Annotated in this window: 51 protein-coding genes and 1 tRNA gene (2 of these 52 cut by a window edge); 11 read left to right on the forward strand and 41 right to left on the reverse strand. The window is 46.9% G+C overall.

All coding sequences use genetic code 11. The features are described from left to right. The 3 genes from J2Z28_RS24060 to J2Z28_RS24070 all read right to left on the reverse strand — a co-directional run. A protein-coding gene (locus J2Z28_RS24060) for a S8 family serine peptidase (protein WP_280530854.1) crosses the window boundary here: on the reverse strand, positions 1–184 show its 5' end (the start). Its footprint begins 3,764 nt before the window's first position; the window shows 184 of its 3,948 coding nt (coding positions 1–184); it begins with the start codon at positions 182–184; the stop codon falls past the left edge of the window. A 388-nt stretch (positions 185–572) separates the two neighbouring features. Next, a complete protein-coding gene (locus tag J2Z28_RS24065; protein WP_211084579.1) occupies positions 573–1,355 on the reverse strand; it encodes a class I SAM-dependent methyltransferase in 783 nt (260 codons plus the stop codon). Positions 1,356–1,649: 294 nt separating this feature from the next. Next, positions 1,650–1,723, reverse strand: a tRNA-Arg gene (locus J2Z28_RS24070). Between the two features lie 291 nt (positions 1,724–2,014). On the opposite strand from J2Z28_RS24070, the gene J2Z28_RS24075 reads away from it, so the two are divergent. Next, positions 2,015–2,308, forward strand: a complete 294-nt coding sequence (locus tag J2Z28_RS24075; protein WP_017692583.1) for a magnetosome magnetite crystal formation protein family — start codon at positions 2,015–2,017, stop codon at positions 2,306–2,308. A gap of 230 nt (positions 2,309–2,538) precedes the next feature. Here J2Z28_RS24075 and J2Z28_RS24080 read toward each other — a convergent pair whose 3' ends face one another. Both J2Z28_RS24080 and J2Z28_RS24085 read right to left on the reverse strand, forming a co-directional pair. Then, positions 2,539–2,895 carry a hypothetical protein gene (locus J2Z28_RS24080; RefSeq protein ID WP_036605881.1) on the reverse strand — a complete coding sequence of 119 codons (357 nt, stop codon included), beginning with the start codon at positions 2,893–2,895 and terminating at the stop codon, positions 2,539–2,541. A gap of 31 nt (positions 2,896–2,926) precedes the next feature. Next, positions 2,927–3,226: a hypothetical protein gene (locus tag J2Z28_RS24085; RefSeq protein WP_211084580.1), complete on the reverse strand. Its 300-nt coding sequence runs from the start codon at positions 3,224–3,226 to the stop codon at positions 2,927–2,929. Between the two features lie 192 nt (positions 3,227–3,418). Here J2Z28_RS24085 and asnB point away from each other — a divergent pair, with 192 nt between their 5' ends. Further along, positions 3,419–5,263, forward strand: a complete 1,845-nt coding sequence (gene asnB / locus J2Z28_RS24090; protein ID WP_211084581.1) for an asparagine synthase (glutamine-hydrolyzing) — start codon at positions 3,419–3,421, stop codon at positions 5,261–5,263. Between the two features lie 147 nt (positions 5,264–5,410). On the opposite strand, the gene J2Z28_RS24095 is transcribed toward asnB, so the two are convergent. From J2Z28_RS24095 to J2Z28_RS24135, 9 genes are all read right to left on the reverse strand, one after another. After that, on the reverse strand, positions 5,411–7,108 hold the full coding sequence (locus J2Z28_RS24095; protein WP_211084582.1) for a methyl-accepting chemotaxis protein: 1,698 nt from the start codon (positions 7,106–7,108) through the stop codon (positions 5,411–5,413). A gap of 332 nt (positions 7,109–7,440) precedes the next feature. Next, positions 7,441–8,304, reverse strand: a complete 864-nt coding sequence (locus J2Z28_RS24100; protein WP_211084583.1) for an STM4011 family radical SAM protein — start codon at positions 8,302–8,304, stop codon at positions 7,441–7,443. Then, entirely contained in the window at positions 8,301–9,689 is a 1,389-nt protein-coding gene (locus tag J2Z28_RS24105) for an STM4012 family radical SAM protein (protein ID WP_211084584.1), read from the reverse strand. The genes J2Z28_RS24100 and J2Z28_RS24105 overlap by 4 nt, the downstream gene beginning before the upstream one ends. A 47-nt stretch (positions 9,690–9,736) precedes the next feature. Beyond that, positions 9,737–10,522, reverse strand: coding sequence for an STM4013/SEN3800 family hydrolase (locus tag J2Z28_RS24110; RefSeq protein ID WP_211084585.1), 786 nt, complete (start codon positions 10,520–10,522; stop codon positions 9,737–9,739). Next, positions 10,515–11,762, reverse strand: coding sequence for an STM4014 family protein (locus J2Z28_RS24115; RefSeq protein ID WP_211084586.1), 1,248 nt, complete (start codon positions 11,760–11,762; stop codon positions 10,515–10,517). Before J2Z28_RS24115 ends, J2Z28_RS24110 begins: the two co-directional genes overlap by 8 nt. 21 nt (positions 11,763–11,783) lie before the next feature. After that, positions 11,784–12,626: an STM4015 family protein gene (locus J2Z28_RS24120; protein WP_211084587.1), complete on the reverse strand. Its 843-nt coding sequence runs from the start codon at positions 12,624–12,626 to the stop codon at positions 11,784–11,786. Between the two features lie 350 nt (positions 12,627–12,976). Continuing rightward, positions 12,977–13,600: an XTP/dITP diphosphatase gene (locus J2Z28_RS24125; RefSeq protein WP_211084588.1), complete on the reverse strand. Its 624-nt coding sequence runs from the start codon at positions 13,598–13,600 to the stop codon at positions 12,977–12,979. A 1-nt stretch (position 13,601) separates the two neighbouring features. Continuing rightward, positions 13,602–14,357, reverse strand: a complete 756-nt coding sequence (gene rph, locus J2Z28_RS24130) for a ribonuclease PH (RefSeq protein ID WP_017692572.1) — start codon at positions 14,355–14,357, stop codon at positions 13,602–13,604. Positions 14,358–14,657: 300 nt separating this feature from the next. Then, the gene (locus J2Z28_RS24135; protein WP_047841205.1) at positions 14,658–15,713 is read right to left on the reverse strand and encodes a GerMN domain-containing protein; all 1,056 of its coding nucleotides are present in this window, start codon (positions 15,711–15,713) and stop codon (positions 14,658–14,660) included. Between the two features lie 188 nt (positions 15,714–15,901). Between J2Z28_RS24135 and J2Z28_RS24140 the strand changes: the two genes are divergently transcribed. Next, entirely contained in the window at positions 15,902–16,468 is a 567-nt protein-coding gene (locus J2Z28_RS24140; protein WP_211084589.1) for a phosphatidylglycerophosphatase A family protein, read from the forward strand. A 161-nt stretch (positions 16,469–16,629) separates the two neighbouring features. Here the strand turns inward: J2Z28_RS24140 and J2Z28_RS24145 are convergent, their stop codons facing one another. The 5 genes from J2Z28_RS24145 to J2Z28_RS24165 all read right to left on the reverse strand — a co-directional run bounded on the left by J2Z28_RS24145 (position 16,630) and on the right by J2Z28_RS24165 (position 20,723). Next, on the reverse strand, positions 16,630–17,283 hold the full coding sequence (locus J2Z28_RS24145; RefSeq protein WP_211084590.1) for a ferric reductase-like transmembrane domain-containing protein: 654 nt from the start codon (positions 17,281–17,283) through the stop codon (positions 16,630–16,632). Positions 17,284–17,319: 36 nt separating this feature from the next. Continuing rightward, the gene (locus J2Z28_RS24150) at positions 17,320–18,363 is read right to left on the reverse strand and encodes an FAD:protein FMN transferase (RefSeq protein WP_211084591.1); all 1,044 of its coding nucleotides are present in this window, start codon (positions 18,361–18,363) and stop codon (positions 17,320–17,322) included. Beyond that, positions 18,360–18,776, reverse strand: a complete 417-nt coding sequence (locus J2Z28_RS24155; RefSeq protein WP_211084592.1) for a hypothetical protein — start codon at positions 18,774–18,776, stop codon at positions 18,360–18,362. Before J2Z28_RS24155 ends, J2Z28_RS24150 begins: the two co-directional genes overlap by 4 nt. A gap of 192 nt (positions 18,777–18,968) precedes the next feature. Beyond that, positions 18,969–19,952, reverse strand: coding sequence for an MBL fold metallo-hydrolase (locus tag J2Z28_RS24160; protein ID WP_211084593.1), 984 nt, complete (start codon positions 19,950–19,952; stop codon positions 18,969–18,971). A gap of 27 nt (positions 19,953–19,979) precedes the next feature. Continuing rightward, complete coding sequence (locus tag J2Z28_RS24165) at positions 19,980–20,723, reverse strand: class I SAM-dependent methyltransferase (protein ID WP_211084594.1); 744 nt, start codon at positions 20,721–20,723, stop codon at positions 19,980–19,982. Between the two features lie 322 nt (positions 20,724–21,045). On the opposite strand from J2Z28_RS24165, the gene J2Z28_RS24170 reads away from it, so the two are divergent. Next, positions 21,046–21,921, forward strand: a complete 876-nt coding sequence (locus J2Z28_RS24170) for a DUF72 domain-containing protein (protein ID WP_211084595.1) — start codon at positions 21,046–21,048, stop codon at positions 21,919–21,921. Positions 21,922–22,112: 191 nt separating this feature from the next. Here the strand turns inward: J2Z28_RS24170 and J2Z28_RS24175 are convergent, their stop codons facing one another. From J2Z28_RS24175 to J2Z28_RS24205, 7 genes are all read right to left on the reverse strand, one after another. Beyond that, positions 22,113–24,290 (reverse strand): glycoside hydrolase family 88/105 protein, encoded by a 2,178-nt coding sequence (locus J2Z28_RS24175; protein WP_342357546.1) that lies wholly within the window; start codon positions 24,288–24,290, stop codon positions 22,113–22,115. A gap of 57 nt (positions 24,291–24,347) precedes the next feature. Then, on the reverse strand, positions 24,348–25,169 hold the full coding sequence (locus J2Z28_RS24180) for a polysaccharide deacetylase family protein (RefSeq protein ID WP_211084596.1): 822 nt from the start codon (positions 25,167–25,169) through the stop codon (positions 24,348–24,350). Positions 25,170–25,186: 17 nt separating this feature from the next. Continuing rightward, positions 25,187–28,540 (reverse strand): glycosyl hydrolase, encoded by a 3,354-nt coding sequence (locus J2Z28_RS24185; protein WP_211084597.1) that lies wholly within the window; start codon positions 28,538–28,540, stop codon positions 25,187–25,189. A gap of 20 nt (positions 28,541–28,560) precedes the next feature. Continuing rightward, the gene (locus tag J2Z28_RS24190; RefSeq protein ID WP_211084598.1) at positions 28,561–30,066 is read right to left on the reverse strand and encodes an extracellular solute-binding protein; all 1,506 of its coding nucleotides are present in this window, start codon (positions 30,064–30,066) and stop codon (positions 28,561–28,563) included. An 18-nt stretch (positions 30,067–30,084) separates the two neighbouring features. Beyond that, complete coding sequence (locus J2Z28_RS24195; protein WP_017692544.1) at positions 30,085–30,972, reverse strand: carbohydrate ABC transporter permease; 888 nt, start codon at positions 30,970–30,972, stop codon at positions 30,085–30,087. A 12-nt stretch (positions 30,973–30,984) separates the two neighbouring features. Continuing rightward, positions 30,985–31,914: an ABC transporter permease gene (locus tag J2Z28_RS24200; protein WP_211084632.1), complete on the reverse strand. Its 930-nt coding sequence runs from the start codon at positions 31,912–31,914 to the stop codon at positions 30,985–30,987. A gap of 333 nt (positions 31,915–32,247) precedes the next feature. Then, a complete protein-coding gene (locus tag J2Z28_RS24205; RefSeq protein ID WP_211084599.1) occupies positions 32,248–34,653 on the reverse strand; it encodes an AraC family transcriptional regulator in 2,406 nt (801 codons plus the stop codon). Between the two features lie 210 nt (positions 34,654–34,863). Between J2Z28_RS24205 and J2Z28_RS24210 the strand changes: the two genes are divergently transcribed. From J2Z28_RS24210 to J2Z28_RS24220, 3 genes are all read left to right on the forward strand, one after another. Then, positions 34,864–36,219 carry a dipeptidase gene (locus J2Z28_RS24210; RefSeq protein ID WP_211084600.1) on the forward strand — a complete coding sequence of 452 codons (1,356 nt, stop codon included), beginning with the start codon at positions 34,864–34,866 and terminating at the stop codon, positions 36,217–36,219. A gap of 1,142 nt (positions 36,220–37,361) precedes the next feature. Continuing rightward, positions 37,362–37,937, forward strand: coding sequence for a TetR/AcrR family transcriptional regulator (locus J2Z28_RS24215; protein WP_211084601.1), 576 nt, complete (start codon positions 37,362–37,364; stop codon positions 37,935–37,937). 156 nt (positions 37,938–38,093) lie between these two features. Further along, the gene (locus tag J2Z28_RS24220) at positions 38,094–39,680 is read left to right on the forward strand and encodes an oleate hydratase (RefSeq protein WP_244988494.1); all 1,587 of its coding nucleotides are present in this window, start codon (positions 38,094–38,096) and stop codon (positions 39,678–39,680) included. A gap of 746 nt (positions 39,681–40,426) precedes the next feature. Here J2Z28_RS24220 and J2Z28_RS24225 read toward each other — a convergent pair. The 4 genes from J2Z28_RS24225 to J2Z28_RS24240 form a co-directional block, all read right to left on the reverse strand. After that, on the reverse strand, positions 40,427–40,798 hold the full coding sequence (locus tag J2Z28_RS24225; protein ID WP_211084603.1) for a hypothetical protein: 372 nt from the start codon (positions 40,796–40,798) through the stop codon (positions 40,427–40,429). 164 nt (positions 40,799–40,962) lie between these two features. Continuing rightward, positions 40,963–42,183 carry an N-acetylglucosamine-6-phosphate deacetylase gene (nagA, locus tag J2Z28_RS24230; RefSeq protein ID WP_211084604.1) on the reverse strand — a complete coding sequence of 407 codons (1,221 nt, stop codon included), beginning with the start codon at positions 42,181–42,183 and terminating at the stop codon, positions 40,963–40,965. After that, on the reverse strand, positions 42,180–42,908 hold the full coding sequence (gene nagB, locus J2Z28_RS24235; RefSeq protein ID WP_211084633.1) for a glucosamine-6-phosphate deaminase: 729 nt from the start codon (positions 42,906–42,908) through the stop codon (positions 42,180–42,182). Before nagB ends, nagA begins: the two co-directional genes overlap by 4 nt. A gap of 9 nt (positions 42,909–42,917) precedes the next feature. Continuing rightward, on the reverse strand, positions 42,918–43,781 hold the full coding sequence (locus J2Z28_RS24240) for a MurR/RpiR family transcriptional regulator (protein WP_211084605.1): 864 nt from the start codon (positions 43,779–43,781) through the stop codon (positions 42,918–42,920). Positions 43,782–43,927: 146 nt separating this feature from the next. Between J2Z28_RS24240 and J2Z28_RS24245 the strand changes: the two genes are divergently transcribed. Further along, positions 43,928–44,275: a hypothetical protein gene (locus tag J2Z28_RS24245; RefSeq protein WP_211084606.1), complete on the forward strand. Its 348-nt coding sequence runs from the start codon at positions 43,928–43,930 to the stop codon at positions 44,273–44,275. A gap of 141 nt (positions 44,276–44,416) precedes the next feature. On the opposite strand, the gene J2Z28_RS24250 is transcribed toward J2Z28_RS24245, so the two are convergent. Beyond that, a complete protein-coding gene (locus tag J2Z28_RS24250) occupies positions 44,417–44,956 on the reverse strand; it encodes a DUF4303 domain-containing protein (RefSeq protein ID WP_211084607.1) in 540 nt (179 codons plus the stop codon). 226 nt (positions 44,957–45,182) lie between these two features. On the opposite strand from J2Z28_RS24250, the gene J2Z28_RS31365 reads away from it, so the two are divergent. Beyond that, positions 45,183–45,323 (forward strand): hypothetical protein, encoded by a 141-nt coding sequence (locus tag J2Z28_RS31365; RefSeq protein ID WP_244988495.1) that lies wholly within the window; start codon positions 45,183–45,185, stop codon positions 45,321–45,323. 353 nt (positions 45,324–45,676) lie between these two features. Here J2Z28_RS31365 and J2Z28_RS24260 read toward each other — a convergent pair whose 3' ends face one another. From J2Z28_RS24260 to J2Z28_RS24295, 8 genes are all read right to left on the reverse strand, one after another. After that, positions 45,677–45,901, reverse strand: a complete 225-nt coding sequence (locus tag J2Z28_RS24260; protein WP_017692532.1) for a helix-turn-helix domain-containing protein — start codon at positions 45,899–45,901, stop codon at positions 45,677–45,679. Positions 45,902–46,073: 172 nt separating this feature from the next. After that, positions 46,074–46,994 carry a nucleotidyl transferase AbiEii/AbiGii toxin family protein gene (locus tag J2Z28_RS24265; RefSeq protein WP_211084608.1) on the reverse strand — a complete coding sequence of 307 codons (921 nt, stop codon included), beginning with the start codon at positions 46,992–46,994 and terminating at the stop codon, positions 46,074–46,076. Further along, complete coding sequence (locus J2Z28_RS24270) at positions 46,994–47,602, reverse strand: type IV toxin-antitoxin system AbiEi family antitoxin domain-containing protein (RefSeq protein ID WP_211084609.1); 609 nt, start codon at positions 47,600–47,602, stop codon at positions 46,994–46,996. The genes J2Z28_RS24265 and J2Z28_RS24270 overlap by 1 nt, the downstream gene beginning before the upstream one ends. 450 nt (positions 47,603–48,052) lie before the next feature. Next, complete coding sequence (locus J2Z28_RS24275; RefSeq protein ID WP_211084610.1) at positions 48,053–49,042, reverse strand: YhcN/YlaJ family sporulation lipoprotein; 990 nt, start codon at positions 49,040–49,042, stop codon at positions 48,053–48,055. A 265-nt stretch (positions 49,043–49,307) separates the two neighbouring features. Continuing rightward, positions 49,308–50,324: a DUF4340 domain-containing protein gene (locus tag J2Z28_RS24280; RefSeq protein ID WP_211084611.1), complete on the reverse strand. Its 1,017-nt coding sequence runs from the start codon at positions 50,322–50,324 to the stop codon at positions 49,308–49,310. Next, positions 50,321–51,715, reverse strand: a complete 1,395-nt coding sequence (locus J2Z28_RS24285) for a GldG family protein (protein WP_211084612.1) — start codon at positions 51,713–51,715, stop codon at positions 50,321–50,323. The genes J2Z28_RS24280 and J2Z28_RS24285 overlap by 4 nt, the downstream gene beginning before the upstream one ends. A 4-nt stretch (positions 51,716–51,719) precedes the next feature. Continuing rightward, positions 51,720–52,436: an ABC transporter permease subunit gene (locus tag J2Z28_RS24290; RefSeq protein WP_211084613.1), complete on the reverse strand. Its 717-nt coding sequence runs from the start codon at positions 52,434–52,436 to the stop codon at positions 51,720–51,722. After that, on the reverse strand, positions 52,433–53,554 hold the full coding sequence (locus J2Z28_RS24295) for an ABC transporter ATP-binding protein (protein ID WP_211084614.1): 1,122 nt from the start codon (positions 53,552–53,554) through the stop codon (positions 52,433–52,435). The genes J2Z28_RS24290 and J2Z28_RS24295 overlap by 4 nt, the downstream gene beginning before the upstream one ends. A gap of 436 nt (positions 53,555–53,990) precedes the next feature. Here J2Z28_RS24295 and J2Z28_RS24300 point away from each other — a divergent pair, with 436 nt between their 5' ends. Beyond that, on the forward strand, positions 53,991–55,064 hold the full coding sequence (locus J2Z28_RS24300; protein ID WP_342357547.1) for a glycosyltransferase family 4 protein: 1,074 nt from the start codon (positions 53,991–53,993) through the stop codon (positions 55,062–55,064). A 65-nt stretch (positions 55,065–55,129) separates the two neighbouring features. On the opposite strand, the gene J2Z28_RS24305 is transcribed toward J2Z28_RS24300, so the two are convergent. After that, the gene (locus J2Z28_RS24305) at positions 55,130–56,659 is read right to left on the reverse strand and encodes a DHA2 family efflux MFS transporter permease subunit (protein WP_235193922.1); all 1,530 of its coding nucleotides are present in this window, start codon (positions 56,657–56,659) and stop codon (positions 55,130–55,132) included. 219 nt (positions 56,660–56,878) lie between these two features. Beyond that, positions 56,879–57,238 carry a hypothetical protein gene (locus J2Z28_RS24310; RefSeq protein ID WP_211084616.1) on the reverse strand — a complete coding sequence of 120 codons (360 nt, stop codon included), beginning with the start codon at positions 57,236–57,238 and terminating at the stop codon, positions 56,879–56,881. A 186-nt stretch (positions 57,239–57,424) separates the two neighbouring features. Between J2Z28_RS24310 and J2Z28_RS24315 the strand changes: the two genes are divergently transcribed. Continuing rightward, positions 57,425–57,671, forward strand: the 5' portion of a protein-coding gene (locus tag J2Z28_RS24315; protein ID WP_211084617.1) for a glycosyltransferase family 4 protein. Its footprint extends 992 nt past the window's final position; 247 of the gene's 1,239 nt are visible here — the first part of the coding sequence; its start codon is at positions 57,425–57,427; the stop codon falls past the right edge of the window.

Genomic DNA, 57,671 nt, shown 5'->3' on the forward strand with positions numbered 1-57,671 from the left:
ATGGATCTGCGGCAAGTTTTGCTTCCCGTCCTGCAAGAATGTCTCTCCATTGTTTGGCTTCGGCTGTACGGGGTAAGTTGTCAAGCTGAATAACTGATTCTGCGGGAGCGGCTCCAGCCGCGGGGAGAATAATGGAAAAGACCATCAGAACACTTAATAACGTGGATATCAATCGTTTACTCAAGGCTTTGCCCCTCCTTTTAAATGTGAATACGTCACCAAATGATGGGTTCCTGCTGTTTGTGCGTACTGCAATACACACTCCAATTTCACCGCCTATCTGCAAGAAGATTGACCCTTGGTAAATTATTCTATCAAAATACCACATTCTCCTTCTAAATACTTACAAATATGATATAGAAATTACTTATATGGGTCTCGAGTATGATAAAAATATCCATTTGTAATTATTTGTCGTATGAATATTTCATTTTTAAAATAATGCATAAAAAAAGACCAAGAGCCTCTTTATCCGAAAGAGATTCCTGGTATATAGGTGAAGCATGATTAGTATACAAATGCCCGCTATAATTCGTTTAACATCGATATAAAATGCTACATATCACAAAATTCTACTTTATTCTGGATTCTGGCTTTACGGCTTCAATACGCAGGCGCTTGTAATCGGCATACATCGCATCATCTTTCCAAAGGTGAGACATCACGATCTGACTGGTTTCATGGCATATTTGTTGTATCTCTTCATGACTGAGACCTGCAAAATAGTCGCCTCCAAAATGAGCCAACCAGCCTACTATACCTTGCTCACCATCTGCCAGTCTGGTAGGACGGTCATAGTGATAGGCATGACGCACTACAAATCCACGTTGTTCTAAAATATGACTATATTCTCCGATCGAAGGAAAATACCAAGGATTGCGTTCCGATGCACGAATGCCCGTGTTACGCTCCATAACCTGCTCTAATGCATTCACAATGGTCTGCACGTTCCCTTTACCACCGAATTCTGCTACAAAACGCCCTCCGGGCTTCAATGATTTCCATATACTATCCACCACTAATCGTGGGCTTCGCATCCAGTGCAGGGCTGCATTGGAGAAAACGGCATCATATAGTCTATTCGTCTCAAACTGATGACCGTCTCCTTCCACGAATTCAAGTTCAGGGAATTTTTCCCTCGCACGGCGAATCATGTCCTTCGATGCATCCATGCCAATAACTTCAGCTCCGGCCAGAGTAATTTCATGCGTCAAATCCCCCGTCCCGCAACCCAGATCAAGAATGTATTCCCCTTTTTGGGGTTGAAGCCAAGAGATTAGATTTTTGCCATATCCGGACACAAAAGCCAGTTTGTTGTCATACTCATCTGGTTGCCATTGATTTAACGATTTCATGAATACCACCGTCGCTTTCGTTATTGATATCCTCATTGTGGCATAGAATTGTTTATTCTTTAAATATATAAATTCTATATTGTTTATAGGTATAACCAATATAACACTTCCTCTGAACGCAAAAAACTTCCCAAAGGAAGCTTCTTGTTCTTTACGTCCTAGGAGGGATACTCTCTTTCCAGTCGAGACTGCGATGTAGCGCCAACGAAGCGGATGCTCCGACGAACCATTGGGGGTTCTCTTCCCTTGAACGAAAAAGAAGAAGCTTCCCGAAGGAAGCTTCTTCTTTTTTTACGTCCCAGGAGGGATTCGAACCCCCGACCGACGCCTTAGAAGGGCGTTGCTCTATCCAGCTGAGCTACTGAGACAAATATGTATAATAAATTTTCGGCGCGGTTCTTATTATACTCTGATTTCTATATTTTTCAATAGTTTTATAAAAAAATTAATAATTATACTTAAATACGGGCTTAAACATGTACTTTTCGGTGTTATTCTCATACTCCAGCCCCTTTGAGAATATGATAGCTTGAACCAGGTTATATTGAGGAGATTGGGACATTTAGAGTAAGATTAACATCAGACATTTTCAATGTCAGAATTGCTGGGTAATCTTTTGCATACATACATTCAATGTTCCATTGAAGGAGAGAATCGTCATGAGACAACTTTTATCAGCCCTATCCTATTTCAGTATTTTCTTTGCCCCGTTCCTGTTTCCGATCATTATATGGATTGTTGCCAAGGATGATTACATTGAGGGACATGCAAAGCGCGCCTTATTCTCACATGTATTCCCCTTTCTCGCTGCCATTCCGTTATTTTATTTCTTCGTAACTGCGCATAGTCTGGGTTCCGCCGTCGGATTTGTCATTCTATTCTTTGTGATCTACGGATTAAGCTTTGTGTACAATGTGGTTAAAGGCATTCAAGTGCTGCGCGAGTATGCTTGATCACATCTCCACCTGATCTGACCATCGCATAACAAAACCCGCCGTTCAATGAACTGTACCCCAATTGGTAGTTGTGTCTAACAATTGGGGTACAGTTCACAACAACGGCGGGTTTTTCCAGTTAAAGATACAGTCAGAGCAACCAGCAACAGCAACAGATCACATCTACATATAACTCAACATCGAACTCTATCCCGCTAACACCACATGTATTGTTGGAGCATTACCTGTTAAGCCTGCCCGATCAGATAACGCTGAAGTGTTGGACCAAGCAAACCAAAGGAAAACAACTCACTTTGAAACCGAGCTTTATCTTCTTCTACTGTCATACCTTCGCTGTTCTCAAATGCGGTATCTGTCGCCTCTTCAAACGCAGTATGCATATTATTGTTATACCAGTCGATCGCCGAATCGGAGTGATTGCGTACAATCCGAACAACTTCCAGCGAATTTCCGGGCTGTGTTGAAGCCACGTATACAAGTAACGATGGATCTCCGGCATTTCCAGGCTGCACTTCAACCTCTGCACAAGACAATCCATCCACCTCGGTTAATCTGCGTATTTTGGCATCTTGAATGGCATACATTCGTCATCGCGCTCCTTTTCCTTTGTGCTTATCATGTACTTTGTTCAATCTGGTATCGTGTCTCTGCTGTGCCCAATCGGTAAATCTCTCGATACACCTGTTGTAATACCGTTTCATAAGCTCGGTTTACGGACTCCTCCGGTGTATCTGGCCATGGGAATACCATGCCAGGAAAGGCCTCTTCCTCCTTTTCCTGCATGAGGCTCAGCAGTCCCAGTAATTGCTCCGCTTCCTGCGGCGTTGCCTGAATGATCCATTCATATGATGTTACCGACGGATCCGGAATAACGGAGCGGCCCATGACAGACACATAATACTTCATACTGTCCATTGCATGTTCTCTCCTTCACAGGCATGTTGAGGCCGTTGTCCCTAGAACTAGTTTCCGAAGAGGACAGACATTTTATGCCTGCTTTCGGCATATATTTGTTACGACCTCTGACGAAAAGACAACATTTGCTGGTTGCCAGTAACTAAGCAGCCATACGGATGAATGACTCGACCAAGAAAGGATGAACAAACCATGTGCGGTATTACCGGCTTCATACAGTGGAATCGGGATTTGACCCAGGAATCAGAGCTGCTGGTCCGTATGACGGATAGCTTGTCGAACCGGGGGCCCGACGCTTCAGGTACATGGATCTCCAATCCTTGTGCCTTTGGACATCGGCGTCTTAGTGTAATGGACCCCGAGAACGGCGCACAGCCCATGCATGCGTTACAGGGAGATACCTCCTATACCGTCGTGTATAACGGAGAACTATACAATGCACCCGAGTTGAAAAAGGAATTGCTCCAGCGGGGGCATCAGTTCCGCACGCAATGTGATACGGAAGTGTTGCTCGCCTCTTATATTGAGTGGGGACCGGCATGTGTTGACCGGTTTAACGGTATTTTTGCTTTTGCCATATGGGATGGGGGACGCGAACAGGTTTTTATCGCACGAGATCGCCTTGGCGTGAAACCTCTGTTCTATAGTAATGTCAAAGACACACTCGTATTTGGTTCAGAGCCCAAAGCTCTGCTTATTCACCCGGATGTGGAAGCCGCTGTTGGCCCGGAAGGATTGGCCGAAGTGTTTATTGTAGGGCCTGCACGGACACCAGGACACGGCGTATACTCTTCACTAAGCGAACTTAAGCCTGCGCACGCGCTGATCTATAACCGAAACGGAATCCGAACCTATGCCTACTGGAAACTGGAAAGCCAAAATCACGAACATAACCTGGAAGAGACGGCAGCAGAGGTACGCTCTCTCTTGCAAGATACACTGGAGCGCCAGTTGGCTTCGGATGTTCCAGTATGCTCTCTTTTATCAGGAGGACTGGACTCCAGTGCCTTGTCTGCATTAGCCGTGGATTATTACAAGCGGACCGGGCAAGGCCAAATTAGTACGTATTCTGTCGATTATGTGGATAACGCCAAGCATTTCCAAGCGCATTCCTTTCAGCCGGGTGCAGATGGTCCCTGGATTAAGCGAATGGTGGATGAACTCAAGACCGACCATCACTGGATTGAGATTGAGAACGGAGAACTGGTTCATGCACTGACACAGGCCATGTTAGTCAGGGATCTGCCAGGTATGGCGGATGTAGATTCCTCGCTCTATTTGTTCTGTAAAGAAATCAAAAAAGGGGCCACCGTTGCCATTTCAGGCGAAGCAGCGGATGAAGTGTTTGGCGGTTACCCCTGGTTCCATCGCGAAGATATGCTGAACTCCGGTACGTTTCCGTGGTCTGTAGCGCCTGATATGCGAGCAGCATTGTTATCCCCGGATATTCGGGAATGGATTCGGCCACTCGATTACTTGGCAGACCGCTATTCGGATGCAGTGGCTGAAGTGCCTCTGTTGGATGGGGAAACAGGTAAAGCTGCACAAATGCGGGTGATGTCCTACCTGAACATTACACGTTTCATGCCAACACTTCTGGATCGCAAAGACCGGATGAGCATGGGGGCAGGACTGGAAGTGCGGGTACCTTACTGTGATCATCGTCTGATCCAGTATGTGTTTAACATCCCTTGGGAAATGAAAATAACGGGTGGACGGGAAAAAGGTATTCTGCGTAAAGCACTCGAAGGTGTCCTGCCTGACGATGTGTTATATCGCAAAAAGAGTCCGTACCCGAAAACACATAATCCGCAATATCTGGCCGCGGTCAAACAACAGGTACTTGATATCCTGGATGATCCCACATCACCTATTTTGCCTTTGATCGACAAAACTCAGATCAGGAATCTTGCGTCTTCACCGGATGCAGCTTCCAACCTCCCCTGGTTCGGGCAGCTCATGTCGGGTCCCCAGTTATTTGCTTATCTGACTCAGATCAATACCTGGTTGCGGACATATAAAGTCGCTATTCGTTAAGATCATGTTATGCATTGATTCAACATTATGAATTATTTAAGGGTGCCCAAACAGTAACTACTGTGTTTGGACACCCTTTTATTACTTTTTTATAAGAATCTCTGTACGTATGCGCTCGTTCTTCATCCACATTCCACTCAGTTCGATTTATTGCACTTTGAAACGACTGACGGTCTGTTGCAACTGTTCTGCCATCAAGGAGAGATCATTGGCTGCGGAAGCAATCTCCTGCATCGCAGACAACTGCTCCTCTGAAGATGCACTCACTTCTTCTGTTCCAGCGGCCCCCGTTTCGGTCACTTCCATGATTGTTTTCATAGACCTATTAATCTGTTCTACCCCTGTTGACATTTGCTCAATTGAAGCAGAGACTTCCTGTGTTTGCCCCGCTACGCCCCCAACCGCTTCACGAATTTCATCAAATGTGGCTCCCGCTTGGTGAACAAGTGTAATCCCCTCTTGAACCTCTGTAGATACAACCACCATAGATTCAGCAGCATTTCGCATTCCCTTCTCAATCGATGCCACCAATGGAACAATTTGATTAGCAGAAAGCGCAGACTGCTCAGACAGCTTCCGAACCTCTGTAGCAACAACTTGAAACCCTCTTCCCTGTTCGCCAGCTCGTGCAGCCTCAATAGCAGCATTAAGGGATAGGAGATTCGTCTGTGCTGATATTTCCGAGATGCTGTCCACCATTTTCACAATATCCTGAGAGTGTCTGCTCAGTTCCTGGATCACGACCGACAGATTCGACACCGTCCCTTGTATAGAATTCATTTGACCTATCGCAGACTGAACTGACTCGCTACCCGATATTGTTTTTACGGAGACTTTGGTAGCTTCTTCAGACATATGGAGTGTGTTCTCCGTAACTTGCTGAAAGCCTGTCGTCAACTCATTCATCGTCTGGAATCCATCACTCGCCATTCGAACCTGTGTATCCATACCTGTTGCAATCTCACCCATTGTGATGGCCACTTGCTCTGTGGCGGTTGCTGTCTGTTCGGTGCTTGCCGTCAACTCCTCTGAAGAGGCAGCTACCCGTTCTGCACTGTCTCCTACCTGATGAATGAGTGTACGCAAATTGGCAGACATGATATTAAAGGCTTGGGCGAGATCACCAATCTCATCCTTGTTACGGACCACAATAGGCTCACCAGTCAGATCTCCGTCTGCAATCCGGCTCGCGGATTGGGCAATAGCAGCAACAGGCAAGGATATCATTCTGCCAATGACATACGCCACAAGTGCTCCGATTAGAAGAGAAGCCACTCCAATAATTGCAATCCACCTAAGAACCTGCACAATCTGAAGATTAGCCTCCACAACGCCTGAGTTCATGGCATCTTGTTGATGCGTTTCCATACCTTCCACAATGCCTTCAAATTCAGAGATCAGACTTGGGGCTGTATCCTTCAGTAATCTTGAGATTTCACTGTTATTCCCCTGTCTTGTCAATGTCATAATCTGCTGCGCAAGTTCATAATATTGGCTCATCGCTTCATCCGATCGTGAAAGGTAATCTTTCATCTTTGAACTTGAAACTGATGATTTTAATTCTTCATTTAATGCTATGTAATCTTCATAAGCTTTATTAAATGCCTGTTCGTTCTCCGCACTGTCTTCCAGAATATAATTTCTCAAAGCAATCTGCTGAGATTTAAGATCAATCGACATATTTTTAATGAGTAATAGTTTGCTTGTTCTATCATTAATTAATTCTGTATACGTTTTCTCAACCGAGACAAACTGAGTATATGCGATGACTACAACGGCTACCAATAAAATAAGCACAGAACCAAAACCTAAAAGCAATTTCCTACTAATGGATACTCTTTTCATTTCATTTCCCCCATACGTTTCAATATATTTAAATCATGAATTATGTAGTCAGTCTGAATGCTAAAATCTCCCCTCCTTTTACTTCAATAAAATGGATAAATATGAGACTACTTAAATTAGATTAGCATACTTGCGCATTCAAATATAGGTCTATAGTATCTACCTATATTATAATTTAGGTTTTTATTCATACCCAACCGACAATATACTACATCTCTTTTATCCTAAATTACACATTTTGAATCGTTAGATCAAAATAAAAAAAAAGACTTTACCCAGCAGTATTTACTGGTGTAAAATCTTTATCAATTTCAGCGCATTTCAATTCAAAGTTAACGATTGATCAATACCGGATTACGTTCAAGCAGCCCGCTGCCAAACGTTTCTCTGAACGGGGAATCCTCCATATGGATATAACCGATGTAACAGCCACATTTTTTCATGCGACAGGGCCGATCCTCAGACAAAGCCTGCAAACCATCGCGATATAGATGTCCAATGATTCGTCGATCCTTGTAACATCTCTTCACATGCCCGGACCCCTGTACATAAAATACTTCCGAACCGGCAGCACATCGTTTGCCCAAGCTCTCATAATCCTGCAGATTACCTTCAAAAAGCGGATCAAGCCCACGTAAAAACTGAATCTCTTCCGGCGTGTAATACTTGGGCCGATCTTTGAAGGCATTAACCCACATATACACATCATCCGGCAAAGCCTGTCTCATGGACTCGATTGCGGGGAAAGCACTACGGAGTCCGACAGTACCGATACTAAAAGCAAGTCCCATCTGACGCAAGGTCAGACATTGTTTAACAAAAGAAGCCTCTTTTGTCTCACGAGGATGATACGTCGCCCAAAAGGCCGCTTTATTCGCATCCAACTCCCTCGCCCAATCCAGTTTGACGGACAGGTTGGTTTGAATTGCAACCTTATCCACATGTGGCATATGTGACAGCTCAACCATCGCTTCCCGGTACCACCGACGCACCAAAGCTTCACCATAGGGATTGAAGAAAATCGAAAATTGATGCCCAGCACTCTCTTGCTCCCTGACCCAATTCACAAATTGACGCAATTGTTGTTCATCCACTTCCAACGTCTCTTTGGAATCCACGGTTTTGCTAAAAGGACAGTAGGGACAGTCGTAATTACAGGAAGACAACTTTCCCCGATAATACAAAGTCGCTCTCATGAGAAAACAAACCCTTCCATCTGTTCACGAATTTCGGCAGATATAAGCCAATCTCCAATCGCATCGGAGTAACCTAGTCCTTCTTCTGTCAGACGCAGCACCTGCTTGCCCTCATCACTCTCCAACTCCGCCATGCCCTCTGTCAACAGTTCAGCCAACCAGACATAGTCGGACATCACATCGGTACCAAAGCGCTGTTGGTAGTCAGACAGTGTCATTCCCTCCCGATGCAGCAAGGCTTTCAGAATAAAGCGACGTCTCTGTTCCTCACGGCTTAACACAATGCCATAATCCGCCACATCGTAGCTCTCAGTTGCCACATAATCGGCAATAATGCTCTGTGTGGCCTTGTAACTCACGCCATACTTGGATGCATAATGTACTTCACTCGTATAAGAGCGTGCGCCACATCCCAGACCAACCATGCCCTCCTCCTGACAACTATAAGGCAGAAGCACTTTGGAGGACGACTGTTCCTTGGCAAATCTGCGCATCGAATATTGCACATAACCTTTACTTTTTAAAGTCTCACGTGCAGCTTTATACAGTTCCATCCGGATGTCAGGTCCCTGACGGCGAATATCATCTGGCTTCACGATTGTATTTTCCCGTGTATACAAGGGATAGATAAAGATTTCGCCTGGTTCGTAAGCCAGAACTCTTTCCAATGAATAGATCCACGATTCCACCGTTTGACCTGGCAGACCATAGATCAGATCCAGATTCAACAACGGGAAATCATACCGAGTAAGCTTCTCAAGCGCTCGTTCAACTTCCTGCGGTTTTTGTGGACGATAGATGGCAGATGCTTCAGCTTCAATAAAACTCTGGATGCCCATACTGACACGATCCACACTTCGTTCCTTCATGATGGCCAGCTTGGCTTCCGTAACGGTATCCGGCGACGTTTCCACTGAAATCGATGCTTGCGCAGGGTCCAGCCCCATCACATGTTCAGCAATATCAAACAGACGATTCAACTGAACCTCATTTAATAATGTAGGCGTTCCCCCACCAATCGCGAACCGCGAATACGGTCTTCGAGATGTAATAGGTGCCCACTGCTTCGCCTGACGTTCCAGCGCATCTACATAGCGTTCATGCGTATCTTCCCGTCGATCCGGCAGTGTGAACAGATTACAGAATCCGCAACGAGCAGCACAAAAGGGAATATGCATATATAAAAAATACGTATCGGTATTCTCTCGTTCCCACAGTGGCCCTAACGGCAGTGGTGGGTCAAGCTCCCGATAGGCGGTCTTGTGCGGGTACGAGTATAAGTAAGAACGATAAGGGAATGCCAGTACTTCACTGAGACTTGTAGCTTTATCGGATCCGGACTGTGTGGAATGGCCTGTTGTTGTATGTTGTATATGTTTCTCCATCGGTTTCCTCCTGTCTCCGGTTGTTGTCCTCATAAGATCAATACATTCTATACTAAAAATTCACGGTAAGGCACCGTCCAGACGACATCATGTGCAAGCCGGTGTCCTTGATACCCGTCTTCACCGTAAGCTGTACCATGATCGGAAAAAGCCAGGCAATACGCAGGCCGGGAGCGTTTTCGCATCGCCTCGAACAATGGTCCAAGAGCCTCATCTACATATCGAAGTGCAGCTCGCTGAGTCTCCACCGAGTCCTCCTTCGCTCCTTCCACAAAGTAACGATTGGGTCCATGAATGGCAGACACGTTCAAAAACATAAATATCTTTTCATCCGGCGCTGTCTGTTCAAGCAACTTTAATGCATGCTGTACCTGATGCTCTGTTGATTTGGGGTTGGTTACCCCAAAGTTCATTCGCCAGTAGCTCTGTTGGAAATAGCCGGGCAATACTTTCGCAAGCGGGTTTTTTTTCGTAAAAAAGATGACGCCGCCAATACAGATGGTACGGTAACCTTCAGCTGCGAACCCGGATACGATATCCGGTGTATCAAACAGCCAGGTGTGCGGATGTGTCTTGAGTCCGGTATTTCGGGAATGAAACAGCCTTACATGAGATGCCTTATCTGTATTGGCAGGGGTCGGCATAAAACCACCAAAAAAAGCATGATGTGCCGCATATGTAAAACTGCCTGGGGTATGACGCTTCTCCCACGGACCCGAACCACACAGATTAGGACAATTCTCCTCTTCCAGCTTGGCTACGTCATAGCGTAACGTATCCAGCGTAATCATTAACAGATCATGGGAGCCCACAATGGTGTTCATATCAGGCATGTTGAATAGGCTCCTTTCGTAAAAGTTCCATTTCCCACTCATAGGTTCCGAAGCCATGATGCTCGACCCTGTATAACAGATCTCCAAATGGATTCACATCCAGCACATAGGCACGCGGATTCGAACCACTCGTAAGCATCACATCAATCCCGGCTGACCACGAGTTGGGAAATGCAGACATGGCTGCTTGCGCTGCCAACCGTACCAGCGACATCCGCTGTTCATCCAGGCCTGCTTCAGCAGGCAGCATACGCTCATTGCGCAGATGCAGATTGGTAATCGGGGTACGGCTCAGCCGCATAATCGCGTGACCTGCCTGTCCACCCGCAACCAGTTGGCGGATATCATAGGCCCGCTGATCAAGCGTGGCTTTTGGCATCCACCGTTCAATCTGTGCACCTTCTGCACATAACCAGTTCATCAGCGTAGCAATCTCTTCACTGCGGGTATACTTACGTAGACGTCCTTCATTGAAGAAAATCGTCTTGCCCCGCGACTGTTCCATTCCCATCGTTGTTACAGCAATTTCATCACCCGTTCGGGGATTGACTTGATAGGCAACAACTCCTGAAGCCCCGGAGCCGTACGCAAGCTTCACAAACACACGATGCATCTCGGCAGCCTTCATTGAGCTACGCAGGTCCATATAATCGCGGATTGGCTGGGAAGATGGAAGCGCCGGAGGTACATCAACTCCATGTGAAGATAGATGCTGCTGACATGTTCTCTTGTCAAACATCAATTGGATATCGGCGGGATCATTCAAGAATCGGACTTCAGGCCATATTTCCCGAGACTCACGGCCGATTCGATCCAAACATGCTTTCCAGCCACGAAACCACTGGGCGGGAGCGTATATTCTTCCCCACTCCTGTTCCAGCGCAAGTGCCTGTTCTGCGGAAAATGCTTCTGCACCCATTCCACCCGTTAATGTTGACGTATCGTTCATAGCCCCAAGGAACAGTAGTTCACGCTCCACTTCCCACTCCTCACCAGGAGCATCAATCCGAATCAGGGGTACAGACAGATTGAAATCTACTGTATCAGCGATGGTTCGTCCGTGTCTCCAATTCTGGAGCAATTGAGCATATGGCAGTACAACCGCAGGTTTCAGACCCAATCTATGCCTAGCCTCTTGTAGCCCTTGTGTTCGTCGGTTATCAGGGTTTCCGATCAATAAAAAGGGCTGATCTTGCGTTAGATCATGCACATCTATTGGCTGGTGCAGGCTTTCATTCATTTCCTTTACACCTGACATCGACTATTCCGTTAACGATGGATAGCGCCAGTCATCCTCATCACTCTGTTGCTGGTCGCTAACATCTACAGATATACCCGATCGGTTCCAGCGACTGATCATTTCATTGGTCATGTAATGGTAACTTAGATCAAGATGTTTCAGTTTCTTGATCTTGTCACTGGCAAGCAACGCCTCAGCCCCTTCATCGGACAACGTTCCTTGCGATAGATCCAGTACTTCAAGTTGATCCAGAATAGGTGCTTCTGCTGCTGCTTTGGCAATCTCATCCTGAATTTCACTGTCTTTCAGACCCAAGTAAACCAGCTTTGGAAACAATCCTTTTTCTAGCAAAGGAAGCACATCTTCAAGTGATCCATTGAAACCATAATTATCCACACCCAGGTACAGTTCCAGTTTACGCAATTCAGGCAACTTGGCATGGGTGATTGAAGATAACACTTCTTTCGGGAGACCACCACAAATAATAATCAATTCTTCAAGCTTGGCATGCTGGAGTGGTTCCAGACTGAGGCCGCTACTGCCCATTACAGAGAATGATTTTAATTCTGGAAAAGCACCTAACAGTGGTGTGAGATTTGTCTGGATAATCCACGATACTTCACATTCTTCGAATCCCATATCTCCAATAAACAGTTTCTTCAATGACGGAAAGCTTGGAGCAGACTCGACAAGCGTACCTATGAACTCGTCAGGCGAATTTTCATAAGCCTGTCCCCAATCTCCGATGACCAGACTTTCCAATGAGCTAGCCTCCGGTTTAGCTGCCAGTTCCTTAATTAATTTTTCCATACGAATGCCGTCCTCATAATCATCGTAAGATACAACAAGCTTCACTTCTTGCATGAGTAGATCCCTCCGTTTAAGGTTCATATGTGATTCGTTAGTTTGAATGTTAACCCATACCACACAAGGCTTGCAACTTCTTCCAACTCCAGTCCCAATGAGATTCCCAATCGTGCAATGTAAACCATTTCTCATGTAGGTACAAGAACATATGTTCTGATGTGTAGTCGCAGAAATAGCTATCTTCAATTAGGTATATGGATGGACCCTCACCAAACCCGATCAAACACTTCATTTCATAGAAAAAGCGTTAATGGCGGATGAAGCATCCCATCGGAATGCTTCTGTCCTTCCATTAACGCTTTGATGTTCACATATCATGAAGTTAAATCAAGATGTTTCGTTTAGTCTCAGCCTTCAAGTCTGGATACAAGCGCTCTCAGCGCGTGACCACGGTGGCTAATCGCCTGTTTTTGCTCAAGCGTCAGCTCTGCCATCGTCATCTCGTATTCAGGTACATAGAAGAGTGGGTCATATCCAAAACCGCCAGCACCTGCAGCTTGAGCCGTAATCCAGCCTTCCGCAGTGCCTTCTGATTCATACTTATCACCTGTTGTCGGATCGTACAGGACCAGCGCACAAACAAAACGAGCCGGACTTAGTAGCGGCTGCTCGGTGTCCTCACCGGATTTCAACGATTCCAGCGTCTCCAGCAACTTCGCATTATTCTGTGCATCCGTTGCTCCTTCGCCTGCATATCTCGCTGAATATACCCCTGGCTCACCATCCAACAGGTCTACACATAAACCTGAATCATCTGCCAGAACGGGCAAACCAAGCGCATCACCAACCGCTTTGGCTTTCTTCCAGGCATTCTCCGCAAACGTTACGCCATCTTCCACCACAACCGGCAGTTCCGGGTAGTCAAACATGCTCTTAACCTCTTTGCCAAGCGGTGCGAAAGCATGAGCGAATTCACGGACTTTACCCGCATTGCGGGTTGCAACAATGAGGATCGGGCTGTCCAAACTCATCTTAGGCTTCCCCTAATCCACGCGCGCCGATCTTGAGCGCAATCGGTCCAAGCACTTCTTTTTGACGCTCAATCATCTCCAAAATCCCCTGCTCGCCCAGTTCCAACATGGCGTTCAGCTCACGGCGATCAAATGGTGCTTCCTCACCTGTTCCCTGAAGCTCGACGTATTTACCGCCACCTGTCATCACCAGGTTCATGTCTACCTTTGCTTTGGAATCTTCATCATAGTTCAGATCCAGTACAGGCTGTTCACCCACAACACCCACACTTACTGCGGCAATGAAATCCGTAATCGGGAACACTTGCAGTTTGTGCTGTTGGGAGATCTTGTTCACGGCAAGCGCCAGCGCTACAAACGCACCGGTAATGGACGTTGTGCGTGTGCCTCCGTCAGCTTGAATAACATCACAGTCCAAGGTAATCGTACGCTCACCAAGAGCCTGCAGATTAACTACCGAGCGCAGTGCCCGACCAATCAGACGCTGGATTTCCATGGTGCGTCCAGTTAATTTGCCACGATTGGCTTCACGTTGGTTCCGGGTATGTGTTGCACGTGGCAACATGGAATATTCAGCTGTTACCCAGCCTTTACCCTGCCCTTTCATAAAGGGAGGTACACGTTCCTCTACTGTAGCTGTACAGATCACCTTTGTATCTCCAACTTCAATCAGTACAGAGCCCTCGGCGTATTTATTCGTGTTCACTGTTAAATTCAGCGGGCGCAGCTGTTCGCTGGTTCGTCCGTTTGATCTCATATTTTCTGCCTCCTACGACTTAAGCATCCTGTAATGTTGAACTTATTCACACTTTTAGAGATTGTTCAAAAAGCTCGCTTTTGATTACGAAAAATGCCTTAAGGCATCATCAGCATCGAATATGGAATTCAGCCGAAATGTCCGTTGCTCACGTAGTTTGCCTACGCTCCGCTACTCCATTTCTAGCTTCATCCCATCTTCTCGGTACTGAAAACCGATCTTTTTGAACACGTATTTTACGAATCCCTTATATTTTACCAAAGAGTTCGGTTAAAAGCATCCTTAAGCATTCCTTGCTCATTAAATCGGAATTTCGTTGATATATTCAGGCTTGGAAACCGGCGCACTGTAATCCCTGTTGTCGTCACCCATGACCGTTTTTTGGCCATTCCATTCGATCTGTACTTTGGCATCCTTGCTGGCTGTGTTCTCCGCAGTGGTTAATACGACAGACTGTAACAGCTCGCTTGGCACGATATCTCCTTCGGCAAACATATCATCTTTCAAGGCAACCGTGACCGTGCCATCCTCTGCTGTTTTGACCGATTGCAGCTCCGTTCCGCCTGTCATGACCTCTTCCAGTTCGCCGCCTTTGTCAGGTCCTTTGATCAGTTCATTCAACGCTGCCTGCACCCGATCTTCACCAGGTGTAACCAGACGTGTCACCGGAACATAATATTGGATGCCTGCTGGCGAAGCAGCGGAGAAATAGACCGTTACCGGACTACTGTTGGTCACAAATGTATCACCCAGATCCAGATTGATTCCCACAGCCCGATTCAGCGGTTCAGGCAGCGGCGTGCTGTTCACCGGCATTTGCGTTAACTTTTTGCCATCCACCCAGATCTGCACATTCTCCACATCAGGCGTTCCCGTCAAGGTCCACGTGACAGCTTCTAGCATTTTCCGTTCTTCCTTTGCATCATACTTGGCAAAATTACCCGAGAACTCAACGACCGCCAGCTTGTCATCCGCGTGAATCGTTACATTCTGCACAACCGTTCCCTGCGGGAGAACGCCCTGGAATCCTTCAGGCAGCATACCCGCATAGGCCCCGCCTGTGACAAGTGTGTCCAGAGCTGTCTTTGGACTGCTTGCGTCTGTTCCAGAAGGAAGTGTCAGGGATACCGGAGCGAGCAGCCCCTGCTGGTCTTGCAGATATACCGTCGTTAACGGGAGCATTGCGAGTGCTCCATTCCCTTCGGCCGCTTGAATCATAGCTGCTTCCTGGATGGGCGGTGGTGGATCAACAGCTTCGGAAGACTGTGCTCCAAACATGCCGCAGCCTGACAATACCATAGGAATACTCAGCAGCGCTGCTGCCGATACCGTACGCAAAGAATGGATCTTTCTCATGATCACGTTCCCCCTCATCATTTTTACAGTTTGTACTACCATGTATACGAGCCTTTGTCCAAAAAATAACTAAAAGATAATCGCTCCGCTGAAAATTTATATATTATCTTAAAGAAACGTAAAACAGGTTAATAACGTATTAGGAAGCAAGAGTAGGGACATTGCTAACTTCAGAGGAGGAATCGCCCATGGAACATCCTGAGCAAGAAAAAATCCCTTACAGCCTGAATAGCCGCAAGGTGGCGGAGGCAACAAGGGAATGGCTGCATAAGCGGGGCGTCACGATCCATGAGATCGCAGAGCTGGTCATGTTATTGCAGCAAAAATATTATCCAGGTCTTACGATGGAAGAATGTATCGAAAATGTGGAGATGGTTCTCCGTAAACGTGAGGTACAGAATGCTGTTCTGACCGGGATTCAGCTTGATATTCTGGCAGAACAGGGGCAGCTCATATCTCCTTTGCAGGAGATGATTGAGAACGATGAAGGACTGTATGGCGTGGATGAGATTTTGGCATTCTCCATCGTCAATGTATATGGCAGCATTGGATTTACGAATTATGGTTATGTGGACAAGCTGAAACCAGGGGTGCTTGAACGACTGAATGACAAGAGCCTGGGCCCTGTCCACACGTTCTTCGATGATATTGTCGGTGCGATTGCATCAGCAGCGAGCAGTCGGATCGCCCATCGCAAACAATCCGAGCTTGAAGAAGCACTGGGAGAAAAACCTGTTAGTGATGACGCTGTATAATGCGTAACTCGTTTTATATCTGAAGCCATGTGGAACATTGGACATTTGTATGGATGCTTCGTGATATAACTGTTCAATAAAATAACTGTTCATGGAAAAAGCGGCCAGATGGCCGCTTTTTTTACATGTGTAACGATACATATTGGATAATCCACATGTTATTATTTCAGATGTTTAGGTCGTACCGTTCCCACCAAACCAAAACCTTCAACCCAATTCTGCTCGGAAGGTGAACCAGATGTTGCACGTTTCGGTCCAATCGTGATTTCCGGCCCTTTACGCTCTCGCAACATGCCACGTAGTACGGTGATACCGAGAATGCTGAGTCCGGTAAATACATATATCATCCGCATGATGATATTGCCAGAATCCGTTCCGGTAACCATGCCGTGAACCAGCAGACCAATGAACACCGGATAGGACAACATGTGGAACATGAACCACCATTTACGGCCCAGCTTGTTCCGCAGATCACTGGATAACAGGACAATCACTAATCCGTAGAAGGCTAACGTTCCCAGACCACTGCCGATCGGATGCACGGAGGCGGTAAAAGGAATCAGAAGTTCTCCCCAGCTAAATGGGCTGTAATGATCAATATATAACGTTAATGCGTGCACGAGTCCAAGTCCGAAGGCGAGCCAGGTCGTTCGAGTATGCCATTTGAACATGGCTGCTTTTGGTTTGCCTTTGGCCATAGGCATCCCTTGCGCAATACCCAGAAACACACCGACAAAGAGCAGCACATAAGCAGCAATTCCACTAATTCGAATGATACTCCACGTTGGCAGGTAATCTACAATCCATTGTGCCATAACCGGCTCCCCCATATCTGTTAGACTTGTCCTCGTTTATAATAGACTGAAGCGATGATCCGGATCAAAACCGGGCCAATGCTCAGCGAGCGTATCCGTATTCCCTCTAAAATAAATACTCCCATCCCGTGTCATCCACAGGACGTCATGCCGATCGTAATGTCGGTTTAACCAGCCCACCGCCTCGGCACTACCCAAAATGCAGACCGTCTTGGCAATGATCTCGCATTGTGACGCATGCTGTCCCAGAACGGTACACTGTAGCACATCCGTGTCCGCCGGTTCCATCGTCCGAGGGTCAATGAGATGGTGTGCAAAGCTTCCGTCCGTATTCTGCCATTGTCTGCGGGAAATACCCGAAGTGGCAACAGCTCCTCGCTGTAAACGGATCGCTCCCGACACAGCACCCTGATTCTGCAAAGGATCTGCTACTTGCAAGGTCCATTGGGAATGGTCTGGTGAACCCCATACTTGAATATCTCCACCCGCGTTAATCAACCCCGCCGGAATATGCAACGTTCGCTGTAACCAGTCTGCGATACGTTCCACTGCCCAGCCCTTAACAATTCCTCCCAAGTCCAACTCAGCTCCGGGGTCCAGATGAACCATCCGGCTACCTTCCCGCTGAATCCAGCTCGGACGGCTGTGGTCATATCGATCTTCCTTCCAGCCTGATGATTCAGGTGTTTTCGTTCGCAATATGCGTTCAATTAATGGACGTTCCAGTTGTCGTTTTTGCACCTTCTCGAAGCTTAGATCATATCCCGAAGCCTGAAGAGCCTGCGAGATACCCGGTTGAAAAATCCCTTCGGTCAGTCCAATATATCCATAGGCCAAACTCAAAACTTCATCCATCGCAGCGGAGATGGGCATCCATCCGGTTGAAGCATTCAAACGATTCAGTTCACTGTCTGCAACAAATCGGCTGAAGCGCTGCTCCTGCGTCTCAAACCAATTCTTCACCACGGTTGCTGCATGTTCAGCTTCTTCCCGCCCAGCGGACAATTGTACTTCAACATCCGTGTTCATCGCACGGAATTGAAATCGGAGCGGACGAGCAACTTGCTCCGTGCGGCTCATGACGCACCTGTACGTGACTGATAGTTGCCACTGCTGTATCCGGAGTCTGTACCCTGGTTATTTTGCCCGATACGCTGAGAATCTGAATAATTCCCCTCGTTACTCGTGCTCTGATCTGGCCGAGCTGCTTGTGTGCTATCGGATGTTCCATTATATTGACTATCATTATTGTCATTGTCCTGCGTGTTCCAGTTGTTGCTGTCTGTTGTACTGTTGATCCATTCATCCATCACATCATCATGCGTATCCACTTGGCTTGAAGCTGTAACACTCTTATCTGTGCCATTCGCTGCTGCATAGGCCACATCAAAGGCATCCGAAGTTCTTACATATTGAAAGAGTGCAGCCACAGTCAACGTTGCTGCCGCTGAAGCCTGCCATTTTCTCCATTGATTCCGTTTTCTTCTGGTCATCGCTCTTCCCTGCTTTCTTTAGCGAAGTTCAAAGATGTATCGAAGTTCATAGATGTATCATAGGCGCGCTGGCTTAAAAATAGATGAATGAACCGTTAAGAGAGACTAAAAAGGCCCAGAACAGGTGAATTTCCTGTCCCGAGCCTCTATATAGGATCGCATTATTATTTCATATCGATATCATCATTCCGTTTAAATTTGAAAATAGAACGTGCCATCCGGTTGCAGCTCTTGCTTCACTACTTCCCGTCGAATTAACTCCTGCAAATGGGCCAACGTCTCACTCATGGCAAATCGCAGTTGATGGGTACCCAGCCGATTGCCAAACATGTGCACACAGATGTCATAAGCATTCGCCGGTGACTCCTGAATTCGCTCCGTCATCTTCTGAAGACGTTCCTCGTGATGAGCCAGCAATTGAACTGTCCGTTCGGTGAACTGGGCAAAAGGATTCCGATGCCCTGGATACGCCTGCTTGACATTTAACTCCCCTAGACGTTGCAATCCTTCCATATAAGACAATAATGGCTGAGGGTCACTGCCGGGTTGCAGACTGATATTCGGTGAAATCTGTGGCAAAACTGCATCTCCGCACAGAATCTCCATGGACTCCGGAGCGTAAAAGGATAAATGGCCTGGGGCATGTCCACCCGTCTCCACAGCAACCCAACGTTTCCCGCCCATATTAAGCCACTCGCCATCTTCAATGGGTGTGACGTTCGGAAGTGGTGTGATCTGCGAAGCAAATGCCTTCATATGTTCATGTATCTGCTCAGTCTTGTCTTCCGGCATACCATGACGACCATAATAATCAGGTAATATTGTATTGATGCGTGAATCAGGTCCCCACATATAATCAGCCTCTTGGCGGGAGCGTGTGGACATTCGAACGGGTGCCCCCGTCATCTGTTGCATCCAACCCGACAACCCAAGATGATCGGGGTGATGGTGGGTCAGTACAATCTGACGAATATCGCTAAAGGTCAGGCCAAGACCTGCCAGCGCTTCACTCCACTCCTGTTCTGTTTCCGAATTACGCGGTCCCGGATCTATAATAGTTATCTTCCCATTCGGTTCTGATAACAAATAACTGTTCACCCATCGTAAGGGAAACGACATGCTGATCTTGACCCGGTGTATGCCCTCTGTCATGGATATCTCTTCTGTGCGCTTCATGTTATCCCCCTTCCAGACTTTCTCTGTTCACTCCACAGGACGACGACCCACAAAAATCATGCGCGGAGAAGTCTGCTCGTCATATTTCTCTTCGTCATAGCCGCCATGTACCTGATCTACCCGGAGTCCGGCGGCACTTAACATCTGACTCAGTTGATCCCGTGTGTACAACTTCACACGCTCCTGATATACCCGCGGTTCATGTCCGGATGTGGTATCCGTAATGCGAATTTCCTTTTGCACAAACCCTTCCTCAATCTTGCGATACTCCTCAATACGCTGTCCTTCATCCTCTCGAACGGAGTGCTGCACCAGATGACGCGTTACATAAGCCGTATTCATAAAATCAATAATATAGCTGCCACCTGGGCGAAGCATGCGATGAATGGCACGTAATACTTTCAATTGTTCTCCGTCCTCCAGGAAATAACCAAACGATGTGAACAGATTAACTACAGCGTCAAAGCCGCCTTTTAGCGGGAGTTCACGCATGTCCGCAAGACACCACGATACTTGGTGTTCGGTGTCCATTAGGCGCGCTTCACGTAAAAGCACATCGGACAGATCAACTCCGGTCACTCGCAATCCTGCGTCAGCAAGCGCCATGGAGTGACGTCCCATACCGCAGCATAGATCCAATACTTCAGCATTGGGCTCAAGCTTCAACCAATTGATCATTTTATGTACTTCCTGATAGGCACCGTGCACATCCCGGTGCTTGTATACGAGAAGATAATCTTCTCCAAAACTTTTTTTATACCATTCCGTCATTACATCTCGCCCTCCAGATGGTCACTAACCCAGCTATCCGTAATCCCTTGTTATAAAGGTCTGATTCATTACTAATTGATTCCCTTAATCTTAGAATGATTGTATCGTCTTTACCTTTGAAACTCAAAGATTGGTCCCTCTTATCCTCCATTGAACGCACAGAAACCACACGATATAATGTTAAACATAGTCACACTCTTGTAAACCGGTTAACTATATGTAGAAGCTTTATATACAGGCATGCTGCTGTCAAACCAACGAATGTTAGAAATCGTTGGACGCAATATGCTGACATCAGATGCAGCAGCAGGAGGTGTTATTCATGATTCAGATTGGACTCACGGGATGGGGGGATCAAGAGGATCTCTACCCCAATCGCACCAAAGCCAAAGACAAGCTCAGTCTATACGGACAGTACTTCTCCACCGTGGAGGTGGATAGTTCTTTCTACGCCGTTCAGCCGCGGGATCGAATGGCACGGTGGGCTGCAGAGACGCCCGAATCCTTTGCTTTTATCATCAAAGCCTATCAGGGAATGACCGGACATCTGCGAGGCAAACCATACTTCACCAGCACGTCGGAGATGTATAAGGCTTTTCGGGAATCACTGGAACCGGTCATTGAAGCCGGCAAGATGCAGGCAGCCTTGTTTCAATATCCGCCTTGGTTTGAGTGCAATAAAGACAACGTGAAAGAGCTTCGTGAAGTGAAACTGAGAATGGAGGGCATTCCGTGTGCCCTGGAATTCCGTCATCGTAGCTGGTATGAAGGTGACATGCGCGAGCGGACGCTTTCGTTCCTGAAAGAGCAAGGCTGGATTCACAGCGTCTGTGACGAACCTCAGGCAGGTCTTGGTTCTATCCCCATCGTGCCACAGGCGACGGATTCCGAGATGACACTGGTTCGCATGCACGGACGTAATGTGTCCGGGTGGCATCAGAATGGTGCGCCTAATTGGCGCGAGACCCGTTATTTATACCGTTACAACAAGGAAGAATTGTTGGAATGGAAAGGGTATCTGGAGCAATTGCAGGAGCAGAGCAAGGATGTCTATGTTATTTTTAATAACAACTCCGGTGGCGATGCAGCAGCGAATGCCCAGATGATGATGGACCTGCTGGATCAGCCGGTGAAGCCTTTCCCTGACCGTTCTGAACCGGAGAAGGAAGAAGGACCGGAGCAGCTGGAGCTATTTTAATACGTGCTATAAACGGAGTTATTCATATTATTGGGTGAAGGTAAGTGTATTTATTATTGCTATTATGCAGAGCGGATTCGAAATTGGAAACAAACTAAAAGCGGCAAGCCCGGGGGGCTTTGCCGCTTTCTTTAGCTGGTAATCTACCTATAGAAGGCTATCCACAAATATCCGTTCCGTTGCGTCAATCATCAGCGCTGCGCGGCTGTAACCGAAGAATCGATATGCGCCTCACGGAGCTGCTGGTTCATTTTATACACTTCAATGCCAGCCAAGAGCACAATGCCAATCCCATGGGTATCGTTCAGATTCCATCCCAGATCATCGCGATAATACAAGGCGGTAAACGAGTACCCGGAACCCCGGCATACCCCGTATATATTGCCTTTATAGTCAATCGACAAACGTGTCATGCCTTCCCATCCTTTACGTACGGCCTCCAGATAAGGCTCAGGCTGTTCCAGCCAGCCTTCCCGAATACCACGGGCATAGGCGTAGACGAACATCGATGTGCAGGAGGTTTCTTCATATGAATCCGGGCGGCTCAGCACCTGATGCCATAGTCCATTTTCCCCTTGCAGCGCCAGATAACCTTGACTTAAATCACGATAGAAAGTTAGCAGTTCCGACCGTTTCACATGATCATGTGGCAGGATGGATAACAATTCGGTTAATGAAAATAGCACCCAGCCGTTCCCTCGTCCCCATGGAATACCTGTCGCCCGACCACGCACAAAATCATACACATGGGACATGATCTGTTGTTCGGGAAGGTAGAGGTATTTACGGAACATCAAGAACTGATTAACCGCATCATCCCAATACGTCGCATCGCCTGTTAACTGACCATAACGCATCAGAAATGGTGTACTCATGTACAAGTCATCACACCACATCGTCTCCTGACGCATCTCCCCACTGCCGCGAACCCGGTAAAAGGCACCATCCTCCAAACGTTCCTGCTCATCCGTAATGTAGCCCGCAATCCGATCCGCAGTATCTCTTCCCCCACGAATATCACCGAACTCCATCGCAGCAAGCAAAGTGGACCCAAACGAACCGCAATCATCCAGGCTGTCGATGGCAGACAGTTGATTATTAATCCCTGCCGCACCGTACCCTTCCCGATCCCACAGACCATAGCGGTCAAATGAAGTGCTCAGTTCAATATGTTGCCGCACATACTGAATGTAATCATCTCGTCCCAATTCCTGTCCCGTCTGGAGAAGCCCAAGCAGGGTGACGCCAAGCGGATAATTCCACTTTCCGTAATGTGTATTCTCCAGGTAAGGACGGACATGGGTGTCGGGAAGATCTACCCGCCAATACACACCTTGTGCGCCATCATCAAATACGGTATCGGTTCGTACGATGTCGGCATGCGACGGTTCAGCACCGAGAGCAAACACACCCGTGTACAGCCAGGGGTCAGAGCATCCCGCAACCGGATGAGGAGGTTTCAGTCTCCAGCCTGTGGAACCCGAGCGCTCGGCATCTTCCAACATGAATCCCCACGAGCCACCAAGTGCTTGAATTTCACCTTTCGCGACCAGATCAGATGAACCGTAACGGCGCGGGAGTTCAACGCGGAAGTTACCGCTGCTTCCAGCAGAGTATACTTCCGTGCCATCCACATACAGGGTCAAAGCTCCATCATGACGGCCTTGTAAAATAATTGGCTTTGATCCTGGCAAGGTTACATCCATTCTGGACCATGCGTAGGCCACAGCGGGCTGTTCTGTACCAAAGATCCGGGCAAATGAACCTGCGCTCTGCTCCTCATCTGTCCATCCCCTTCGCGGATACCAGGAAAGGCCCGTTTCTTCTTCCGTCATGCCGTCACGAGGAAGAGATAATACAGGTTCATCGACGGGTTCCGAAAATAACCAGCCTTCCTGACCCTGACGATCTGCCCCAGGAGTGAGGAAGTGCAACGGGAAATTTTTGAACGAGGCTGTTCCGTAGATACCGCCGAATCCCACTTCTGTTTTGACAAAACATAGCAACACATCATTCCAGCCATAGTTCACGGAAATTGGAATCTGGGTTCTTCGCTCGGGAAATAATTCCTGCAACAGCTCAGACTTGAATACCTCTTCACCGTTCACGTAAATCGTCACCGGACTATAACAGTTCAGGCCCGTATTTAACGTTGTACTCTGCTCGCTCCATAACTTGCCCCACACATATACGTATTGCCCTGCACGCGCCTCTAAGCATTTCTCATTCAGATTCAGGTCGTAACGATAATCTCCAAGCCTACGAAAACCTCCCTGATGATATGCTCTGAACAAAAAGGAATGTTTCGGATGATCGCCAATATAACGCTGAGCCACCGTAGTCAATATATCCGGAATTGAATCGTACACCTTGCCTGCAATCGCCTCGTTTTCATGAAAATAACGAATGATCGTCAGCTCCCTTCCTTATACCTTGATTCGTTCGCTTAGCCGCAATGTCTCTCCGCCTTGCACTTCAACAACCTGCTGATCCGCTGTGAACCAAACCGGGATGGCAGACGGATTATGAATGATGGATCGATCAGCTGAACACTCCAATCGTTGCACCGCTTTCCAATAAGCAATCACTTCGATGTTCGTGGCATACCAGATATCGTCCCTGCCGCCAATCTGCTCACCGAACTGTTCGATGATCTCCCAGTTGTCGTTGTCATTGAACTCATAACTGTGACCCCAGACGTAGAGTAATAGTGGTGTACCTGTTTTGGAGTGTTGGATAAAAAGTTTGGCATGCCCCGCCAGATCATGGTTATGATGACACGTCGGATGCCATTCAAGCGGCCGATCTGGCAACGTGTATCTGCCATGTGATTCAACGGTACGGGCATAATCAATGCCAAGCCACTCCAGCTTTGTACTTAACGCACGGTCGTACCCTCCGTTGGGATAAGCCATGCCTCGTACCGGATAACCGACGAGCTGCTCCAATGCTTTTCGGTCTTCGATAATCTCTTCGGTCAATAGTTCATTCGGAACATAAGGCAGCGTAGGGTGAGTAACCGTGTGAACGGCTACTTCATGCCCCGTATAAAGTTCAGCGACTTCCCCAGCCTCAATGCGGCCTGGATTACCCAGGGTACCGGAGTTCAGATTAAAGGTTCCCCGTAGACCATACCGATTACAGATTTCCACCAGTCTGCGATCATGCACCACTCCATCGTCATAACTGAGCGTTAACGCTTTCATCACACCACCTGGATAGCGGTCAAACTGAATACGATGTCCCATTCCTTACTTCCACTCCTTTATCCCAATTCTTCAACAGGTACATGACCTGCATCCTGTAATCGATGATGTTCCGAATCAAAATACGTACCTTCCAGCAGGCCGATCAATGTGTTGGTAATCCGCACTTCAATGTCGTTGTCTCCCGGACGCAACCAGGAGGTCTCTCCCTTCCAACGATACGGAGACCAGCATCTTACACCCAGGCTATGTCCGTTTACCCGCACTTCCACCACATCCTGCACACGCCAATCGCTAAATTCCAGTTCAAACGAGGTAATATCTTCCCCTGACTCATCCAGCCAGAACGTGCGTTTATAACTCATTTCCCCGGCAAAATGGGGATACAGCGGCTGCGGTGCAGGTCCGATACGAAGGGCCGTGTCCGATTCCCGCACAAGCGAAGCCATGCCTACATGATGGAACTCCACGCCGAATCTTCCCTGTAGATACAGGGGATCCACGATGCCATCCTCATCTTTCGTTACCTGCACAATCACCGTCATTTCGTTGAGACCGCTGTGCAACAACTCCGTGATATCACAAGCGATATTATTGTGATCGGTGATTTCAATTGGATCGAACTGTTCTTTTCCAAGTGGTTGCCCATTAATCTCCATCGACCAAGTGCCCGAAATCGCCGCTCTGTCCATAAATAACAAGCATGCAGGCAATGCCGTTCTTAGCTCAAATGTAGTCGTATATCGACATTCGATGGGATAGGCTAAGGATGCCTTTTTCGGTGTGCCAAATACCTGATTAAACTGGACTGGCAGATGCTGCTGCTCCGATAATTCTGCCGCCTGATCAATAAACGGTTTTACAGCTACATGCTGGCTTTCCAGAATCACACCATTAACATTGGAAGCCTGAAGATGGAATTGTCCCATTCGCAAAATGTTAGGCTGCACCGTTTCGAGTCGCCATGGCCCTTCCGAAGGGACCATGATCTTACTTGCTTGATTAGCTCCTGCCAATACATCCGTTACGAACGTCGAACCCGTTTTGTCTGTTACATCCACCTTCGTTGGTACTACCTCTGCCCCCGCAGCTTGTAAAGTAAGGCGTACAGCATGCGCTTCATAAGGCGCCAGTGTTAGTGAAATGCACCATTCCCCGCCACTACTCGTATACGGCAATGTCTGAAGCTGCCCTGTCTCCAGATCAAGTCGTTCTGCCACAATACAAGCACCCTCTGTCAACTCCGTTCCATCCCACAGCTGTCTGGCGACCAGCTTCAATTGACCAATCAGGTCCTGACCCTCCTGATTGGTCAAAAAAACCATATGCTCCCCAGCCGACAATTGACGGGTATGCATCAGCAGGGAGGCGCTTTCCTCCTCCATGATCCAACAGATGGGTTCCGGCAATACCTGATCGAGCAGGAGAGAGATTAGCTCCAGCGAAAAGTCATCTCCCTGCCCCGTTCCTGCGGGTAGAAAATAGGCATTCCCCTCACCCTGATGCCACATGGTTTCACGGTTATCGTGATCTGTTGTCACGCTACGGCCCCAGTACACCTCATGCGGCTGCTCGCCCGCGCCAAAGAACTGGGCAGCTTCCTCCCCCTCCGGACTTCCCGGCTGGATGGCAATATGCGGAGGCATCCCAACAGAGATGACAGTTCCTCCCTGCCGAACAAATCGCTTCACCTGTTCCCAGGCCGCGGCCTCCAGATTCAGCATCGGTGGCAGGATCAACACCTCATAACGGGCCACGCCGATCTGAATGATGCCACCCGTTAAGTCAGCTTCCGCCAATAATTCGGGATCAAGGTGGTCATAGTCACGTCTGTTTTCGAGCAGATGGGTAGTAATCCGCATCCAGTCCTTCGTCAGGCGCTCCAATTGCGCGCGTTCTAATTCGTCCTCGCCGCTATACTGGAATCCATGCAGCGGATTACCCATCAGACTCCAGAATGTCGTCGTTGGATCAAGCACGGCAATACGAATGTCTGCTGCTCCGGTGCTCATGAGATAGCTCAACCGTCCGGTGTAATCCCCCAACTGCCGGAAATGCTTCCAGTAGGGATTCTGCAAAAATTGAGATGGCGGTGCATCATGCTTTGCCAGCCCACCAATCGTATAGAAAAAGGCGTGAAAGTTATAAAAATTGGTGCCCATGGCAGCCATTCGATCAATCATCCATTTCGCATCCTGTAGCGTCATCGACCAGCCTACACTGTGAAAACATTCAATTAGATTGCGGCTTCGGCCCAATTGTCGGGCGAGCGAACTGACCATCTTGGGATTGTCACGCATCTTTTGACCATACCGTTCCAGAATCCACGATAAGGATCGTCCGATTTTCTCATGGGCCGAATCACCACCCGGCATATGACTGAACAACTGGGTCGTCATCCGTACGCCAGGCACTTCAGCCGCATACTGGATTCCTGCTTCCTCACACCAGTCATGCACCTGTTTGTGATAGGACTCCCTGAGAAGCAGATGCAGTGACTGGTAATAGTCATACCGAATACGATGCGCGTCCGGAACATCACCATATAACAGCGCCGGTAGCGAATCGATCAGACTATAACCACAACGCTCGCTGAAATAACGGGGAAGCTGTGGCGACCAGGGGATACGACCCAGCGGTGCAATCTCATCCGAGAACATGCCTTTAATTACGCTTTCAAATTGATCTCCAACCGCTGACTTATAACGCTCATGCGTCAGTTCAATAAAACGACTCATCGCTTCCTTGTGGCAAGGATCAACAAAGTTACCGTAATATTTGAAATCATCGATCTCTTTTTCCTGAAATATAATCAACTCCCAATCACCCACGGGAACATCCCACAGCAGACGAAACGCTGTTCGGTAGGTGAAAAACCGCTTGCGGTTATACGATGTGAGTCCGGTTTCCTGATACACCTGATCGGTCTGGATATTGCCGATTTTGCTGCGCAAGTCAATGGATTCATGCCACAACCGTTTGCCCTGTTCATCCTTGGGAATCGCCTTGGCAACCAAGACTCGTCCCCATGGCAACTCCAGATCCACAGCTTCTCCGCCCTGAACCACCAACTGATGATGCACGAGCTCACGCTGCTTCGCTTCAGGGAAATCAAGGGTCACTTCCCCGCCAGCCATTCCACTCGGATAGGGATATTCGTCATATAACCATACCTGCATGCCATGATCGGCAGCTGCCTGCACTGCAATCCGAACCTTATCAAACCACGCCTCCGACAGATAGGGAATCTGTAGTCCCTGACGTGGACAGATGAAGAATCCACCTACACCTTGCGTGGCCATCTCAGCCACTTGCCGCTTCACCTGTTCTTCTTCCATATCCCCGTTCCAGAACCAAAAGGGATGGACCCTGTACTCCGCCTCGGGATTTTCAAATGCATCCCCGTTCCACATGTTGCTTTCCTCCCTTCACACTACTTCAGTGCAGCGTACAGTTCATTAACTTCTTTGACATAATCGTCTCCGCCGTTATTCTTCCACAGGGCAACAGCATCTTCGAATCCTTTCTCATCAATCTGACCTACGATATATTTGATCCGCGCATCGTTGATGATATTGTCCAGCTGCGGTCCTTTCTGAGCGTAAACATCAGAGATCAGCGGTTCGCCAGGATTGGCAATGACAATCTCTTCGTTGGCTTTCTGCACCTGTGCAACCTTTTCACGGACAGGTGTCTGTTGGACACGAAGCGTTCTGTCTTCCGGCACAAACATCAAAATCTGATTTAAACCCTGCAGGTCGCGGAGCGCAAGCTTGTCAGTGCTCGGTATGATGTAGTCTTCTTTTTTCTCGTATTGCTTGCCTTCCAGTCCGTTGTACAACAATGCCTGCAATTCCGGTTCATTCAGCTGATCCAGAAAACTCAGTACCTTCTTCAGGTCTTCTTCCGTTTTGACACTGCTTTTCGAGATCGCAATCAGGCCGGAGTAGCCGGACGTTGGCATATCGCGCAATCCCTTTGGACCTTCCATCGCTTGCAGCACATCCACGCGTCCTGTCGCATTGGGGTCTTTATCGAGTATTTTCTGATCCATGCGCTGTGCATTATCTGCTACATCCACCATGACACCGGCTTGCCCATTCACAAATGGATCAGGCAGCTTCGTTGCATCCATCACGGCAAAGTCCTTGTTCACCAGACCTTCGCTATAGATTTGACGGAAAAATTTCAGAGCTTCCATGTATTCTGGTGTCTCATGCGCCGGGATCAGACCTCCGCTGCCATCATCTCCCCATTTGTTGGGTGCACCGAACCATACCTGCATGTTATCCCACGGGCCCGTGAATTTGCTGGCAACCAGACCATACGTATCATCCTTGCCGTTACCGTCCGGATCATCCTTCGTGAACGCTTTCAATACATTGTAAAATTCATCAATCGTCTTCGGCTCTTCGAGACCCAGATTCTCCAGCCAATCCTTGCGGATTGTGACCCCATTACGTCCGAGGGCCCTTGCCCGGTAGATCCCATAGGTTTTGCCATCGATTGACGCATTGTTGGTGATGATTTCATTCATTTGGCTCAGATTCGGATAATCTTTCAGATATGGACCCAGCTCCCAGAAAGCCCCGGTTCGGGCCGCATTAATGAAACTTGGAGACTTCCCTAACACCACCATAATCTGAGGAAGCTTTCCCGAGGCCAGTGTGATGTTGAATTTGTCTTCGTACGAGCTGCTCGGCACCCACTGCAAGTTCACATCCACCTTGGTCAATTCCTCAAGCTTCTGGATGACTGGGCTGTTCTCCGGCGGATTCTCCGCTTCAAAGTTCGGAAGCATAATAGTAATTTCATCTGTTCCACCCGCAGCAGTTCCTGAACCTGCTTTGTCCGTGGAGCATGCTCCCAGAATTGTACTCAATACCAGTGACGCAGAGAGTAACAGTGCACCTTTTTTGAATCCCGTTTTTTGTCCCATACGTTCTCCCCCTTGGCTTTAGCCTTTGATTGAACCTAACATGACCCCTTTGGCAAAATGCTTCTGCAAAAACGGATACACCAGCAAAATCGGAATGGTACCTACAACGATCACCGCCATTTTAATCGACTGCTCTGGTGGCTGTACAAAATTGGGGTCCATGTTTGCCATATCTCCGACACTGGCTTGCGAAAGTAACACGATCTGTCTCAGCATGACTTGTAGCGGCCATTTGTCACTGTCGGAAATGTACAGAAGTGCCGAGAAAAAGTTGTTCCAGTGTCCTACGGCGTAAAATAAGGCGAACGTGGCAATCACCGGCTTCGATAAAGGCAGAACGATTCGCCACAGCACCCCGAGATCCGAACAGCCGTCGATGCGGGCCGCTTCCTCCAGCCCGGGCGGCATTTGCTGAAAAAAGTTTTTGACAACAATTAAGTTAAAAGCGCTGATCGCGCCAGGAAGCATAAGGGCCCAGTAAGAATCGAGCAGTCCCAGTCCACGAATGACGAGATACGTTGGAATCATACCACCACCGAATAACATCGAGAAAATCACCATGTTCATCATGACGTTACGGCCCCAGAAATCACTTCTGGATAGTGGATAGGCCATCGTTAGTGTGAAGAACAGATTGACCAGTGTGCCTGCCACCGTGATGAAAATGGAAACACCAATGCTGCGAAAGATCGTGGACGATGAAAAGATATACTCATACGCGCTGAAGGAAAACACCTTCGGAATGAGGAAAAAACTGCGTTCGGTGATCTCGGCTTCCGTTGCGAAAGAATTCCCTATAATATACAGGAACGGAAGGACGGTTAATATGCCCAGAATCCCCAGCATGACGTAATTGAAGATATCAAATACCTTGCCGGCAGGGCTGTTGTATAGACGGCTGTTCATGGGCGCTCCTCCTTAATAAATTCCGGGATGGCCGAATTTTTTCGCAAGTTTATTACTGCCAAGCACCAGGATGATCCCTACCACAGACTTGAATAGTCCAACAGCGGTACTGTAACTGAATGCACCTTGCGTAATCCCCACCGTGTACACATACGTATCAAAGACGTCTGCGACATCCCGGTTGAGGGAGTTGGTCATCAGATAGATCTGCTCAAATCCGGTATCGAGGAAGTTCCCCAGTCTGAGAATGAGCAAAATGACTATGGTCGTACGAATGGCTGGAAGAGTGATATGCCACATCCGCCGTAATCGTCCTGCGCCATCCACAATGGAAGCTTCATATTGCTCCGTATCTACACCTGCGAGGGCTGCAAGGAAAATGATCGTGCCCCATCCCATCTCCTTCCACGTCATCTGCACAATAATGAGCGGACGGAACGAACCTGGACTGGAGAGTACATCAATGGGCTTGCCCGTAATCCAGGCGATCAGATCGTATAACACGCCGCCTTGCGGGGTCAGGAACACGTACGTGATACTCGCGATAATTACCATGGATACAAAATGGGGTACATAGACCAGCGTTTGAATCGTTCTTTTGAAAAAAGCGACCCGAATTTCATTTAATAACAAGGCGATAATGATCGGTGCCGGGAAAAAGAAGATGAGATCATACAGGGCAAGGACCAGCGTATTGCGTAATAGTCGGAAGAAGTCCGGATTGGAGAAAAAGTTCGTAAAGTTCTCTAGCCCTACCCAGTTACTCTCCCGGATGCCCAGAAAAGGCTGGTAGTCCTGAAAGGCAATGATGATCCCCCACATGGGCAAGTATTTAAAGATGACAAAGTACAAAAAGCCGGGAAGCACAAGCACATATAACCATTTGTTTCGTTTGATCTGCCTTTTCCAATTGGACTCCTGTTTTAATGGTCTTGTTGCCATATCCGCTTGAGCAGTTGCAGTGCCGTTGGTATTCCAGTCCGTCTTCCCGTTCATCATGTCTCCCCTCCCTCAATAATGTAAGCGTTATCAATTTATCTGTTATTCAGACTATACAGACGCCTGGTTTCCGGCAACCTTCATTTTTTGCATTGCTACGACATGATGGCCGAAAAGCCCGCTATAACGCCATTTTCACAAGAAACTGAACATAACGTAGCAGGTAGAATTGCACATTTTTGCGGGTTTATCCTTCTTTGTATCACAGTAAAAAAAAGAAAAAACCAACATTCACTAAAGCTGAATGCCGGTCTGAAAGGACAAAGATATAAACGGTTATTGTCCAAACCATTGATCGCGAAACTGACTCGGGGTAACTCCCTCCTGTTTCTTGAAGATCCGATTAAAATAACTGTGCTGATAACCCACAGCTGCCGCAACATCATTGATTTTCATCGTTGTCTCCCGTAACAATTGCTTCGCCGCATCCATTCTCACACGTGTCAAATAATCAATAAAGTTGATGCCCGATACCTGTTTGAATGCCTTGCTCAGTGCATAGGGTGTCATCTGCTCCTCGTCAGCACAGTTTTCCAGCGAAATGTCGCTGCGGTAATGTGTATCGATATACAACATCGTTCGTTCCACCACCAGTTTCAGCGGTTCCTGCGATCGTACCTCAACTTCTTGTATATAAGGTATGAATACCTCATTCATCATCCACTGCCTCATCTGTACAGGTTCACGAATACCGGATAGTTGCTCATACATGTTGTAACCACCAAACAGCTTATAAGGTGTGACACCCGTTTGCAGCATCATGTGCTGAACACTGCCGAGCAATTGAAGCATCATCTGTTGCACCTGAAATTCGGTACTGCCCGTCCGCGTAATTTCACTCATGAATTGTTCCAGCACACGTTCCGCTTCGGTTTGTTTGCCCAGCCTGACCGCCTGTAACAACTCCCGTTCCAGCCCAAGCGGATAGGAAGCTGCTTCGTTTCTGCGGAAACATGCCTCATCCTCCAGATCGAGAATCTGACTTCCTTCCTCCACACTGCGATAAGCCACGGCCTGTTCCATCTCGACGAATCGTCCGGGCAGTTCCTGAAGTGAAGCTGCTGGGCGACTGACCATCAAGGTCACCTTCATTTTGAGCGTACGTCCAATGACTTCCACCAGTTCCTGTCCCCATAACAGCGCTTGTGATTTCACAGGTTCGTCCTGGGGAGCAATCACAAGCATGGCGGAAGACAGGTCATGAAAGTTCATGACACTGATCTGCTTGAAAACATTTTTGGCGACTTCCTGTGTAATATTCACTGCTGCAAAAGTAACCAGTCCCGTGTCCTGGCTTCCGAATCTGCCTTGCAGCTGCTCATATCCCGTAAAATACATCTGCACCAGCAAAAACTGCTGGCCCTCCAGTTCAAAGCCAAGATTACGCATGCGCTGCTGAAGATCATGCTCGTTATAGGCATATAGATGCCCCTGTACAAGTTGTAAAACAAAACTGTCGCGCAGATGGGGAAGCTGCTCCTGCAATTGGCGATGTGCCGTGACACTGCGGGAGGTCAGTTCGTTCCATTGTTGCTCCAGCAGCTCAAACTCGTCCAGCTTGGCATCCGTTGGTGTTGTTTCGTTTCTGCCAGGCGTAAGCAGATGAAGCATCCGCGCTACAGGCGAATAGATGCGGCGGGAAGCAAACCAGGATAACAACAATCCCAGGATGAGACTGCCTGCACTCGCAATGACGATGATTTTGGATACCAGTTTGACTGGCGAAGTGACTGAGGTCAAAGGTGCTGCGGAGACATAAGTCCAGTCTGAATCGATCCGACTCAATGAGCCATATGAGACAGAATAGGTCTGATCTTCATATCGGAACAGGAATGAGCGGCTGCCCGCATGCAGGGCTACTTCATCTTTTAGCTGCTGCTCAAAAGCAGAAGTCTCTTCCGCCGTTCCCGGATTTCCGGTAACCAGTGTGTTTCCTTCCTGATCCATGAGGAACGTTAAACCTTCGTCATAAGGAGTAAGCGTTTTCAATAAACTGGCGACTTTCTCGTTATCCAGCGTGATGATCAGTGCACCAAACGGATTAATGCTCTCCCCCGGTATCTTATGTACTAGAACAAGTGCATTGCCTGCATCCGTATGCAGTGGACTATCGTTGGTCGAAGGTTCGGTATCACTGTTGATGCTGGAAACCCAGTCTGTCCAGTACACGTGGTTCCCCATGGCAAGGTAACGATCATAGGCTTGTACTTTGGCTTCATCGTTCAATTCGGTATAATCCCGATTAAACAAGATTGGCTTCGGCTCCTGCAAATACAGCTGTGCTGACTTGATCAGTGGATGTGAACCTTGTAATACGTATAAGGTAGTCACAATCTCCTGCGTTTCATTGAAATAATACACAAAATCCAGCGTTCGCAGTGCATTGCCAAACCTCGGTTCAAAAGCCCAATGGGATAAGTTCATCTCCAGATAAGCCAGCTGGTCATCCACATTGCGTGCCCGGTTCTCGATCTGGTTCTGATGCATCTGATTGAACTCGGTTTCCATCCGGCCAACAACCTGTTGATACATGACGATACCTGTGATTAGTCCGGGAATGCTGGCAATGAGTAAAATAAGCATCAGGCTGTTTCGATAAAATCGTCCTTTATGCCTTCCAGCCTTCAAATCGGATAACCGCTTGAATCTGCCAAATATTCGATCGCTCCTAGTCGGTTCCATCGCTGCTCACCTGCCTGCTTGCATCGAGTCTGACTGTCATGGTCCTCAACTCCCCTGAGAATATATGGATGAAATCCTTTTCTTGTATTATACGCACAATCTTCAGGTGAATGAAACGATCTGTAACCGATCATTTTTTTAACCAATGTTTTATTAACATGACAAAATGGATTACAATGAGATATAGCAAACTTGAAGGAGGCCTTTTTAATGAAAGAACAGACTTATTTTGAACAAAATAGAGAAAAACACCTGGCAGAACTGAATGAATGGTTGTCCATTCCAAGTATCTCTGCCATTTCAGAGCATAAAGAGGATATTAACCGTGCAGCACAATGGGCAGCAGATGCGCTCACACGTGCAGGCATGGAAAACGTAGAGGTCATTCAAACGGCTGGACATCCGATTGTCTATGCAGATCACCTGCATGCACCGGGCAAACCGACAGCTCTGATCTATGGACACTATGATGTACAACCTGTAGACCCCCTTAACCTGTGGGACACGCCTCCTTTCGAACCGACCGTTCGTGATGGCAAGCTGTATGCCCGTGGTGCAACGGATGACAAAGGACAGATCTTCATACATATCAAGGCAGTAGAAGCGATGCTTGCCGAAAACAAGGAACTTCCGGTTAACGTCAAGTTTTGTATCGAAGGCGAAGAGGAAATCTCCAGCCCGAACCTGCCCATCTATCTGAATGAACATACAGACAAGTTGCGTGCAGACATGATACTGATCTCAGATACATCCCTGCTTGAAAAAGGAAAACCGGCAATCTCCACAGGCCTGCGCGGCTTATGCTCTATGCATGTGGATCTCAATACAGCCAATACCGACTTGCACTCCGGATCATTTGGCGGTGGTGTACCCAACGCACTGCATGCACTAGTGTCCCTGCTTGCTTCGCTGCATGATGAGCAAGGCCGTGTGAGTGTAGACGGTTTCTATGACGGCGTTCTGCCGCTATCTCCTGAGATGCGAGAAGAATTTGCGAAACAGGGATTCAATGAAGAACAGCTTCGTCAAGACCTCGGGCTGGAGCAATTGTACGGCGAAGAAGGCTACTCGTTCGTGGAACGTGTTGGCGCTCGTCCAACGCTGGAACTGAACGGCGTATGGGGTGGTTTCCAAGGCGAAGGCAGCAAAACCGTTATTCCGAAGGAAGCTCATGCCAAAATTACGTGCCGTCTCGTGGCGGATCAAGATCCACAACATGTATTGGATCGTATCGAAGCACATCTGCGCGCTCACGTTCAACCAGGTGCAACGCTGCATGTGAAACAGATCGAAAAAGCTTTTGCTTTCAACACCGATCCTTCCAATCCAATTCTGCAAAAAGCGGCAGATGCGTATGAGCACGTGTATGGCGTTCGTGCCCTCTTTACCAAAGATGGCGGCTCCATTCCGATTGTTGAGAAACTCTCACGTGTACTCGAAATCCCTGCTGTTATGATGGGCTTTGGCTTACCGGATGAGAACCTGCATGCTCCAAACGAGCACTTCAACCTGGAGAACTTTGATAAAGGGTTGTTGACGATTGTTCAGTTTTTGAAGAGTTTGTAATAGTTAGGGCTCATCGTGTTAAAACCAGTTCATGAGGGCGTGCTGAGTGGACGTTCCGGGGCCGAATCGTTCTTTAGATCGCTGTTATCGTCGGATTTTTTTGGATTCCCCTTCTCAAAGGGTAAAATCCGGCGATAAAGGCGAACGCTCCGCTTCTTCAGAATCGATTTCGTCCCCTCCACTACGTTGCAGCTTCTCGCATGACTGATTTTAAGATTGAGCTAACTATTGAATGGTTAGTGTAATTAGGAGAACAAAAGGACGGCCTTCGGGTCGTTTTTTTTTTTGATTTATTTTATTTCTTTATTCTTTGGTTCTTTGTTTCTTTTTTCTTTGGTTCTTTGTTTCTTTTTTCTTTGGTTCTTTGGTTCTTTGGTTCTTTAGTTCTTTAGTCCTTTAGTCCTTTAGTTCTTTAGTTCTTTAGTTCTTTAGTTCTTTAGTGACGTTGTAGTTTTTTCATGGCTGCTTCTTATGATGGAGACGATGAAGACTTACTTTTAAATGGGTTAGTGTTTTAGTGATAACAACATGGTAGCCCTATAGGTCGTTTCTTTGAATTTTTTATCGCTCATTACGTCGGAGCTTTATCATAGCTACTTAAAGGATTGGGTCTCACTTTGATGGGTTAGTGTGATAGATTACCTTAACGATGGGCTTCTGAACACTTTTTTTGGTTTTTCTCGATCATTTCGTTATCGTTCTTCCTATGACTGATTTTATAGACGAGGTCTCGGTTTTAATGGTTTAGTGTATTAGAGATAACATACGCAACCTTATAGTCCTTTTTGATTCGGTACCCCTCACTATGTTTCAGGCTTTTACCGTGGTTGCTTTATTGTGACTGGTTTTAGACGACGGCTAACTTTTAAGGGGTTGTGATAGAGATAACTCAAGCTATGATCTTCGGGTGTTTGGTTAATCGATTGATATTCAATATTTAGAATGCATCCTTATGGAGTATGATGTGGATCGGGTAACGGATATTGTTGATGGCTACAGAGGTATTTCTGGATGGAGGGTCTTTCGGAATTCCTGCGTTTTGACTTGTTTGTGCTTAGCGACTTCGGCGCGGGGCTTTTGCCATGTGTGTTTACGTGCTGTTGCGCCCCGGCAAGCTAATCCAAAATGATGAGGTGAATGTTGTGTCTGCTTCTCATCTGACCAAAAATGCGCTGGCTCACTCGCTTAAATTACTGATGGAGCATACTCCACTGAACAAGATTACGGTCAAACATCTGGTTGACCATTGCGGCGTGAACCGGCAAACCTTTTATTATCATTTTCAGGATATTTACGCGCTGCTTGGGTGGATCTATCAGACTGAAGCGGTGGAAAGTCTTACGGAGTACCGAAGCTACAGCACATGGACGGACGGATTCTATAAAATCTTCTGTTACATCGAGAGCAACAAAACGTTCTGCTGCAACACACTCAACTCGCTCGGGCGTACCCATCTGGATGTATACCTCTATGAAGTAACCCATGATCTGATCATGGGAGTTATTGATGAGCTGGCCTGTGGGATACAGGTCCGCAGTGAAGACAAGGAGTTTGTCGCCAACTTCTATACCCTTGCTTTCACTGGGCTCGTCATTCAGTGGATGAGAGGTGACATGCAAGAACCGCCAAAACAGATTATTGAGAAGCTCAATGGGCTGATCGAAGGCAATGTCCTGAGGGCACTGCACAGGTATGAGAATAAGCTGCCATCCACTTAAGGATGCGCGGCTTTTTTTCACATGTGATCTAAGCCTAGGTTTTAGACACTTTTCCAAAAGTGACCAAAAAATGGACACTCCCTTTCTTTTGATCATACCTTACGGGACCTGCAAGGTTTACATTAGGGATGTGATTACAGTAACTTTTGGAGGCGAATGATCGTGAAGAAAGAACATGGTAATAAACAGGTCTATTTTGTAGGCGGCGGCATTGCATCTTTGGCGGGTGCAGCTTATCTGGTTAGAGATTGTGACTTTCCCGGAGAACATATTCACATTATCGAAGAAATGCCGATTCTCGGCGGCAGCAATGACGGAGCTGGTAATCCCGATCAAGGATATATCATCCGTGGCGGACGGATGCTCAATGACGAGGCTTATGAGAATCTCTGGGAGTTGCTGGCTTCCATCCCTTCCATCGACCGTCCGGGCATATCTGTCCGACAGGAAATTACCGAATTTGACGATGCCAATCCCACACATTCCAATGCGCGGCTCGTCAACCGTGACGGCAAGGTCGAAGATGTGCTCTCCATGGGTTTTGATATGGCAGACCGGTTGGCGATGGGCAAACTGATTATTACTCCTGAAGACACGCTGGGTAAATTGCGAATTAATGACTGGTTTGGCCCTCATTTTTTCAAAACGAACTTCTGGTATATGTGGGCGACCACCTTCGCCTTCCAACCTTGGCATAGCGCCGTGGAATTTAAAAGATACATGCTTCGCTTTTTTCACGAATTCCCAAGAATTCAAACGCTGGAAGGTGTCACTCGCACACCATTCAACCAATATGACTCGATTATCCTGCCACTGCATAACTACCTGGAACCGTTTGGCGTAGATTTCAAGCTGAAATGTGCGGTTACCGATCTGGATTTCAAAGACGGTGACAGCATTACAGTAAGTCGGATGCATGTGCTCAGGGGAGGTGAAGAGGAAGTCATTGACATCCTCGAAGGTGATCTCGTCATTGTCACAAACGGTTCAATGACCGAAGGGGCCGATATCGGCTCCATGACTTCCGCACCGAAACTGAACGGCAAGGGCAGCTCATGGAAGCTGTGGGAGAACATTGCCGCCAAGAAACCGTTGCTAGGCAACCCTTCTTCTTTTAATGATCATGTGCATGAGTCCAAATGGGAATCGTTTACGGTCACCTTCCAGGATTCGGTCTTCTTTGATCTGATGGAGAAATTCACACGCAACCGGGCAGGTACCGGTGCTCTGGTTACTTTCAAGGATTCTAGCTGGTTCATGTCTGTCGTTCTCGCCTTCCAGCCGCACTTCCGTGGTCAGCCGGAGCATGTCAACGTATTCTGGGGATATGGATTATACCCGGATAACGTGGGCGACTACGTAAAGAAAAGAATGTGCGACTGTACCGGGGAAGAGATTATGCAGGAGTTGATCGGCCATCTTCATTTCCAGGAACATCAAGAGGACATCATGGCTACCGCCAACTGCATTCCTTGCATGATGCCTTACATTACAGCGCAATTCATGCCTAGACTGAACAGCGACAGACCGAAGGTTGTGCCTGAAGGCTCCACCAACCTGGCCTTCATCAGCCAATTCTGCGAAATTCCCGATGACGTGGTATTCACTGAAGAATATTCAGTCCGAGCAGCACGGATCGCCGTATACACTCTTCTCGGAGAGAACCGGCCAATTGAGCCGATCAATAAGTATCAGTATGATGTTCGAACGCTGTTCAGCAGTTTTGTGACTTCATTTAGATGACTGCTTTTCATGAGGATTCAGACATTAGATGAATGAATGTTGGATGGATCTGTGGATGGGGATAGATCTTTGGAGATATCTATAGAATTCGGTGAGTAACTTTGTGATCTTTAGGAAGCTTTGTTATCTTAATTCTACGGATTGTGCCAAGTTAGTAAGATATGAGTTACTACATGAGTTAGCTTCAGAAGCTTGCATCCCCGTTGAACGAGTTAATGAGTGAATATGGTTGTTGCTGAACTGAAGAGTCGTTGTATAAGGAAAATAGAGAGAGTTCCGTCAGCTATGACAGGACTCTCTCTTTCGTTTACTCGTGTACTATCTAAGTCCAACCCATAGCTTTCATCGAGATTGCCAACTGTCGTCTAAAGAACCTCACAAACCTTATTACTTGAAATTTCGCAGGTTTGAAAATCTAACGAATCGTAGACATCTTATTTGCGCTTTAGACATGTTTAAGTAACGAAATATCGTTAAATTGCATTAAATAGCGTGTCTGAGATTCGTTACATTTTCTATGACAGCCAAATCATTGAAATAAGGCTTCGCAGGTTCGTTAGAACTGAGCGACCTTCGGAAATTACTACTTATGAGATGCACTCGTTGTCATGTCTTTATTGTCGAGAACCTAGTCCATTCTTTCTTGAAACTTAACATATCACTCTTCCATGTTACTCATGCATACTCTTGTGGTTGTTCTTATTATTCTTGGTGTTACTTTTCATTTTTGCGTTGTCACACTTTGCCTATGTGCGGAAAGTCGTAAATTTCAACATGTGCACAAGCTTGGATAAATGTGCGATATCCTGCTGGACTCCAGAGGTGTCCGTACCTGCCATTGCCTGATTTGCTCGCAGCGTTCTACGTGTATTCAGCATACCCTCGATCAGTTTCATGACTGTGTTGCGTCCACGATGATCGACAATCATATACTTTTTGCGTGCATCCAGCTCTACCCATACGATGTTGCTAAATGATGTGAACAGATGCCTGCGGTACAGCTCCATATCGGTCTCATTGTAATGCTCGCCATAAAAGGCATAATATCCGTGTATGTGCAACTTCTCCGCCAACACTGTGATGAACGGATCATGTTCGAGCATAGCGTTACGTTCCATGTTTCACGCCTCCGTTATGCGTGATCCGCAGATCCCGTCTTTTTGAGATCTATTTTAACATATTGTGCAAGGTGTTGCCTCTCCACAGATAAAAGCCAAGTTTTAACTCCGAAGACTGATGCATACCAAATGAGAGTTATTAACACGATACTAATTCTCTGAATCTAATATGACTCGCCGATCCGTCTGCCCTTCACCCACACACCCTCAATATCCAGCTCCGCATTCAGCAAAACAATATCTGCCTGTTTTCCTTGAGCCAGGGAACCTGTCCGGTGATCAATGCCCAGCAGGCGTGCCGGGGTCAGACTTGCTGCACGTGATGCAGCGTTCAGGCTCAAACCCACTTCCTGTACCAGGTAACGGAAACCGCGAATCATCGTCAGTGTGCTTCCCGCCAATGCGCCGCCGTCCTTCAGTCTGGCCTCGCCATGCTTCACGATTACGGGTAGGTCGCCGATCTTGTATTCTCCGTCATCCAGTCCCGCAGCAGACATGGCATCTGTAATCAACACGAGTTGATCATCATGTTGCTTCAGCTGAGCGAGGATTGAGATCGCCGCAGGGTGTACGTGAATACCATCGGCAATCACCTCAGCACTGATGCGTGGATCACTCAGCACGGCTCCGGCAGCACCCGGCAGCCGGTGATGTAGTGGTGTCATGGCATTGAACGTATGTACTGCATGGTGCAGTCCGGCTTCCACTGCCCGCTCCACCTCTTCATAGGTCGCATCCGTGTGACCAAGTGCCGCTGTAATTCGTTGTTCTCGCAACCATGAAATGACTTCCAGCGCGCCTTCACGTTCCGGTGCCAGCGTGACTTGACGGATTAGGCCGGGATGTTGCTTTTCCCATGCTTCAAGCCAAGATACATCAGGCAGAATGATGTGTTCCGGATTTTGCGCACCAGGCCATTTCGGACTGAAAAATGGACCTTCCAGATGTACGCCCTCAAGCTGTGCATATGGCATTTCACCGGAACGGTAGCGGTCCACTTCAGCAAGTACGCTGTCCAGTCGCTCTTTCGGAGCCGTCATGGAAGTTGCAAGCATCGCTGTTGTTCCTTGCGTACTATGAAAAGAAGAGATCTTGTCCAGCACCTCCGGGCTTGCGTCCATAAAGTCTTCTCCGTTCCCACCATGCACATGGATATCAATGAACCCAGGCACAATGAGGCCGCGTTCCGGTACAGACAGCGGCAAAGCCTCTCTTCGAATCTGTTCGGGCAGACCTTCAGGTAACCCAGCATAGAGGATTTTCTCATCCCTCCAAGCTAATACACCGTCTTCCAATATTTCATTTGAAAGGAGCAGCTTGCCCCGAAGAAGAGAAATATTTTCATCACGCTGGCTCCCAGGTTCATGGCTATTCGCTCCGGTCATCTCACCAGCCTCCCTGCTGCACGGTCCAGCAGTACCACCACATTTGGATGACATTGCAAAAGCGATGCAGGACAGGCCGTTGTGATTGGGCCCGTAAAAGCTTCGCGAATAATCTCGGCTTTTTCCTCGCCACGGGCAATGAGCAGAATCTGTTTGGCTTTCAGAATGGTACCGACACCCATTGTAATCGCCTGAGCCGGAACCTCCTCAAGGCTGTCAAAGAAGCGTGCGTTTGCCTTTCGCGTTTCGTCTTTCAGATCCACGACATGCGTTCGTCCTGTAAGTTCAGTTCCTGGTTCATTGAAGCCAATATGACCATTATGTCCGATGCCCAGCAGTTGAAGGTCTACCGGTCCACGATCGTCCAGCCTTTGTTCATAGGAATTACATTCCTGTTCCAGATCTGCAGCCTGACCATCAGGCACAAGCGTTCTGGCAAGATCCATATCGATATGATTGAATAATTGTTCGTTCATGAAACTGCGGTAACTTTCACGATGTTCTGTTGGAAGTCCGACATACTCATCGAGATTAAAAGAAGAAGCCTGTGAGAAGCTGACAAGCCCCTTCTGATATAACGTGATAAGCTGTTTATATATGCCTACAGGAGAACTTCCTGTCGCAAGCCCCAGTACAGCCCGTGGTTTGGTCTGCAACAAGCTGGCAATGAGGCCAGCACCTGTGGCGTTCAAATCTTCTTCATTTTCAAAAATTCGTATATTCATCTTCATCTGTCAGGCACCTCCGTTGTGTTGGACTCGATAAGATTGCACATTATGATAGGATTGTTCCAGTCTGGGGATAAAACGGTCGAAGTCGGCACTTACCATGCCTGTGAACAAAATATCGACCACATGCAGGAGTGCAATACGGGAAGCCATATCTCCACGCCTCATGCCTTCTTCCAGAGAGGACGTAAAGAGTGGGATATCGGATACAGTTGCAAGCTTGTTGCTGCCATAGGAAGTCAGTGAAATCGTAGAAGCTCCGGCCTGTTTGGCACAATGCAGGGCATCGATGGTCTCTGGTGTTTCGCCTGAATAGGATACGGCCATCGCCACATCTCCCTCTGCGAGCGAAGATGCGGATGTAATCTGCATGTGTGAGTCGGAGAAAGCCGTACAGCTTTTGCCGATCCGCACCAATTTCTGATAGAAATCCTGTGTAACAATCGACGAGGTCGCCACACCGTACAGATCGACGCGGCGAGCCTGGCACAATAATTGAACGGTTTGCTCCAATCTGCCCAAATCCAGCAAACGGGTGGTATCTGAAATAGACGCGAGGTGGTTGGCTTCGATAGCTTCAACAATTTTGGATAGGGAATTGCCCGCTACAATATCCTGATACGCCGTTTCATCAGATGCGTGGGATAATTCTGCGGCGAGCTTCATTTTGAAATCGGGAAAACCTTTGAAATGAAACGACTTGCAAAAGCGGGTCACCGTCGCCGCACTTGTGCCACTCTGCTCTGCCAGATGACTAATCGTCCAGCCGGGAATGTCCGATGGAGATTGCATAATGACTTCGGCGATACGTCGCTCCTGAGACGGAAGGTTATTCAGTTCTTGCTGCAACGCACGTAATATGGCTGCCATAAGGACCTCGCTTTATGAAAATTATTTTTATTTATTTTTAATAAATTAAGAAAATCATTTTTATAACTTCATTTTAATCAAGACCATCCTGCAAATCAAGAGGAATTTAACATGACTTTTGCAATATCAAAAGAAGGAGCAATTCAATGAATAAAAGACAACGGAGAAAGTTCATTCCTTCCACCTGGATTATGGCTACCAAACAAACAGAAGCACATGCCTATTATGCCCTCTATGCTATCGATTGGAAACGCGGAGGTAGACTGAGTTGGGAAGGCTGGAATCAGCTCGAAGACCTGCTGCAATTTCATATTCCGATCAAACGAAAAGCCGGAGGCCGGAAATCTTCTTCCCAGCCTGCCGCCAAAATAGCAAAAAGAGCGCTCCATCTTCATCTGAACGAAGCACAATTCGAGGAATTGGAGCAGCTCTTTTATCAGCCATTTTCGAAGAAAAGATGGAGGATGTTCATTCAAATGAATAGGAATCAATAAGTGATATGAATTCGGTTGTTTCATTTTTTCACGTTAAAACAAAAAAAGCCTCTTCCCTTCTTTGGATAAAAGAATAGGAAAGACTTTCGCGGTACAACGATTCAATTCATTTTGATTCAATTTAACTCAAGTTAACTCGTTCTAACTGATGCCATCATATCGTTTTAAAAACTTGCTGGCTAAGCTGGGGACAGTCATTTGATGAACCGATTGATTTTCAATCTCCTCCGCCAGATCGTCATCTGTTAGAGAAACAAAGAACGTAATATCTGCTTTGGCTTGTCCATATCGAGCAAAAACGTCATCCGCTGTCTCATTCACGACTTTGGAGATGATTCGCATGATCTCATCCTTATACTTCTGGACCTCTTCTGTTGCATACAACAATCGGCTGATGTGGTTAAAGTGCGTATCCTCGCCATACCGATATTCGGAGCAGCCCCATCTGTAATAGATCTCGTCCTCCTCACTATCACATAGCCCTTGCTCTTTCATACTCACAATATGCCCAGCAAGGGATTCCTCTGTATTTACCGCCAAAAACAGGGTAACCCAATCACTGTCCGTTCCAAAAGCACAAGCATATACTTTTTCATGCTGCACCTTAGCCAGCGTTTGTTCCAGATCGGGTAGAAACCCCGCACGAAAATGGTCTTCGAATTCATTTAAAAAGCGATCCATTCAGCTCATCCTTTCATTTTCAATGCAGTTTAAGATTCAAATGTCTTTTCAAACCATTGATTCGGGCCGAAACGGTTAACGAGATATTCATTTCCCCGCCCTGTTGCTATATAGGTCTCTCGATAACTACAAGGTACCACATAATTACAATTAACGCGCTCACTTCCTGCATCCTTAAACAACTATGGTATAATAAAAATACGACTATCCAAGTGAGGTGACGCCGATGAAATGGGGAGAGATTACTGAATTACACCCAGATCGTTTTGTGCTTGTGGAAGCAATCAAGGCAAGCTCCAGCAACCGTGTCCGTCAACTAGAGGATATAGCTGTTATTCAAAACTATGATAATCCTCAAGAAGCCTGAAGCGGTTATAAAGAATTGCACAAGCTCCATCCGACACGCGAGTTATATGTATTTCATACGAGCAGAAGCGATGTTGAGGTTGTAGAAGAATTTTTTTCAGGAGCCTCATGTAAAGTCGACTTTGAATTAATGGATGTTCAATACTCAACATAAGCCATGTAATGATAACCTTTGATGGTTGTCGTTACGTGGCTTATTTTTGTACACCATGGTTGGGTGACTCAATCCCAGAACAGCGGATCATCTGATGTAATAAACTATAATCAACAGCAAAAAAGCCTTGCCCCATTCTTCATGACAAAGAATAGAGAAAGGCTTTCATGCTGCTACTTAATCCTAACTGTAATCCGCAACTAAATCTTCAGCTCTCCAAGCTTAATCAGCTCGACAACTGCCTGCGAACGACCCTTAACATTGAGTTTCTGCATCACATTCGAAATATGGTTACGCACCGTTTTCTCGCTGATGAATAACTGCCCTGCGATGTCACGCGTTGTTTTGTCTTGAACCAGTAATTCGAATACTTCGCGTTCACGGTGGGTCAACAAAAATTTGCTTTTATGATCGATACCCTTCAATGTTCACCCCTCCTTGCTCGGGTTGTGTTGGTGTAACAAGGTTAAGGGGATACAGTCAACTCATCTTATGTCAGGTCAAGGGCGTTGGTTCAGTTTTATAAGAAAAATGGGCAGTAATTTGCATACATCGCTCTAAAATAGTTGGTGCATCGTTCATAAACTTATGTATTAATCAATTATTGTTATTCCAAGCCCTTTCGGTATAACTCCAGCACCTAAAAAACTCTTTCTCATCAATTATTGAATGATAAACAGGTTCAAGAAAAGAAACAAGAGCATCCATCACATCCTGAAATGCAAGTTGCTCTTCAACCCCTAAACGACGCAGAAAAGCCTGCCACTGTTTTGTCCGACCTTTATTTCCAGCAAATTCTTCATGAAACAGAGGATGCTCTTTTTCAAATATTGTACCACGTTGTTGAAAGGTTTCGGACACTGCCTCGTAAAGAATTCGACCATCAAAGTTGTTCGTTGTTAACAGCGTATAAATATCATAAAAATCCTTCATTCGACTATTCATTACAGATAATGTAATCATGGCTTCAAATTTTTCTGAAATGACGGATTCCTTCGAGTAGGCTTGCACTTGTGGTGCTGCCATATCAAGTAGAACAGGATATTCAATAAGCTGCGGCTTAGGGACCACCACATCGCCAAATCCGATATCAAACTGCAAACTTTTTCTCATCCGCCCTAAAAGAACAGTTACTTTAATTCTTACGCCCTCATAATCAGCATCTTCTTTAATTCTCTCCGTTGTCAGTTCATCCAACTGAAATACAATACCATCCGTGGGAACAGCTATTGAGCAAATGGAGACAAACAACTCTCTTAATAAATCCAGTTCATTAGCAATCTGTCTGGCGAGAAAATCAACGTCTTTGGTTGGACGTGCCTTGAATCGAGTTTGTGAGAACAGAAACAACCCGCCCTTTAAAATGAATTTATCCCTGTACTCAGAAATGGATAAACGATATAAGAATCGCTCCTGAAAATAAAGCAACAGCAAGGTATCAAATGCTTTTCCTGATTTTTTTGCTATATTTTTCAAACGTTCAGAAACAGAGGCGGGGATATTTTTAATTTCACTCATCAGATCAGCACCTCCAGATACTTTTGCAAAACCGTTCGAATTCGTAGCTTATCAGCGTAGGAGACAAGCCTTGTTATATTCTTGTAGGGGGATTGAAGATAATTCCTCAGCCCTTCCTTCATCAAATCAATTCCAATCTTCTCACGATACCTCACCATATCACAAATTGTTTTCTCACGATCATAAATTTTAACTGCCGAGCCATCGATACAGACTTCATCAATTCCAATTTTGTATTGAACATCTGCCAAATAGATTACTTTAATAGGAGGATAGTCTGGAAGCTTGGGCTTTTTACCGCCACGATGAATAGCAATCTGATATTCCCATGGATTGTAAGTTGTCAGTTCATAGAAGGAGAGCGCAGAGAGAAGACATATCACCCCTTTGGGAACAAGTTTGGATACCTCAACCATTTCATTGGGCGGTTCATTAAATTGACCAGACTGTCGGTAAATCCCCTGCTTTACCCGTTCAATTTCACCAGCGGACTCCAGCTTTTTTATGTAGTAAGGAGATACGCCTGCTTCTATAAAATCTTTTGTTCGAGCAAAACCATGCTGTTCTTCAAATACTCGCATTGCAGCAACTACAATTTTCTCGTTCATACACTCACCACCATTCACATTTGAAAGAAAAAGGGCGTGCATTTCTTTCTTTATCTGGATCTGTTCAGAATTTTCTTTCCAAATTCATTCTAATCCATAACTATTCCATACCCTAATTTCAATCCCCTTTATTATTCACTAAAAACTCTGCACTTAGACGTAAGAGCAGAGCATAATCCTTTTTAGAAGCACAAGAATATTAGATGGCACTTCATTTTGTTGTCTGTATGGAAGACAAATATTCTGAGTTTATTGAAAGAAACATTCAAAGTAAATGCTGTGCTTGTAGTAGGAAGTGTTACCTCTGCAGATGCTGGAATGAGGAAGTTAGCAACATATTTAACAGAACATGCAGAAACATTATGTATTAGAGATCATGTAAAACAAACATGCCCCTGCAGCGGATGTTACCATCTGCGCAAAGGCACACTTGTTCATCTGTCTTAAGAACTACCGATTCATTCGGTTCATCATGCCATCGTTATTATTACGGTTCATCAGGCCATCGTCAAGGATGCCATCACGGTGATTCGTATCTGTTCCGTTCGTTGGGAAGATGCGCTCCACCATCGATTGGAACGTATCGATCATGCCACTAACGGGCTTACCGTTACGCATATCTGTGGCATAGTTCTCCACATGCTCCACAAAATCCGGATTGGCTGATACATATACATTCTCGATGTTCGGTGCAAACTGCTTGATTTTGGCTGAAATTTTACCCTTAATCTCAGCTGATGTGTTATCATCCGTGCTATCTACACGTTGTCCTTCACTTTTCATACCATAATGCCCACCGTCCGTCCCACGTGCTTTGCCGCTGTTCGTCAGACCACGCATCATACCAACCGCGCCTGTGCCCATCGTGCCATAGATGCCACGATCATTGCCCATATGGCTGCGATCCGTTGCTGAATTCGTGTTCAGTCCTGGAGCAATTCCGCTAGTGCTGTACGGAGACATTGTGCTTGTACCGCCATTCACACGCATACCACCCATATCATGATTCATGTTGCCCCCACGCATGGTATCACTGGCATGATTACGCATCGTTCCATTCAGCATGCTCGTACGGCCATTGGACTTGCTTTCTAACTTGCCTGCATGACCATCTGCCAAACGAACCGCTACATAAGCATTACGATCCGTTAACATGACACGGGCGGATTTAACTTCTTTCATCTCCGTGATGCGTTTTGCCAGCTCTTCACTGGATTTCAGGTCATTGACATTATGCATGCGATAACTTTTCGCACGAATACCGTCCATCCCATTGGACTCCACGCCATAACGGTTAATTCCGTTCGCTTGTTGACGAACACTTTGCGTGTGCATATTGTTGGTATCCCGATTCGTGCCACAACCTGTCAAACCGGCCATTACAAAGATCGCAGTAGATAATGATAACGTAATAGCTGTTGCCTTTTTGACTGCTGGCATGTACTCATCCTCCAATGTTTGTTGGTTTTGGTCACAAAGATAGGATGCGCTTCTGACCGTACCGATATGCTGAAAGGATATGGAACCTTACCCTGTAATTTTTGGTCTACTGGCATGTTCTTTGATCTTCGGGTTTTGATTCGAGGGCAGTGAGATATTTGCCTTTAAAACAAAAAAAACAGTGCTGCTTTGTTCGCAGCACTGCATCAAAATAATATTTACATCTCATCTCATCTCAATTAATATCACTTATCTTCTGCCCGGCTCATTTCCCGTCTGTTGAAGAGGATGTCGTTGCGTCATTTACAGAACTCGGTGTCTCTTCCGACGAAGTTGTTGATGCTTTAATGGTATCCGGGAATTTCTCGGCTTCCGTTAGACTCGTAGCATCCATGGCATATGCCCATTGACCATCCGGCGTAATGACCCAGATCTGATCCGATTCGGATGGCACCGTAAGCCCCCGATATACATCTCGAACTTGTTGCCCATTGACCGTCTCTTCAACAGACAGGGTGAATCGTGGAACCGAATTCTTTAGCTCGGACGCTTTACGCACATCATCTGCCGTCGACAGGTTTTTGATTTTGCCGATAAGAGATACGGCATCTGTGGCCTCAATCGTTTTTCCATTCAATGTCCAGGTCTGCTCTGCCGCTCCGTTCTCCGATGTTGATTTCAACATCCATGTAGCTGCTTCACCCTCCCACTCCAGAGACCCAACATTTGTCTCATCCATGTTAAAAGGTGTAGTGTCCAACAAATCACGACGAGACAAACCTATGCTGGTAATCGTCTCTGTCTGCACGGCAACCACAGGGCCCGAATCAACACGCACATAACGTGCATCATCTGCTGGAAGCTGGCCACCAATAGCCATTTTGATCTCCCGATTATCTTTGAGTTTGATATCCATACGTGTAGCATCTGTTCCTAATCCGTACTTATCCAGATCCGTCGGCGCTTCTTCCACCACCAGTTCCTGATTTGCACCACTCAGAGCATCCAGCCAGCTACTTACACTGTAACCGTTCAGAGGATAGGCTTTTGGCTCAACCATCTGCCATACGCCATTTTCAAGCGTCAGGGTCGAAGTTGCTGCTGCACCAGATGTCTCCTCCGTTATGTCATGTATTGTAATGGATTGGATATCCCCGGATTGAATACCGAGCAACTTGGCTTGCACCGCTTCTTCTTCTCGAAAATAATTTTGACTGTCCGCGTACACCCAGCCCACAATTAGTACGATGACCACCAGAATCGTTGGGACCCATTTTCTCATACTCGTCTTCGCCTCCACCATAAGAGTACACCGATGATAACAAAGATGAGTGGGAATGCTACAATAGCCACGAAGAAAATCGTTCTGGCCTGTTCGCCATTCAGGTATGCCGTCTCATACCCGGCTTGTACCCGTGGGCGAATCGTCAATCCATTTTCTTTCTCACTCAAGTAGTTTACCGTATTTAAAATAAAGTCCCGATTGCCGCCATTCGCAATTTCCGAATCCTGCATGAAAATGGACGAGCCCAGAATAACCGCCTTCGGTTTACCATCCGTCGTATCGGCTGCATACCCTAATTCAACGGGTCCCTGAATGTCCTCTTCGGCATCATTGGTTGTTTCATTCTGCAATAAACCGCCGATATTCGTCTCCCCATAACTGTCATTCGAAGAATGAATTAACGGTGAAAGGGTATATTTATCCTGTTCTTTGCTGGTCAGCGCAATCGACAACGACAACATCGGATACAATTGGCTTGCAGCAAGTTTGTCCGTAATTGCATGTGTACCATACTCCGGCACCACCCAGAGTGGCCCCATCGTACTGGCTTGCTGATTATCCACCATGACTGCATGCTCATCAACGACGCCATAATCAGCCATCAGAGCATCGATGTTTTTCCAACTGGATTTCATATCTTCCACAAATCCGAGGGATAATAACAGCTTGCCTCCATTACTCAGATACGTGCGAATGGCTTTCATTTCCGTATCACTGAGATCACGTTGTGGGCCAATAATGGCCAGCACATCTGCATCTTCGGGAACCTTTCCTGCTTGATTCAGCTGTAACTCTTCCGTCTGCACATTATTTTGTTCCAAGGAGGATTGCAGCGTAGTCATCTGAGCGAGATTCAGCTCTTCATGTCCAGTCAAAAAGACCATTTTGTGCATCTCCGTGGATGACATATTCATGAGCGCCTGCGTAAGTTTTTCCTCACCTGTGAATTGATATGATCCGTCACTGCCGTCACCTGTCGCGGTGAACAAACTGGCGATATCAATCACTTTGTGTTGATCTCCCTGCTCAAGCACAATGGAGCTGCCTGTTATGCCATATTTGGATGCAAGCGCAGGTTCCTGCGTCAGATTATACTGTTTTAGCTTCAACTTGCTATTGCGTTTCGTGTATTCCTTGACCATATCCGTGACCTCACGGTTCAGGACGGTGTTGTTGGCATTTTCGACGGTTAACACCAGAATGTTGACGTCATCCTTCACATTTTTGATCGCAGTAAGGGACTGGTCAGATAATGTGTATTGTTTGTTCGAGGTCAGATCCAGCTGGAAGCCGCCAAGTGAATTCAGGAACAGTGTTAGCAAAATAAAGATGCCAATCACCGCTACGGACAGCACGGTACTGTTGGTATGACTTAACCATTTTTTCATCTTCTCACCTCCACCGCTTCCGTTCCACAATTTGAATGCTTAACAGCAGAAACACACCCGAAAGGGTGACATAATACAAGATATCCGGCCCACTAAGCACACCTTTCATGAAGCTGTCGAATCGGTTAGTCAGGGCAAACGGGTCCAGCCACTGCTGTAAAGCAGAACCTGTATTGCCTGCGAATGAATCAAGCATCCACAAAACGAGCAAAATAATAAAACCCGCCACCGCAGACACCATCTGATGCTGGGATAATGTAGAAGCGAACAGTCCAATCGCCATCATACTTCCGCCCAGGAAAAATAACCCCAGCGCAGACATCCATACCGTCGTCATATCCAATGTCCCATAGAACGACATGATGAATGGGTACACCAGACTGCACAGGATGAGCACAACCAGAATGGCCAGAGAAGCAAGATATTTGCCAAAAATAATTTCTGATACACGTGCCGGAGAAGTCAGCAGCAATTCATCCGTTCCTTGTCTAAATTCCTCTGCAACCAGTCGCATTGTTAGCAATGGCACAACAAACAGCAGCATGGACAACGTGTCCCCCAACACAAGACGATAATCAACAATGCTCGGCTGGTAATATACAAAGCTTGAATAGAACAGCAGACTGGTCATCAGTACATATACGGCAAAAGCAAAATAGGACGTTGGTGACAGAAAATAAGCTTGTAGCTCTTTATTACATACCGCCATCATTCGTCTCATTTGGAGTCCTCCCCTTTGTGAGCTTGGGGCGAAGTATCGGCTGATGTTCCCGATATACTCGACGAGTCGATGTCCGAAGTTACGTCCTGATCCATCTCTGCCCCAGCAACCTTATCCACATCTGCCGAATTTGCGTCTGTGTCTGTTGCCTCGGTTGTGGTCAGCTTCAGGAAGATTTGCTCCAGACTCAGGTTCTCCTTCTTCATCTCCAGTATCGGTAATCCTGAACCTGACAAAAGGTAGAACAGCTCCTCTCGGAAATCTTCCGAGTTTTCTCCAGTAAGCAACATTTTAACCGTATTCGCCGAATCTGAATTAAGTGAAGTATCTTTGGCGGTATTCGCATCCGACGCTTGAATGACTTCACTCCGCACCTTCTCCCATGGTGTCAGCACATTATGTAATTGCTCCGCAGTGGCCTTCACTTCAATCGATACCTTGAACTGATCCCCCATTGCTGATCCGAAATGCTGAGGTGAACCATCCAGCACGAGCTGTCCCTGATTGATGATCAACATTCGATTACATAGCGTGCTCACTTCAGGCAAAATATGCGTACTGAGCAGCACCGTATGGTTCTCCCCCAGTTCTCGAATCAGATCTCTGATCTCAATAATCTGATTTGGATCAAGGCCCGATGTTGGCTCATCCAGAACCAGCAGATCCGGCTTGTGAATAATGGCTCCTGCTAGCCCGAGGCGTTGCTTGTATCCTTTGGATAACCCACGTACCATTTGCCTTTCCCGACCCTGAAGTCCCAGTCTGCTAACCATCTCACTGACCCGCAGCTTAACCTCACGTGCCGGGACATCTCGCAAATTGGCTACGAATTTAAGATAGGACTGCACCGTCATATCCGGATACAGTGGCGGCGTTTCAGGCAGATACCCAATCTTGGAACGAACACGCTGACCCTGCTCATGCACCGATACTCCATCCACCATAATGGAACCCGCGGATGGATGCACATAACCCGTAATCATACGCATCGTTGTTGTTTTTCCGGCACCATTGGGTCCGAGAAAGCCAACAATCTCACCACGTTCCATGGTGAAATCCAGTTGATGTACGCCGCGTTGCCCTTCGTAAACTTTGCTGACCTGTTTCACTTCGAGCACATCATTCATCCTTTCCCGTTAAAATACCCGTGCACCATCGTTCGTTATATAAATTCAACTGAAAATATTTACACTTTCACTCCGATGGCAGAATAACCTTCCGATCACTGTTATCCCCAGATTTTTTTGATTCCTTCATTCAGAAGGAAAAATCCGGTGATAAAGGTGAACGCTTCGCTTCTTCAAGTTATTTCTGCCCTCTCCGTTATCGTGTAAATGTTATGTTGAACTTATGTAATAGATGATAGACACGGGAAGTTCCTTGTATATTACGTGAGCTATCCTAGCCTCAGCTTAATGATACTTAAAAGGCAGCTTAAAATTTTTTGTCCAAAATGTGAACAATCCAAGTAACACCCACACCCTGCGCTTACAGCCAACGTAACATAGAGTACAGGAGAATGTGCTCCTGACCAAAAGTCAGAGGGTGAATCGTGTGAAAGTATTATTCACGTTTTATGTTCCGAGCGGTGGCGTGGATACGTTAAATCGACTGCGCACCGCTGTTCTGAAACGCCATGGCATTGAAGCGCACCTATTGTATCTCAGCACAGGCTCGGGATTGCAGAACAACAGTGATACACCCATTTTCACCGCGTCCAGTGACGAGGATATCCATCATATCATCCATACTCATCATTATGATGCCATCATTGCCACTTCAGACATCGCTATGCCCGGCCGCTTGAGAGGACTTGGTTATACCGGACGAATTATTTTTGAAGCGCAGGGACTCGGAACACGCGATCAGGCTCTGGAAACGATACAGATGGGTGTCCCTTACCTTCAAGCCCATTGCGATGCTGCCGTTATACCTCCCACAGACCACCTGCTGGATATGTTCATTCATATCTGTCCTTGGCTTCATCGGTTTGTTATTCCCAATATGCTGGATACCGACACCTTCGCACCAATCTTGGTGGATACCCCACCCTATCCGGTGCTGGCTTGGGTAGGACGACTTGAACACAACAAAAACTGGCGTGAATATTTAATCATATCGAGTGAACTCGTCAAAAAAAATCCAAAAGCCAGACTATGGTTGTTCCACGATCCAACTTTGGCTAATCCAGAAGATGAAGTCATGTTCCGGCACATGCTGGCAGAATACGGGCTTGAAGATAAGATTGGCATCTTTATCAATGTTCCCCATTCTCAGATGCCTATCTACTATTCCATGATCGCGGCTTCAGGAGGTATCATGTTGTCCACTTCTCTGCTTGAAGGATTCGGTTATGCCGTCGCTGAAGCCATCTCTTGTGGCTGCCCTGTACTCAGTACGGATTCGGACGGTGTGCGTTCATTTATCACACATAATAAGACTGGAAAGTTTTATCCGATTGGCGATGTTAAGGCAGCTGTAGCCGAAGCAAAGGACCTCATGAAAAACAAGAAACTGCGTGAGTATATTCGCATTCAGGGCAGACAGCATATGAGCTTGTCTTTTTCACCAGATCGATATGCCATTTCTTTCCGTGAAATGATGACAGCACTGCGAATTTTCCATTGATCATAGCAAAAAAGGCAGTTCAGCAAAATTTCTCTGAACTGCCCTATTATGGTTTTTATAGAATCTTAGTGTCCCATCATCATCGCGGGATCAGGCTTGTCGCCATTTTGAAGTTCTTCTTCCGGCATCGGTTTTGGTTTGCGCAGAATCAGACTGAGCAAACATCCGAACAATGCAATACAAGCGGCCAGGAAGAACGTATCATTGAAACCAGCCACCAAACCATGAACGATAGCGGTCGGCTCTGTACTCGTTGTATTGTCTGCGATTCTTGAAGTAAGGAAACCTGTAAGCCCTGCAACCGCAAAGGACACGACCACTTGCTGTGCAGCGGCCGTGAGCGGTGTAACCCGTCCAACCAACTTACGCGGAGCAGCATTCAATACATGCGTATTGAGTGGCATCATGGACAAGCCCATACCCAGACCCATCATGACCAGAGCCGTTATAATCAGGCCAAGACCTGTCTCTGCCGTAATAGAGGACAGAATAAACAATGCTCCCGAGATAATACCCAGACCCACGAAGGCCAGAGGTCTAGCACCGATTTTATCAAACAACCGACCACCGAGCGGCATACCCACTCCGGAAGCCAACGCCTGTGGAAGCAGAATCAATCCAGTTTCCAATGCAGTGTACCCTTTGATCTGCTGCAGATAAAGCGGGATCAGGATCATCGCACCGAACAGCGCCACTTGTGACACCCATGCGAGAATAATTCCCCGTGAGAAATCAGATGATTTGAATACCCGGAGTTCGAGCAATGGATTTTGATGGCGAAGCTCCACAATAATGAACAAAATGAGCGCTACACCACCCACAATGACACCCGTCAAAGTTGTTGCAGACGTCCAGCTCGTTCCACCCTCACTCACACCGTAAGCGAGCATCGAGAACGCAATTGGCGCCAGAATCATGCCGAGCAGATCTAGTGCAGGTGTGCGTCCACGATCTGTATCAGGCAGAAACTTGATACATAGGATGAAAGCTGCAATACCAATGGGCAAGTTAATCAGGAAGATCCAGTGCCAGCTCAGTGATTCAATAAACCACCCGGACAACACCGGACCCAATGCAGGGGCAAGCAGCATCGGAATTCCCAGCATCCCCATGATGGAACCTCTTCGCTCAGGAGGAGCCAGACGAAAGACCATTGCCATACCAATAGGAGCAACCATGCCTCCACCAAGGCCTTGAATGATACGGTAAATGATCAATTGCTCAGGCGATTGGGCGATCGAGCATAATACAGAACCCAAGGTAAACATGGCAATGGTGAACAGGAACACTCTTTTGGCACCAAAACGGTCCGTTAACCAGCCTGCCAGTGGAATAACTGCAGATAAAGCCAAGGTGTAGCCCGTAACCGTCCATTGGATCGTTTTAAGATCCGTCTCAAAATATTGAACCAGATTCGGAATGGCCACGTTCACCACCGTGCTGTCCAGAATAACCATAATCATTCCGACGATAATTGCCAGGAGTGGCAGTATAATGGCTTTAAGCGAAAACTCTGCCGGCTCCTGGGGTACTGCTGTTTGTTCTTTCACGTTCTCCACACTCTTTTCCAGCCAGTAGATCGCAGGCTTATCCATGCGTCTCACTCAGCCTATATTGACGACTAATTTCAAACTATCGTTTTAAATCGTCGTTTTAAACTTTCGTTTAATACTGATCTAATTCTAATGAAAATACCTTTGCTGTCAAGCTATTTTTTTCAGACAATTCTACTATGGATGCACCACAAAAAAATGGAACAGGCACCTTCCCTGCTCCACACGTTGGTTAATCATGACTATGCAATGATGTCCATATCAGTCTGCAAGCTTCATCATCTGATATTCTGACAGTATGCCCAATGTCTGACCGTGAATACTTCTGCAATATATTCGAATAACCAGATGATTCGGTGAAGAACTGTTGCTGATGACCCTAAGTTCATAAGGCTCGGATGACACATCCAGATTATGAATGACCTGATTACCGCCCGCTCCCCCTGAATTTGACATTAGGTGAAAAAGGTGTCGGTACAGTTCTCCGTGCATACTGGTTCCACCAACAAATACATCCGTCCCTTCCTCGCCGCCCACATAGGCCAACTCCACATCCATGTACTTGACGGGAACAAATGTCTGTAACAGATTCTCATGAATTTCAAGTAAATATACCGCCACTGTAGATCCCTCCTTCGGAGCACATGAACCTTCCTGTACATAGGATATGCTTCCTCTCGTCCATTGCCATTTGCATTCACCCATTTTCGACCAATTACACGGAAATGCCCGACCTTCCGGTCCTCTTTTTTCATAGAATAAAAGGATAGAAGCTCGGCCGGTGCAGGCCGTGACAAGGAGGTCGCTATGAAAGTTCTGCTCGTTACGTATTGGGAGCTTACACATATGGGAGGCATATGGACATATGTTAAACAACTGGCCGACAGGCTAATCGCACTTGGTGTAGAGGTTGATATCATGGGCACAAATGGTGCCAATAACGAAGTATATGTTCGTAATCTGAACCGCGCTTTCTCCAAGGATAAGGTGTGGCCCATGCTGCAAGCCAAACTCAATCCGACTGATCTGCCACAATTCACTGCCGATCCTCTTC

The sequence above is a fragment of the Paenibacillus xylanexedens genome (assembly GCF_017874615.1).
In the GTDB taxonomy this organism is placed as follows: domain Bacteria; phylum Bacillota; class Bacilli; order Paenibacillales; family Paenibacillaceae; genus Paenibacillus; species Paenibacillus xylanexedens.

Bases quoted from the DNA above. Each gene is read 5' to 3' on its own strand.
- J2Z28_RS24170 (WP_211084595.1), top strand. From the start codon at position 21,046: ATGATTCAGATTGGACTCACGGGATGGGGGGATCAAGAGGATCTCTAC.
- J2Z28_RS24080 (WP_036605881.1), bottom strand. From the start codon at position 2,895: ATGTATGCCATTCAAGATGCCAAAATACGCAGATTAACCGAGGTGGAT.
- J2Z28_RS24290 (WP_211084613.1), bottom strand. From the start codon at position 52,436: ATGAGACGAATGATGGCGGTATGTAATAAAGAGCTACAAGCTTATTTT.
- J2Z28_RS24095 (WP_211084582.1), bottom strand. From the start codon at position 7,108: ATGAAAAGAGTATCCATTAGTAGGAAATTGCTTTTAGGTTTTGGTTCT.
- J2Z28_RS24085 (WP_211084580.1), bottom strand. From the start codon at position 3,226: ATGGACAGTATGAAGTATTATGTGTCTGTCATGGGCCGCTCCGTTATT.
- J2Z28_RS24200 (WP_211084632.1), bottom strand. From the start codon at position 31,914: ATGGCAACAAGACCATTAAAACAGGAGTCCAATTGGAAAAGGCAGATC.
- J2Z28_RS24165 (WP_211084594.1), bottom strand. From the start codon at position 20,723: ATGACGGAATGGTATAAAAAAAGTTTTGGAGAAGATTATCTTCTCGTA.
- J2Z28_RS24280 (WP_211084611.1), bottom strand. From the start codon at position 50,324: ATGAGAAAATGGGTCCCAACGATTCTGGTGGTCATCGTACTAATTGTG.
- asnB (WP_211084581.1), top strand. From the start codon at position 3,419: ATGTGCGGTATTACCGGCTTCATACAGTGGAATCGGGATTTGACCCAG.
- rph (WP_017692572.1), bottom strand. From the start codon at position 14,357: ATGAGATCAAACGGACGAACCAGCGAACAGCTGCGCCCGCTGAATTTA.
- J2Z28_RS24075 (WP_017692583.1), top strand. From the start codon at position 2,015: ATGAGACAACTTTTATCAGCCCTATCCTATTTCAGTATTTTCTTTGCC.
- J2Z28_RS24125 (WP_211084588.1), bottom strand. From the start codon at position 13,600: ATGAGTTTGGACAGCCCGATCCTCATTGTTGCAACCCGCAATGCGGGT.
- J2Z28_RS24110 (WP_211084585.1), bottom strand. From the start codon at position 10,522: ATGCCTGATATGAACACCATTGTGGGCTCCCATGATCTGTTAATGATT.
- J2Z28_RS24210 (WP_211084600.1), top strand. From the start codon at position 34,864: ATGAAAGAACAGACTTATTTTGAACAAAATAGAGAAAAACACCTGGCA.
- J2Z28_RS24120 (WP_211084587.1), bottom strand. From the start codon at position 12,626: ATGCAAGAAGTGAAGCTTGTTGTATCTTACGATGATTATGAGGACGGC.
- J2Z28_RS24250 (WP_211084607.1), bottom strand. From the start codon at position 44,956: ATGGATCGCTTTTTAAATGAATTCGAAGACCATTTTCGTGCGGGGTTT.
- nagB (WP_211084633.1), bottom strand. From the start codon at position 42,908: ATGAATATACGAATTTTTGAAAATGAAGAAGATTTGAACGCCACAGGT.
- J2Z28_RS24245 (WP_211084606.1), top strand. From the start codon at position 43,928: ATGAATAAAAGACAACGGAGAAAGTTCATTCCTTCCACCTGGATTATG.
- nagA (WP_211084604.1), bottom strand. From the start codon at position 42,183: ATGACCGGAGCGAATAGCCATGAACCTGGGAGCCAGCGTGATGAAAAT.
- J2Z28_RS24285 (WP_211084612.1), bottom strand. From the start codon at position 51,715: ATGAAAAAATGGTTAAGTCATACCAACAGTACCGTGCTGTCCGTAGCG.
- J2Z28_RS24270 (WP_211084609.1), bottom strand. From the start codon at position 47,602: ATGAACGAGAAAATTGTAGTTGCTGCAATGCGAGTATTTGAAGAACAG.
- J2Z28_RS24240 (WP_211084605.1), bottom strand. From the start codon at position 43,781: ATGGCAGCCATATTACGTGCGTTGCAGCAAGAACTGAATAACCTTCCG.
- J2Z28_RS24160 (WP_211084593.1), bottom strand. From the start codon at position 19,952: ATGAAGCGCACAGAAGAGATATCCATGACAGAGGGCATACACCGGGTC.
- J2Z28_RS24155 (WP_211084592.1), bottom strand. From the start codon at position 18,776: ATGACCAGAAGAAAACGGAATCAATGGAGAAAATGGCAGGCTTCAGCG.
- J2Z28_RS24195 (WP_017692544.1), bottom strand. From the start codon at position 30,972: ATGAACAGCCGTCTATACAACAGCCCTGCCGGCAAGGTATTTGATATC.
- J2Z28_RS24100 (WP_211084583.1), bottom strand. From the start codon at position 8,304: ATGAGAGCGACTTTGTATTATCGGGGAAAGTTGTCTTCCTGTAATTAC.
- J2Z28_RS24150 (WP_211084591.1), bottom strand. From the start codon at position 18,363: ATGAGCCGCACGGAGCAAGTTGCTCGTCCGCTCCGATTTCAATTCCGT.
- J2Z28_RS24220 (WP_244988494.1), top strand. From the start codon at position 38,094: ATGATCGTGAAGAAAGAACATGGTAATAAACAGGTCTATTTTGTAGGC.
- J2Z28_RS24145 (WP_211084590.1), bottom strand. From the start codon at position 17,283: ATGGCACAATGGATTGTAGATTACCTGCCAACGTGGAGTATCATTCGA.
- J2Z28_RS24205 (WP_211084599.1), bottom strand. From the start codon at position 34,653: ATGGAACCGACTAGGAGCGATCGAATATTTGGCAGATTCAAGCGGTTA.
- J2Z28_RS24180 (WP_211084596.1), bottom strand. From the start codon at position 25,169: ATGGGACATCGTATTCAGTTTGACCGCTATCCAGGTGGTGTGATGAAA.
- J2Z28_RS24185 (WP_211084597.1), bottom strand. From the start codon at position 28,540: ATGTGGAACGGGGATGCATTTGAAAATCCCGAGGCGGAGTACAGGGTC.
- J2Z28_RS24105 (WP_211084584.1), bottom strand. From the start codon at position 9,689: ATGGAGAAACATATACAACATACAACAACAGGCCATTCCACACAGTCC.
- J2Z28_RS24135 (WP_047841205.1), bottom strand. From the start codon at position 15,713: ATGAGAAAGATCCATTCTTTGCGTACGGTATCGGCAGCAGCGCTGCTG.
- J2Z28_RS24065 (WP_211084579.1), bottom strand. From the start codon at position 1,355: ATGAAATCGTTAAATCAATGGCAACCAGATGAGTATGACAACAAACTG.
- J2Z28_RS24305 (WP_235193922.1), bottom strand. From the start codon at position 56,659: ATGGATAAGCCTGCGATCTACTGGCTGGAAAAGAGTGTGGAGAACGTG.
- J2Z28_RS24265 (WP_211084608.1), bottom strand. From the start codon at position 46,994: ATGAGTGAAATTAAAAATATCCCCGCCTCTGTTTCTGAACGTTTGAAA.
- J2Z28_RS24140 (WP_211084589.1), top strand. From the start codon at position 15,902: ATGGAACATCCTGAGCAAGAAAAAATCCCTTACAGCCTGAATAGCCGC.
- J2Z28_RS24115 (WP_211084586.1), bottom strand. From the start codon at position 11,762: ATGAATGAAAGCCTGCACCAGCCAATAGATGTGCATGATCTAACGCAA.
- J2Z28_RS24275 (WP_211084610.1), bottom strand. From the start codon at position 49,042: ATGCCAGCAGTCAAAAAGGCAACAGCTATTACGTTATCATTATCTACT.
- J2Z28_RS31365 (WP_244988495.1), top strand. From the start codon at position 45,183: ATGAAATGGGGAGAGATTACTGAATTACACCCAGATCGTTTTGTGCTT.
- J2Z28_RS24190 (WP_211084598.1), bottom strand. From the start codon at position 30,066: ATGGGACAAAAAACGGGATTCAAAAAAGGTGCACTGTTACTCTCTGCG.
- J2Z28_RS24225 (WP_211084603.1), bottom strand. From the start codon at position 40,798: ATGGAACGTAACGCTATGCTCGAACATGATCCGTTCATCACAGTGTTG.